This is a genomic window from Winslowiella toletana, assembly GCF_017875465.1.
In the GTDB taxonomy this organism is placed as follows: Bacteria; Pseudomonadota; Gammaproteobacteria; order Enterobacterales; family Enterobacteriaceae; genus Erwinia; species Erwinia toletana.
The window spans coordinates 1-57,671 of record NZ_JAGGMQ010000001.1 but is presented as its reverse complement, the minus strand read 5'-3'; the positions used below and the strand labels follow the sequence as shown (position 1 = coordinate 57,671).

Annotated in this window: 46 protein-coding genes (1 of these 46 running past the window's edge); 27 read left to right on the top strand and 19 right to left on the bottom strand. The window is 53.4% G+C overall.

The window, feature by feature from the left end:
• The 3 genes from lapB to yciH all read left to right on the top strand — a co-directional run.
• Window positions 1-861 carry the 3' portion of a lipopolysaccharide assembly protein LapB gene (gene lapB, locus J2125_RS00225; RefSeq protein ID WP_017799908.1) on the top strand. It extends 309 nt beyond the left edge of the window, so only the last 861 of its 1,170 coding nucleotides appear in the window; its start codon lies off the left edge, out of view; it ends in the stop codon at window positions 859-861.
• A gap of 236 nt (window positions 862-1,097) precedes the next feature.
• Window positions 1,098-1,817: an orotidine-5'-phosphate decarboxylase gene (gene pyrF, locus J2125_RS00220; RefSeq protein WP_017799909.1), complete on the top strand. Its 720-nt coding sequence runs from the start codon at window positions 1,098-1,100 to the stop codon at window positions 1,815-1,817.
• Window positions 1,817-2,143: a stress response translation initiation inhibitor YciH gene (gene yciH / locus J2125_RS00215; RefSeq protein WP_017799910.1), complete on the top strand. Its 327-nt coding sequence runs from the start codon at window positions 1,817-1,819 to the stop codon at window positions 2,141-2,143. Before pyrF ends, yciH begins: the two co-directional genes overlap by 1 nt.
• 88 nt (window positions 2,144-2,231) lie before the next feature.
• Here the strand turns inward: yciH and osmB are convergent, their stop codons facing one another.
• The gene (gene osmB / locus J2125_RS00210; protein ID WP_017799911.1) at window positions 2,232-2,450 is read right to left on the bottom strand and encodes an osmotically-inducible lipoprotein OsmB; all 219 of its coding nucleotides are present in this window, start codon (window positions 2,448-2,450) and stop codon (window positions 2,232-2,234) included.
• 400 nt (window positions 2,451-2,850) lie between these two features.
• Here osmB and araD point away from each other — a divergent pair, with 400 nt between their 5' ends.
• The 4 genes from araD (at window position 2,851) to J2125_RS00190 (ending at window position 11,791) form a co-directional block, all read left to right on the top strand.
• On the top strand, window positions 2,851-3,549 hold the full coding sequence (araD, locus tag J2125_RS00205; protein WP_026111542.1) for an L-ribulose-5-phosphate 4-epimerase: 699 nt from the start codon (window positions 2,851-2,853) through the stop codon (window positions 3,547-3,549).
• Between the two features lie 249 nt (window positions 3,550-3,798).
• Window positions 3,799-4,782 (top strand): 2-keto-3-deoxygluconate transporter, encoded by a 984-nt coding sequence (gene kdgT, locus J2125_RS00200; protein ID WP_026111543.1) that lies wholly within the window; start codon window positions 3,799-3,801, stop codon window positions 4,780-4,782.
• A 167-nt stretch (window positions 4,783-4,949) separates the two neighbouring features.
• Complete coding sequence (locus tag J2125_RS00195; RefSeq protein WP_157819429.1) at window positions 4,950-10,601, top strand: hypothetical protein; 5,652 nt, start codon at window positions 4,950-4,952, stop codon at window positions 10,599-10,601.
• A 323-nt stretch (window positions 10,602-10,924) separates the two neighbouring features.
• Window positions 10,925-11,791, top strand: a complete 867-nt coding sequence (locus J2125_RS00190) for a crotonase/enoyl-CoA hydratase family protein (RefSeq protein WP_026111544.1) — start codon at window positions 10,925-10,927, stop codon at window positions 11,789-11,791.
• Here the strand turns inward: J2125_RS00190 and pdeR are convergent, their stop codons facing one another.
• The 5 genes from pdeR to J2125_RS00165 form a co-directional block, all read right to left on the bottom strand.
• On the bottom strand, window positions 11,792-13,777 hold the full coding sequence (pdeR, locus tag J2125_RS00185; RefSeq protein ID WP_017799916.1) for a cyclic di-GMP phosphodiesterase: 1,986 nt from the start codon (window positions 13,775-13,777) through the stop codon (window positions 11,792-11,794). It lies immediately after the preceding gene.
• Between the two features lie 250 nt (window positions 13,778-14,027).
• The gene (locus J2125_RS00180) at window positions 14,028-14,324 is read right to left on the bottom strand and encodes a YbdD/YjiX family protein (protein ID WP_017799918.1); all 297 of its coding nucleotides are present in this window, start codon (window positions 14,322-14,324) and stop codon (window positions 14,028-14,030) included.
• The gene (locus tag J2125_RS00175) at window positions 14,317-16,383 is read right to left on the bottom strand and encodes a carbon starvation CstA family protein (RefSeq protein ID WP_017799919.1); all 2,067 of its coding nucleotides are present in this window, start codon (window positions 16,381-16,383) and stop codon (window positions 14,317-14,319) included. The genes J2125_RS00180 and J2125_RS00175 overlap by 8 nt, the downstream gene beginning before the upstream one ends.
• Before the next feature lie 185 nt (window positions 16,384-16,568).
• Window positions 16,569-18,506, bottom strand: coding sequence for an exoribonuclease II (locus tag J2125_RS00170; protein ID WP_017799920.1), 1,938 nt, complete (start codon window positions 18,504-18,506; stop codon window positions 16,569-16,571).
• Between the two features lie 132 nt (window positions 18,507-18,638).
• Complete coding sequence (locus J2125_RS00165) at window positions 18,639-20,945, bottom strand: FdhF/YdeP family oxidoreductase (RefSeq protein ID WP_017799921.1); 2,307 nt, start codon at window positions 20,943-20,945, stop codon at window positions 18,639-18,641.
• Between the two features lie 245 nt (window positions 20,946-21,190).
• Here J2125_RS00165 and J2125_RS00160 point away from each other — a divergent pair, with 245 nt between their 5' ends.
• On the top strand, window positions 21,191-22,780 hold the full coding sequence (locus J2125_RS00160; protein WP_017799922.1) for a PTS transporter subunit EIIC: 1,590 nt from the start codon (window positions 21,191-21,193) through the stop codon (window positions 22,778-22,780).
• A 63-nt stretch (window positions 22,781-22,843) separates the two neighbouring features.
• On the opposite strand, the gene J2125_RS00155 is transcribed toward J2125_RS00160, so the two are convergent.
• The 3 genes from J2125_RS00155 to J2125_RS00145 all read right to left on the bottom strand — a co-directional run bounded on the left by J2125_RS00155 (window position 22,844) and on the right by J2125_RS00145 (window position 25,021).
• Window positions 22,844-23,083, bottom strand: coding sequence for a hypothetical protein (locus tag J2125_RS00155; RefSeq protein ID WP_017799923.1), 240 nt, complete (start codon window positions 23,081-23,083; stop codon window positions 22,844-22,846).
• Window positions 23,084-23,327: 244 nt separating this feature from the next.
• Window positions 23,328-23,888: a DsbA family protein gene (locus tag J2125_RS00150; RefSeq protein ID WP_017799924.1), complete on the bottom strand. Its 561-nt coding sequence runs from the start codon at window positions 23,886-23,888 to the stop codon at window positions 23,328-23,330.
• 38 nt (window positions 23,889-23,926) lie between these two features.
• Window positions 23,927-25,021 (bottom strand): oxidoreductase, encoded by a 1,095-nt coding sequence (locus J2125_RS00145; RefSeq protein ID WP_017799925.1) that lies wholly within the window; start codon window positions 25,019-25,021, stop codon window positions 23,927-23,929.
• Window positions 25,022-25,268: 247 nt separating this feature from the next.
• On the opposite strand from J2125_RS00145, the gene J2125_RS00140 reads away from it, so the two are divergent.
• Complete coding sequence (locus J2125_RS00140) at window positions 25,269-26,333, top strand: sugar ABC transporter substrate-binding protein (RefSeq protein ID WP_017799926.1); 1,065 nt, start codon at window positions 25,269-25,271, stop codon at window positions 26,331-26,333.
• A gap of 9 nt (window positions 26,334-26,342) precedes the next feature.
• A complete protein-coding gene (locus J2125_RS00135; RefSeq protein ID WP_017799927.1) occupies window positions 26,343-27,587 on the top strand; it encodes an LVIVD repeat-containing protein in 1,245 nt (414 codons plus the stop codon).
• Window positions 27,588-27,636: 49 nt separating this feature from the next.
• Here the strand turns inward: J2125_RS00135 and J2125_RS00130 are convergent, their stop codons facing one another.
• Window positions 27,637-28,059 carry a type II toxin-antitoxin system HicB family antitoxin gene (locus tag J2125_RS00130; protein ID WP_017799928.1) on the bottom strand — a complete coding sequence of 141 codons (423 nt, stop codon included), beginning with the start codon at window positions 28,057-28,059 and terminating at the stop codon, window positions 27,637-27,639.
• 355 nt (window positions 28,060-28,414) lie between these two features.
• Between J2125_RS00130 and J2125_RS25105 the strand changes: the two genes are divergently transcribed.
• Together J2125_RS25105 and J2125_RS00125 are read left to right on the top strand one after the other, a co-directional pair.
• Window positions 28,415-28,549 (top strand): hypothetical protein, encoded by a 135-nt coding sequence (locus J2125_RS25105; protein ID WP_017799929.1) that lies wholly within the window; start codon window positions 28,415-28,417, stop codon window positions 28,547-28,549.
• 48 nt (window positions 28,550-28,597) lie between these two features.
• Window positions 28,598-29,515: a LysR family transcriptional regulator gene (locus J2125_RS00125; RefSeq protein ID WP_017799930.1), complete on the top strand. Its 918-nt coding sequence runs from the start codon at window positions 28,598-28,600 to the stop codon at window positions 29,513-29,515.
• Window positions 29,516-29,521: 6 nt separating this feature from the next.
• Here J2125_RS00125 and J2125_RS00120 read toward each other — a convergent pair whose 3' ends face one another.
• The 7 genes from J2125_RS00120 to J2125_RS00090 all read right to left on the bottom strand — a co-directional run bounded on the left by J2125_RS00120 (window position 29,522) and on the right by J2125_RS00090 (window position 36,566).
• Complete coding sequence (locus J2125_RS00120; protein WP_017799931.1) at window positions 29,522-30,661, bottom strand: CMD domain-containing protein; 1,140 nt, start codon at window positions 30,659-30,661, stop codon at window positions 29,522-29,524.
• A 244-nt stretch (window positions 30,662-30,905) separates the two neighbouring features.
• Window positions 30,906-31,694, bottom strand: coding sequence for an enoyl-ACP reductase FabI (gene fabI, locus J2125_RS00115; protein ID WP_017799932.1), 789 nt, complete (start codon window positions 31,692-31,694; stop codon window positions 30,906-30,908).
• A gap of 131 nt (window positions 31,695-31,825) precedes the next feature.
• Window positions 31,826-32,632, bottom strand: a complete 807-nt coding sequence (gene sapF / locus J2125_RS00110; RefSeq protein ID WP_209499424.1) for a putrescine export ABC transporter ATP-binding protein SapF — start codon at window positions 32,630-32,632, stop codon at window positions 31,826-31,828.
• Window positions 32,632-33,624: a putrescine export ABC transporter ATP-binding protein SapD gene (sapD, locus tag J2125_RS00105; RefSeq protein ID WP_017799934.1), complete on the bottom strand. Its 993-nt coding sequence runs from the start codon at window positions 33,622-33,624 to the stop codon at window positions 32,632-32,634. Before sapD ends, sapF begins: the two co-directional genes overlap by 1 nt.
• The gene (gene sapC / locus J2125_RS00100) at window positions 33,624-34,514 is read right to left on the bottom strand and encodes a putrescine export ABC transporter permease SapC (RefSeq protein WP_017799935.1); all 891 of its coding nucleotides are present in this window, start codon (window positions 34,512-34,514) and stop codon (window positions 33,624-33,626) included. Before sapC ends, sapD begins: the two co-directional genes overlap by 1 nt.
• A 434-nt stretch (window positions 34,515-34,948) precedes the next feature.
• A complete protein-coding gene (locus J2125_RS00095; protein WP_071590492.1) occupies window positions 34,949-36,172 on the bottom strand; it encodes a LysR family transcriptional regulator in 1,224 nt (407 codons plus the stop codon).
• 184 nt (window positions 36,173-36,356) lie between these two features.
• Window positions 36,357-36,566 (bottom strand): hypothetical protein, encoded by a 210-nt coding sequence (locus J2125_RS00090; RefSeq protein ID WP_157819430.1) that lies wholly within the window; start codon window positions 36,564-36,566, stop codon window positions 36,357-36,359.
• A gap of 90 nt (window positions 36,567-36,656) precedes the next feature.
• On the opposite strand from J2125_RS00090, the gene J2125_RS00085 reads away from it, so the two are divergent.
• The 8 genes from J2125_RS00085 to J2125_RS00050 are packed head-to-tail and all read left to right on the top strand — an operon-like array spanning window position 36,657 to window position 45,719.
• Entirely contained in the window at window positions 36,657-37,415 is a 759-nt protein-coding gene (locus tag J2125_RS00085; protein WP_017799937.1) for a 5-oxoprolinase subunit B family protein, read from the top strand.
• Complete coding sequence (locus tag J2125_RS00080) at window positions 37,412-38,422, top strand: 5-oxoprolinase subunit C family protein (RefSeq protein ID WP_017799938.1); 1,011 nt, start codon at window positions 37,412-37,414, stop codon at window positions 38,420-38,422. Before J2125_RS00085 ends, J2125_RS00080 begins: the two co-directional genes overlap by 4 nt.
• A 42-nt stretch (window positions 38,423-38,464) precedes the next feature.
• Entirely contained in the window at window positions 38,465-39,232 is a 768-nt protein-coding gene (locus J2125_RS00075; RefSeq protein ID WP_017799939.1) for a LamB/YcsF family protein, read from the top strand.
• Between the two features lie 32 nt (window positions 39,233-39,264).
• Window positions 39,265-40,215 carry an ABC transporter permease gene (locus tag J2125_RS00070; RefSeq protein ID WP_017799940.1) on the top strand — a complete coding sequence of 317 codons (951 nt, stop codon included), beginning with the start codon at window positions 39,265-39,267 and terminating at the stop codon, window positions 40,213-40,215.
• Window positions 40,212-41,006: an ABC transporter permease gene (locus J2125_RS00065; protein ID WP_017799941.1), complete on the top strand. Its 795-nt coding sequence runs from the start codon at window positions 40,212-40,214 to the stop codon at window positions 41,004-41,006. The genes J2125_RS00070 and J2125_RS00065 overlap by 4 nt, the downstream gene beginning before the upstream one ends.
• Window positions 41,007-41,056: 50 nt before the next feature.
• Entirely contained in the window at window positions 41,057-42,148 is a 1,092-nt protein-coding gene (locus J2125_RS00060; RefSeq protein ID WP_017799942.1) for an extracellular solute-binding protein, read from the top strand.
• A 5-nt stretch (window positions 42,149-42,153) separates the two neighbouring features.
• Complete coding sequence (locus J2125_RS00055; RefSeq protein WP_198510878.1) at window positions 42,154-43,251, top strand: ABC transporter ATP-binding protein; 1,098 nt, start codon at window positions 42,154-42,156, stop codon at window positions 43,249-43,251.
• Between the two features lie 44 nt (window positions 43,252-43,295).
• Complete coding sequence (locus J2125_RS00050) at window positions 43,296-45,719, top strand: MFS transporter (RefSeq protein WP_083865618.1); 2,424 nt, start codon at window positions 43,296-43,298, stop codon at window positions 45,717-45,719.
• 8 nt (window positions 45,720-45,727) lie between these two features.
• Here the strand turns inward: J2125_RS00050 and J2125_RS00045 are convergent, their stop codons facing one another.
• Window positions 45,728-46,600 (bottom strand): MBL fold metallo-hydrolase, encoded by an 873-nt coding sequence (locus J2125_RS00045; RefSeq protein ID WP_017799945.1) that lies wholly within the window; start codon window positions 46,598-46,600, stop codon window positions 45,728-45,730.
• Window positions 46,601-46,664: 64 nt separating this feature from the next.
• Window positions 46,665-47,855 carry an MFS transporter gene (locus J2125_RS00040; protein ID WP_017799946.1) on the bottom strand — a complete coding sequence of 397 codons (1,191 nt, stop codon included), beginning with the start codon at window positions 47,853-47,855 and terminating at the stop codon, window positions 46,665-46,667.
• 216 nt (window positions 47,856-48,071) lie between these two features.
• Between J2125_RS00040 and J2125_RS00035 the strand changes: the two genes are divergently transcribed.
• From J2125_RS00035 to arnT, 7 genes are all read left to right on the top strand, one after another.
• Window positions 48,072-49,043 (top strand): LysR substrate-binding domain-containing protein, encoded by a 972-nt coding sequence (locus J2125_RS00035; protein ID WP_017799947.1) that lies wholly within the window; start codon window positions 48,072-48,074, stop codon window positions 49,041-49,043.
• 132 nt (window positions 49,044-49,175) lie between these two features.
• Window positions 49,176-50,813, top strand: coding sequence for a phosphoethanolamine transferase EptA (gene eptA, locus J2125_RS00030; RefSeq protein WP_017799948.1), 1,638 nt, complete (start codon window positions 49,176-49,178; stop codon window positions 50,811-50,813).
• Window positions 50,814-51,461: 648 nt separating this feature from the next.
• Window positions 51,462-52,598, top strand: coding sequence for a UDP-4-amino-4-deoxy-L-arabinose aminotransferase (gene arnB, locus J2125_RS00025; protein ID WP_017799949.1), 1,137 nt, complete (start codon window positions 51,462-51,464; stop codon window positions 52,596-52,598).
• Window positions 52,599-53,579: an undecaprenyl-phosphate 4-deoxy-4-formamido-L-arabinose transferase gene (gene arnC, locus J2125_RS00020; protein WP_017799950.1), complete on the top strand. Its 981-nt coding sequence runs from the start codon at window positions 52,599-52,601 to the stop codon at window positions 53,577-53,579.
• Window positions 53,579-55,561 (top strand): bifunctional UDP-4-amino-4-deoxy-L-arabinose formyltransferase/UDP-glucuronic acid oxidase ArnA, encoded by a 1,983-nt coding sequence (gene arnA, locus J2125_RS00015; protein WP_017799951.1) that lies wholly within the window; start codon window positions 53,579-53,581, stop codon window positions 55,559-55,561. The genes arnC and arnA overlap by 1 nt, the downstream gene beginning before the upstream one ends.
• The gene (gene arnD / locus J2125_RS00010; RefSeq protein WP_017799952.1) at window positions 55,558-56,460 is read left to right on the top strand and encodes a 4-deoxy-4-formamido-L-arabinose-phosphoundecaprenol deformylase; all 903 of its coding nucleotides are present in this window, start codon (window positions 55,558-55,560) and stop codon (window positions 56,458-56,460) included. Before arnA ends, arnD begins: the two co-directional genes overlap by 4 nt.
• Window positions 56,457-57,671: lipid IV(A) 4-amino-4-deoxy-L-arabinosyltransferase (arnT, locus tag J2125_RS00005; protein ID WP_209499423.1), on the top strand; the 1,215-nt coding region annotated here is incomplete at its 3' end. The genes arnD and arnT, both read left to right, overlap by 4 nt.

Here is a 57,671-nt window from a genome sequence, read left to right as displayed (position 1 = left end):
GATCAGCGCTTGCTGGCGGTGCAGCAGCTTGGTCGCGACTATATGGCCGCCGGGATGTATGACCGTGCCGAAGATATGTTTGCCCAGCTGATTGATGAAACTGATTTCCGCATTGGCGCGTTGCAGCAGTTGTTGCTGATCCATCAGGCCACCAGCGACTGGCAAAAAGCGATTGATGTTGCCGAACGGCTGGTAAAGCTGGGCAAAGATCGTCAGAAAATGGAGATCGCCCACTTCTATTGTGAACTGGCGCTACAGGCGATGGGCAGCGACGATCTCGATCGCGCGATGAACCTGCTGAAAAAAGCCGAGGCGGCCGATCGTCAGAGTGCGCGCGTGTCAATTATGATGGGACGTATTCTGATGGCGCAGGGTGAAGACGCCAAAGCGCTGAACCATCTGCAACGAGTTATTGAACAGGATAAAGAGCTGGTCAGTGAAACGCTGGAGATGCTGGAAACCTGTTTTCAGCGTCTTAATCAACCGCAGGCCTGGGCCGATTATCTGCGCCGCTGCGTGGAAGAGAATACCGGTGCGCTGGCTGAACTCTATTTGTCCGATATCCTCGAACAGCATGAGGGGGCGGAAGTGGCGCAGTTATATATTAACCGCCAGTTGCAGCGTCATCCCACCATGCGTGTGTTCCACCGTCTGATGGATTTCCACCTGCATGAAGCGGAAGATGGCAGGGCGAAAGATAGCCTGATGGTGCTGCGCGATATGGTTGGCGAGCAGATTCGCACCAAGCCGCGCTATCGCTGCCATAAATGCGGCTTTACCGCTCATGCGCTTTACTGGCACTGTCCATCCTGCCGGGCCTGGTCTTCAGTGAAACCGATTCGTGGTCTTGATGGCCAGTAACAGAAATTCCCGGGAACGGGAGTTTTTTTGCGCCGACTTTAGTTACAACATACTATAACTATTACTACTTAGCGGGCAGCTTAAACCTCGCGATGCCAGCGTCTGGCAGGGGTGGCCAGGGTTTAAATTAATATCGGCTTTGCGCTGGTGCCTGACGGAGAGCGCATGTAGAATGCTTGCCGTTTGCCTGTCGCGCCGTGCCGGTGCTCCACAGTTCACTGTCAGAGGGATTACTCATGTCACCATCTCACACTGTTACCGGGTCGCCGATTCTGGTGGCGCTGGATTATGCCGATCGCCAGCGCGCCATGGCGTTTGTCGACCGCCTGGACCCGGCCTCCTGCCGCCTGAAAGTGGGCAAAGAGATGTTTACGCTGTTTGGTCCACAGCTGGTGCGTGATTTACAGCAGCGCGGTTTTGACATCTTCCTCGACCTGAAATTCCACGATATCCCGAATACTACCGCTCATGCCGTCGCCGCCGCCGCTGAACTTGGCGTCTGGATGGTGAATGTTCATGCCAGCGGCGGGGCGCGGATGATGAATGCCGCGCGTGAAGCTTTACTGCCGTTTGGTAAAGACGCTCCATTACTGATTGCGGTTACCGTGCTGACCAGTATGGATGCAGATGATTTGCGCGATATCGGTATCGACCTCTCTCCGGCGGATCATGCCGAACGCCTGGCGCGTCTGGCGCGCGACTGTGGCCTTGATGGGGTAGTCTGCTCGGCGCAGGAAGCGGTCAGATTTAAAAACGCATTTGGCGCAGATTTTAAACTGGTCACGCCGGGCATCCGTCCGGCTGGCAGTGCCGCCGACGATCAGCGCCGGATTATGACGCCGCAGCAGGCGCAGCAGGCCGGAGTGGACTATATGGTGATTGGCCGTCCGCTGACCCAGTCTGACGATCCGGCGCAGAAGCTACAGACCATTCTTGCTGAGCTGCAGGGGGCATAATGAATGACAATAACAGCCGCTTAGTCTATTCGACAGACAGCGGGCGTATTGAGCAGCCGCAGGAAAAAGTGGCTCGCCCCAAAGGCGACGGTATAGTGCGCATTCAGCGCCAGACCAGCGGACGAAAGGGCAAAGGCGTGTGCCTGATTAGCGGGATTGACCTTGATGATGACGCGCTGGCAAAACTGGCGGCAGAGCTGAAGAAAAAATGCAGCTGTGGCGGCGCGGTCAAAGAGGGCATCATTGAGATTCAGGGCGATAAACGTGACTTACTGAAAAGCCTGCTGGAAGCCAGAGGGATGAAGGTTAAGCTGGCTGGCGGTTAGCCGTGAAAAGGCCGCGATATCGCGGCCTTGAAGGTAGATGCGCTGCGTAAAGCCAGAGCTTTTTCTTATGATGAGGATCTGGTTAGGGTTATTTACCGACCTGATGACCGATAATACCACCCACCGCAGCGCCACCGATGGTACCTAAACCGCTACCGTTGGTCAGGATTGAACCACCGATAGCACCGGCACCGGCGCCAATTGCTGTATTACGATCACGCTTTGACCAGTTGGAACAGGCGCTCAACGAGAGAACCAGAGTAGCGGCCAGTACAGCAGCAGTGATGCGTTTGGCGTTAATTGACATAATGACTTCTCCTTAATTGTTACTCACAGAGGCAACCCTTTCAGTATAGTTGGCGTTCTCTGTATTCAGGTCCGCTGGCTGCATATTTCGAACGATCAAGTTCCCTGTCCTTGCTATCAAAACTGAAAAAAATCTCAATAACTGGCGGTCTTATTTTGCAGCGACAGCAAGCAACGATACCCAGGGGAAAAATGTTAGCAGGGTAACTATCACCCTATGGGCTATTGCATATGAATAGTTTAGCCATAAGCGATACCTCTGACAGGGTAAAAATTCTCAATTCACTGCAGAAAATGGCGCTGACAGCCACTTTCTCCCTTTAATACAGCCATCCGCTCCATAGCCAGTAACGCACAGCCCCACCAGAATAAAGCTAATGTGGTCAATGGAGAGTTTTGTGATGCTGGAACAACTGAAACAACAGGTGCTGGAAGCCAATCTGGCGCTGCCACGTTACGGGCTGGTGACTTTTACCTGGGGTAACGTCAGCGCAATCGATCGCAGCAGCGGTCTGCTGGTGATCAAGCCTTCCGGTGTCAGCTACGAGGCCATGACGGCAGATGATATGGTGGTGGTGGCGCTGCAGAGCGGCGAAGTGGTCGAAGGCAGCAAACGCCCCTCATCTGATACCGATACGCATCGCGCGCTCTACCTTGCCTGGCCGGAAATTGGTGGCATTGTGCATACCCATTCCCGCCATGCCACCATCTGGGCGCAGGCCGGTCGGGATATTCCGGCATGGGGCACCACGCATGCTGATGATTTCTATGGCGATATCCCCTGTACGCGTAAAATGCATAACAGTGAAATCATCGATCGTTATGAATGGGAAACCGGACAGGTGATTATCGAGACACTGCGTGAACGCCAGCTTTCGCCGCTGGAAGTACCGGCGGTACTGGTCAACTCTCATGGCCCTTTTGCCTGGGGCGCAAACGCCAGTGATGCGGTGCACAGCGCGGTGGTACTTGAAGAAGTGGCCTATATGGGCATCTTCAGTCTGCAACTGACCCCCGAGCTGCCACCGATGCAGCAGGCGTTGTTAGATAAACATTACCTGCGTAAGCATGGCGCTAATGCCTGGTACGGACAGAAATAAACGGCCATATCATGCTAAAGGGCAGCCATCAGGCTGCCCTTTTTTGTCGTGGTCAACCCGAGTGATGATGCATTTTACCCCTGTCAGATCAATAAAATGAAATTCTCTTCCTTTAAATATGAAACGATGTTTCATAAATATCGATGAGATCACTTTTCTGCCTTTTTTTTCACGCTATGTTGCTGTCACCGGCCCACTGGGCAGATGCAAATAATCTTTTTTCCTTCTCATTGCAGGTGAAAAAACAACATGCAAATTAAAAGAGCAATAGACAAAATCCCCGGCGGAATGATGCTGATTCCGCTATTTATTGGCGCTGTCTGCCATACGTTCGCGCCAGATTCCGGGAAATACTTTGGGTCATTCACCAATGGGCTGATGACCGGCACTGTGCCGATCCTCGCGGTGTGGTTTTTCTGTATGGGGGCGTCGATTAAGCTCAGCGCCACCGGCACCGTATTGCGTAAGTCCGGCACGCTGGTATTAACGAAAATTGCGGTGGCGTGGGTGGTAGCGGCCATTGCTTCGCACCTGATCCCGGAAAACGGCTTTGAAGTGGGTATGCTGGCCGGACTTTCTACGCTGGCGCTGGTGGCCGCCATGGATATGACCAATGGCGGTCTGTATGCCTCAATTATGCAGCAGTATGGCAGCAAAGAAGAGGCGGGCGCCTTTGTACTGATGTCATTAGAGTCCGGCCCGCTGATGACCATGGTGATCCTTGGCACGGCGGGCATTGCCTCTTTTGAACCGCACGTATTTGTCGGTGCGGTGCTGCCATTCCTGGTCGGCTTTGCGTTAGGCAATCTCGATCCGGAACTGCGCGAATTCTTCAGTAAAGCGGTGCATACGCTGATTCCTTTCTTTGCTTTTGCGCTGGGCAACACCATCAATCTGGCGGTGATCGCTCAGACCGGATTGCTGGGTGTGGCGCTGGGCATTGCGGTAATTATTGTTACCGGCATTCCGCTGATTCTGGCCGATCGCCTGATTGGCGGTGGCGATGGTACTGCCGGTATCGCCGCATCCAGTTCCGCTGGCGCAGCGGTGGCCACGCCGGTACTGATTGCCGAAATGGTGCCGCAGTTTAAGCCGGTCGCGCCTGCCGCTACCGCACTGGTGGCCACATCGGTGATTGTCACCTCCGTGCTGGTGCCAATTCTCACGGCGATGTATTCGAAACGGGTGAAAACCGCGAAAGCCTCCTCCAGTCAGCATGCCGCAATTAAATAGTCGTATTTAACGCTTTTCCGACCTGCGGGTCGGAAAAGCAACATCCTGCCGGAATAATCTGTTGAGAATATCAGTGCCTGGAAGAACCGTTATTTCCGACTATCTTTATTACTGCACAACGGAGCTTTGTGCAGAAAGGATATCAATAATCTTCAGGGACGATGACATTGAACGAAATCAATCAACAGCCAGATCACACCGCTTTCTATGCTTCGGCAGCAGCACCGGAAATGACCCCGGCCAGCAGTAACTCCCATCCCGGATTATTAAAACGCGTGGTTAATACCGCCTGCCAGCTTTTTGCGGCGCCGATCCCCGACCAGGAGCAGGCCTGGCGGCAGGCTTGCGAACTCTCGTTTACTCAGTGTCAGACCGCCGGAGAATTTGTCCGCTCGCTGCGTCAGCGGCTGGGTGACGCCAGTGCCCGGCATTTAATGCAGCCTGGCGCACAGCATCCGGTACAACCTGGGCACTGGTTGCCAGCGATGATTGAGCCGGTGCTGAACGGCGAGCAGCTGCGGCAGCTGGCCAGTTATGCGCTAAATCTTCCACAGCTGAATCTTGCATGGATCGAACGCAACCGATCGGAACTGTATAACCTGTTGGTTGATGAAATCTGCCAGGCGAGAGCGAAACGACAGACAGACATCAGCGCTGTGCTGTTGCCACAATTATTGCGCTTGCCCGCTGTGCTCAATTCTCTCACTCGCCTGCACCCATTGCTGCCGGTGGCGCTGTGGGCCACGCAATTGTTGTGGCAAATCCAGCAGCAGGGCGTACTCAATGCGCTGAGCAGTGAACTGAAAATACAGCTTCATCACTGGCTGATGCGGCTGGATGGCGCTCAGCCAGCAACCGAATTCTCACGCAGCGCGCTAAGTGATAAACAGCTATGGGGCATGGTGAATAGCTGGCTGGAAAAATCTCTGCCGCTGAGCGGCAAAAAAACCGAATCTGTCGCGCCGCAGCCTGAGACTGCTTCTTTGTTAGCGGTGATGGCTGCGCATCAATGGCAGGTGAATAGCGCAATAAATATGGCGGCGCAGCAAAATCACGCGTTGCTGGTGCAGATTGAACATTGCTATGAGCTGCTGAAACCAGAGACGTGGCCAGTCAATATTGCGGTGGGTTGCGCCGCTCAGCTCGGCACGCCGTCGCTGAACACCACTGGCGGGCAGGGGGCGCAGCTGTCACGTTCACTGGTGCTGGGAGAACGCGGAGAGATGTACACGCGTTTGCAACTGGAGAGTGGAGACACACCGATGATATTGCAGGGGGTAACCCTCCCGGCGCAGGTGCGTCCGCTGGCGTTGCAGTTATTAGCCGGTCCAGACGACATGGTAACCATGCTGGCAACGGATGCTGTCGCACGTGGTGACGATGAACTGGCGGCGCTGGTGATCAAAGGAGGGCAGCAACAGCTGGCGCAAACCGAACCTGTGACGGCAAAATTGCAGGCCGTGACCAATATTTTGCCGCCAGCAGTATCGGGATGGGGCCATCAGCTCACCTCCACGCTCTCAGTTTTGGCGACATGGCTGTTAACGCCCGGCAACACCGGTAGTGCATCGGCATGGCCACTGCCCGGACTGTCAGCAACAGAATTAAACGCCACGTCCTCCCTGTGGCCAGCTGAAGTCGCGAATAGCAGTACCGAACAGATCAACGTTGACGACTTTATGGCATCGCTGCGCTTTAAGTATCCTGAACAGATTGAACGCTATCCGAATGTCATCATTTCACAAGTACACCGGCGACCCATCCGTGAGGTGCTGGACAGGGAGGTGCCGCTGGAGCAGGCACTACAGTTAATAGATGAAGCCGAACTGGATAATCCGCAACTGCTACTTAATTTTCATCCGGGCTGGAGTAAACACTTAGCGGATGATGTTCATCATCATCTGAGTGGTAATGCCTGGCCAGCCTATAATGCTTCAGCGCCAATGGAGTGGAACACCCCGCAAAATCAATGGGCTGCATGGCAGTTAGGCGTGGGGCTGGGGCGCTTAAGCATGGAAAAAATGGCCGAAATTACCCAGCGGCTGAAATCGCCAGTCTGGGATGCCCGGACCTGGATCAGCAATAAAATTAGCACGATTGTCACCCTGTATGGCGCGGATCCGAACCAGCTGAAAGCTGACACGAAAGTCAAAATTTATCTGCGTATGCCATCGACCCTTAGCCGACAGCATATCCCGATCAATGCCACTTATGATGGTACGCTGCAACCGCTGTTAAACGAGGAGGGGGGCGACTGGACGTTGCAGGATATTTTTACCGATGCTTATAAGCGTGGCCCGGTGCGCCCCGAAAGTATGCTGATTGAATTTCCAGCTGGCGTCGATGACGCGCTGAAAAAAGAGATACTGGATATCAATTTGCAGTCCATGTTTATGCAGGAACTACAGCAGACGTTTGCCGATAATGACATCAGAAAAGGCATGCTGAGTTTATATGAGACTCTGTTTAATAATGCCCTCGAACATGTCTGGCAGCAGCAGAGAGCGAATAAAATCCCTTTTACCGCTGCTGCGATCCATGACGCCATCAAAAAGGGTGAGTTTTATCAGCTAAGCTGGTTTGGTTATCCCTTACATAATATGGTGTATATCGGGGTTGAAAAAAACGGCAGCGATAACGGAATTATTATCTCATTATGGGATAACCGCATCTTCCCGGTGAAAATTGATCGATTATCTGCAATTTCGTTTTATGACAAGAAACAAGCGCAGGCGCTACTGGCGCTACTGGAGAAAAGTCTGCCCATCGCGGGCAGGGAAAAGGCGCATAATAAATCAGGCATCTACGACAACACTATCATTATTAATACATCCGGTCGTTATCAGGTAGAGTTTCATGGCAAAGCGTTTATCAGAAAAACATGGTTAGAAGCCAGTGAAGATAAATGCATTCTCAAACTGCTAAAAACGTCATGGCTGGAGAAAGATCTGCTGCTTAATTTAGCCGCAGGATTAAAAAAGGATATGAATTTTCTTGTCTTAACCGATCAAGAGCATCGCATCAATACCTTAATTGAAACTTTCGATACAATTGGCATGTTAATCAGTTTCTTCTCGATTCCGGTAGCAATTACCTCGGCCAGCGGTGGGGTTGGCACCGCGTCGAAATTGCTGGCGGAAATCTCCAGCTGGCGCAGTAGCGCGGTGTTAAATACGGCGTTTACGATTTTTCCCCGCCTGTTTCAGTGGCGTATTGCTGACCGACCACAGGAACAGCATAAAGCGCTGATGCAGGCTTTACTCAGCATCGCAGCTGAAGGGGTAAGTTACCTGCTTAACCAGCACGGTGCGAGGATGATTATGGGTATGGTGCATCAGGGAAAAAAGGCGGTCTCGATTCCCTATCATCAGCTGCCAGGCAGTTTCACCATTAAAATCGAAGATTACGCGAAGCGTTTTTTCGCCGCATATAAAAATATTTTAATGCGCACGATTGATTTTCCAGAGGTGACACCTGCGGTAGGCGATGCTTATGAACTGCCCTTTATCGATAGCAAAGCACCAGCTCCGGTGGAGCTGATCAAAGATGAGATTGAAAAGTTCCCGGACTATTTAAAATCGCAGATCACAGAAAACAAAGAACTGGTTTCACTCTTCAGCAACCGGGACAAAATCCTGGAACATCTGCGTAATTACTTTACCAGCAAGGGGCGTCGTACGGAAATTGGCACACTGTTAAGCTGGGGTAATTACCTTGACAAGAAACCCAGTGCACACAATTTTATCCGTATCATATCGCCGGACCCGGATATCGATTCGGTTTATACGGCAACCGAAAATATATGTCTGGATTCGCATGCCACACCGGAGCGGATTGAACATGTGATTACCAATGAAGAAACATGGCTGAATTCATTGCAAATAGCGCCTCGCTTTCACAATAAAGCCGTCGGCATAAAATGGTTTGATAATATGGAGCAGGCGAAAAACTGGTATCACTCATTTATTGGCGGCCGCGGTGGCAGCATTAAAATGCTCAGACGCAGTCTGCGGGTTCGCCCTGCCTGGTATCACCGGGCGATTACCGCAGATGTATTAAAAGATCTCGACCGCCGCCAGTCAAAAGTATTGCAAGATATCTATGCCTTACAAACCGAAGAATCTCTTGAGGATGTAAAGATCCTTAAACTGGACAGCTTAAGCCTTAACCTCAGTTATCTTTATACTACGGGTTCCATCGCCGGAGTGGATCTGCTCGCAGAAGAGTTCGATCTGCTGGTGCGACAAAATATCAGCAGGGTCGCGACCCCTTTTCCGGACAGTAATATCAGGATGGTTGCCACTGAACTCATGGGGGTGAGCAGTGACGATAAAGGCAATGTCACCGTAACCAATTATGCCGCGCCGCGTGATGTGCTGCTAAATGATCGGGTACAAAGCTGGTTGCCAGACAATATCACCGCCGCCGTCAGGCAATCTGTCAGCAGTATTCTCTATAATCCGGCAATAGATCAGCAGCTGCTGCGACAAAAGCGCCATGCGAACAATACGCTGATACAAAAACGCATTGAACGGCTGGATCAAAACAGGCGATGGCTGAATCAAAGCAGCGAAGGCGCACGCGTGCCGCTGCTGCTGGGAATTGATATCCGTAAGCTTGGCGATAACGCCAGCGGGACAGACAACCTGTTGCCCGCGACTTTCCCGGCTGATGCTATCGCCATGGTCATCACCCCGGCCAGCCAGAACGACACGGTGACGGATATTATGCAATCAATCCGCGCCAGGCCGCTGGTGGTAACGCCGCTGTTAATTCAGAACAAACCGGAGTGGCGAAAAACCCTCGACCTGGCCTATCAGTACGCGTTATTTCCTGCGCAGGCCAATGCGCGCCTGTCATTAAATAATGATACGGAGAAATTCTGGTTACCGATTATTGAGCTGCAACTGACTCATGAGCTGATTAACTTTTCCGCCGCGCAGCAGTTAAGGGACGAAACCCGCAGCGATAATTATCACTGTTTTATTGGTGAGGGGGCATCACGTATTGAGGATGCGGCGCAACTGAAGCGTATGCAGCCAGGCGCGCGATTGATACTGCTGGACCAGACTGCCGGGCCGGGCAAACCGCCAATGTCACATGCATTGATGCAGCTGGAAGAGGGGCAGGCGATTGGCGCGAATAATCAGCTAATCGGTGGCGGAAAAGGCTGGGAGATTGTCTGGCTGGAAACCGCGAACTGGGTCAATGACGAAACTTATGGTTTTGTACTCGCTTACGATCATCATCTATACAGCCTGCATATACAGACTTCGCCACATATACCGCCGGTGATGCCGGTGAGGGCGCCAGAATTACATAAAGATGCGGTAAAAGTCATTACGCTGGCGGAGCAGTATATATCGCAACCTGGCGCGATGATTGGCATCAACTCTTCATGGGAGGAGGTGCTGATGCTCTACTCACATGCCGGAATGCTGAATCGCGAAAATGTTAACCGCCTGCGAAAAGAGACGCGTGAAGACCATTTTAGGCTATATATGGCCACCGGTTCTCAGCTGGTGCGCAGCAAACAGGAATTATTAAATGCGCCGCCAGGTTCACGTCTGATATTTATGGAAAAATCAGACGCAGCGGATGATCAATTCTTTATGCGCCATGTCATGGTGGTGTCCAGCTGGGGTTCAGCCATTGGCGTCAGAAATCAACCGGTTGGCGGCAGTGAAGCATGGCAAAAAATAGCCTTAAATACGCTCAATGTCCTGAGTGATACTCGCCATGGTCTGGTGATCACGCAGGGGGAAAATAAGTTGTTGTGCGTTATCTCGCCACCTTTAACGGATGGCTTATTTAGCTGACTGCACCGGGAACCCTATATTTCACTGTACCGATTAGTCCTGAACAACTTGTTTTATGTCGGCGCTGGCGTCAGGTGAAACGGAATATTCAGAGTTACAGAACCATAATGTTGCGGCTGACCGGGCCGGGGCGGGATAAGTGCGCTCAACTTCCGGCCAGCCAGCAGGCGGCAACAGAATAATATTTTTTACTTTTTTCGCATCACCCGGTTTGGCAGAAAAAATGGATTTTATCTTAAAAATCAGTATCTCATTTAATGCGGCCTGACTCTGGATTACGCTAAATATGCATTTAACGCATCAAATAATCAGGGGTTCAGACCATGACAGTCATTAACCAAGCAACATGCAGACTTTTCACCGAAGCCGGACATACCACTCAACTTGCTGCCTACTATGAGGAGGAACGGCGCACAATGTGGATGCTGTTACGGGCGGAGCCACGACCATGTTTTAATCATGCGCTTATTGAAGAGATTATGAATCTGAGTTATGCCGCACAGCGTTCCGGTTTACAGATTGATTTTTGGGTCACCGGTTCACTGGTGCCATCAATGTTCAATGCGGGAGGCGATTTAAGCTTCTTTGTCGAAACGATAAAGAACGGACGGCGCGAAGCGTTGCGTTCTTATGCCCGCGCCTGCGTAGACTGCATTCATGCCGCCGCTAAGGGGTTTGATACCGGTGCGGTAACCATGGCGATGATTGAAGGCAGCGCCCTCGGCGGTGGTTTTGAAGCCGCGCTGGCTCACCATTTTATCCTTGCGCAAAATAATGCGCGTATGGGTTTTCCGGAAATTGCCTTTAATTTATTTCCGGGGATGGGGGGCTATTCGCTGGTGGCGCGTCGTTCGGGGATGAAACTGGCGGAGGAGTTGATTTGCGAAGGGGAGTCGCATACTGCCGAATGGTTTGAACAGCGCGGTCTGGTGGATCGTCTGTTCCAGCCAGGGGATGCCTATCGCGCCACCCGTACCCTGATTGATACGCTGAAACCGAAACTTAATGGGATCAGAGCGATGCTGAAAGCGCGTCAGCGGGTATTACAGCTGACGCGAGCTGAACTGATGGATATCACTGAGGACTGGGTCGACTTTGCCTTTACCCTCGAGCCGAAAGACCTGGCATATATGGAGCGGCTGGTACAGCTGCAAAATCGTCACAGCTCGCAGTTGCGTAAAGCAGGCTAACTATTTTTTAACCTTGTAATGGGCAAACCAGTGCTCGAATTCGCTTACGGGCATTGGTTTCGCATAGTAGTAGCCCTGACGCAGGTCGACACCGCTGGTAATCACAAATTTCTCTTCGGCTGCAGTTTCAATACCCTCCGCAATTACCCGCAAATCCAGTGCTTTCGCCACCGCGACAATCGCGCGCACCAGCGACTGAGAAACCGCCTGATTATTGACGCCACGGACAAAACTCTGGTCGAGCTTGATGGCATTAATGGGTACCCGCGCCAGCTGTGACAGCGAAGAGTAGCCGGTGCCGAAATCATCCAGATGCACTTCTGCCCCCAGATCCTGAAACTGCTGCATCAGATTCAGCGCCTGCTGCTCATTTTCGATCAGGCAACTCTCGGTCAGTTCAATATCGATCGGGCAGCCGGTTATATTGCTATCCAGCAGCGCCTGACGCAGGTCGCAGTAGATACTCTGATCGATAAGCTGCCGCGCAGAGACATTCACCGCGACGCGTAAATCGATGCCCTGTTTACGCCAGGCGACAATCTGCGCCACCACCGTCAGCATCACCCAGCGTCCCAGCGGGACAATCAGTCCTGACTCTTCGGCATAGGAGATAAAATCACCTGGCGGCACCAGCCCGCGTTCCGGGGATTGCCAGCGCACCAGTGCTTCGGCACTGCGAACTTTGCCGTCTTTAGCAATTTTCGGCTGATAGTGAACCACCAGCTGCTGATGTTCCAGCGCCTTACGCAGGTTGGTATCCAGCCAGACATATTCAAAAACCCGCTGATTCATCTCGGCGGAGAAAATACAGAACTTACCGCGCCCGGACTCCTTTGCCGTATACATCGCAGTATCGGCATTACGCAGCAGACTCTCGCGGTCTTCGCCATGCTGCGGCGCGATAGCGATGCCGATCGAACAGCCGGTATAGACCTCAATCAGACCAACGCGGAATGGCTGGCGCAGACGTTCAAGAATGCGTGTGGACATCGCTTCCAGCGCCTGCTGGCTGGTATTCTGCGCCTGCACAATAAACTCATCACCGCCGAGGCGGGCGAGGGTTTGATCTTTCTCCAGACAGCTAAGAATGGCCAGTGATACCGCCTGCAGCAGCTGGTCGCCAAACATATGACCGTAAGCATCATTAACCTTTTTAAAATTATCGAGGTCGAGATAGACCACGCCAAGCTGGCTCTCTTTGCGCTGCTCAAGCGACTGACTAATCAGCTGGTTGATGGCGTTGCGGTTCGGCAGCCCGGTAATGGTATCGGTGTTGGCGAGGATACGCAGACGCTCCTGTGCGCGTCGCTCTTCAGTGATATCAGTACCGGAACAGATCAGGAATATTTCGTTTTTGCCGCTGCCGCTATGGACAAATTTATTGCGGAACAGAAACAGCCGCTGCCCTTTTTTGGTTTTGATCCAGCGCTCAACTTCATACGAGCTGCCATTGCGGAAAAAACCGCTGATATTGCGACGTGAAGCGATCGCCTCCTGTTTAGTCATAAACAGCTGGAACACATTGCGGCCAATCACTTCCTGCTCTTTCAGGCCCGTATACTCTTCACTTAAACGGTTAAAACGCTGAATGTTGCCCTGCTGGTCAAGGATCACAATCACCGAATTCGCTTCGGAAACCACTTGTTCGGCAAAGGAGAGGCCCAGCGTTAAATCGCGTGCGACCGATGAAGTATCGCCCCAGGCCGATGCGGTGCCAGCCCAGGTGGACTGGTTCACTTTACGACCCACCAGATGCATCGCCACCGTTGTGCCGCGCAGTGACACCGTAAGATTCACGCTGGAGGTAATCACTGTCATGCAACGTATCAGGCTGACCTGTGATGGCGTCAGTGGAACGGCAAGATTGATTTCAGCATTTTCGTCTTCGGCAAAGTTAAGTGCATCACTATCAGCAGAGAGATGCCAGTGAGGGCTGGAGGTACCAAAAAAGGTATAGAGCAACGTTTGCCCTTGTTCATCGGTCATTAAAAACGTCCTCCTGTGGAATGCTCTGCAGGCAGTATCTTCTTATTTTAGCAACAGTATTCGGCAATATGCATAAGCACAAGCTGCAAACGAGATATATTTTTTTGATGTGCAAATTAACCTGGCTGCAATCGGCTGCAGCCAGGCTGAAAGTGGGTAAAAAAAAGAGAGGGCAGCAGGATAAAAGCGGTGAGCATAAGCTGCGCTGTTGTATCTCACCGCCTTTAACTGAACGGTTATTTACCCATGGCTAACAGGGGCATTTCCCCATTTTGCCGCCTTTCGAGGGGTAGCGAGCCTCCAGGCAGTAGCGATGAAATTCACGTTCACTCATCGCGACTGTTAAAGGATGCTGCGCCTGCATATGGCGCAGATAGTTCTGATAATCCTGCACGCCCACCATCAGGCGAAAACTTTGCGCCAGCCGTTTGCAAATCAGCCGCAGCGATAGCGGCTCCGCTGGCTGTTCTGCACTCCATAGCGGGTGGCAGCGCTTCAGTTGTGGCACGTTGGTCAGTGGCCGGCGTGCATGGATGGCATCAGGCATGGCGGGCCTCCTTACGCAGTGAAACTTCAGTTTCATGGGTGGTGGGTGTATGACTTCTCAGCGCACGGCGGATGACAAACAACGCGGACACCAGCATGGTAACGGCGACCAGCATAAAGAAGCCGCACAGGACGGCGTTAATCTGGTTGCTCAGCACAATGGTCTGCATATCAGCGATAGTTTTTGCCGGCGCGATCACCACACCTTCATTAATTCCTTTCGAAAACTTATTCGCCTGAGCAAGAAAACCAATTGCCGGTTTCTCATGGAAAATTTTCTGCCAGCCTGCGGTCATTGAGGTAATAAACAGCCAGATGGTGGGCACAATGGTAACCCAGACATAACGCTGTTTTTTCATTTTAAACAGCACCACCGTTCCGAGGATCAGCGCCATCGAGGCCAGCATCTGGTTACCAATGCCAAATAGCGGCCACAGGGTATTAATGCCGCCCAGCGGGTCGATCACCCCCTGGTAGACAAAGAATCCCCACGCGGCGACTGCAACGGAAGTACCGGCCATATTGCCCAGCCATGAGCGGTTATTCGCCAGCGATGGCACCACCGTGCCGACCAGATCCTGCACCATAAAACGGCAGGCGCGGGTACCGGCGTCAACGGCGGTAAGAATAAACAGCGCTTCAAACAAAATGGCAAAGTGATACCAGAAGGCCATCATCGCCCGGCTGTTAAATACTTCGGTAATAATATGCGCCATGCCAACCGCAAAGGTTGGCGCGCCACCGGCACGTGACAGCACCGAGTGCTCGCCCACATCGCGCGCTACGGCGGCCAGCATCTCTGGTGTCACCACAAAGCCCCAGCTGTTAATCATCTGCGAGGCGCTCTCCACGGTGGTGCCAATCAGCGCCGCCGGTGAGTTCATGGCGAAATAGATCCCCGGCTCAATCACCGACGCGCAGATCAGCGCCATTATCGCCACAAACGACTCCATCAGCATCGCGCCGTAGCCAATAAAGCGAATATGGCTTTCGCGCTCCACTAATTTGGGGGTGGTGCCGCTGGAGACCAGCGCATGGAAGCCGGAGATGGCGCCACAGGCGATGGTGATAAACAGGAAAGGAAACAGTGCGCCGGCGAACACCGGACCGCTACCGTCGATAAAGCGCGATACCGCTGGCATCTTCATTTCCGGCATGGCGAACACAATGCCGATGGCGAGGCCGATAATCACGCCGATTTTCAGGAAGGTGGAGAGGTAGTCACGCGGCGCCAGCAGCAGCCATACCGGCAATACCGAGGCGACAAAACCGTAAATCACCAGCACCCAGGTCAGCGAGGTGCCTTTCAGGGTAAAGAAAGGGCCCCAGTACGGGTGCTGGGCGATATCGCCGCCATAGATAATTGCCGCCATCATCAGCACAAAGCCGATAATCGACACTTCCGCAATTTTTCCCGGCCGCAGGAAGCGCATATAGACGCCCATAAACAGCGCGATTGGAATGGTCGCGGCAATGGTAAACAGGCCCCACGGGCTGTCGGCCAGCGCTTTAACCACCACCAGCGCCAGCGCTGACAGAATAATAATCATCACGCCCAGCGCACCGAGCATGGTGACCACCCCGGCAAACGCGCCCAGCTCCTGTCTTGCCATCTCGCCCAGTGAGCGACCATCACGCCGGGTGGATATAAACAGGATCAGGAAATCCTGCACCGCGCCCGCCAGCATGACGCCAACCAGAATCCAGATCGTACCCGGCAAAAAGCCCATCTGTGCGGCAAGGATCGGACCGACCAGCGGCCCGGCGCCAGCGATAGCGGCAAAGTGGTGACCGAACAGCACCCATTTATTGGTCGGCACATAGTCCAGCCCGTCATTATGGCGTTCGGCAGGGGTAAGGCGACGGTCATCCAGTTCGAAAATATTGCGGGCGATAAACAGGCTGTAGAAACGGTATGCGATGCTGTAACAGGCGACCGCAGCCACCACCAGCCAGACGGCATTGACATGTTCGCCGCGACTCAGCGCCAGCATGCCGAAGGCAAAAGCACCGATTAACGCCACCACTAACCAGATAACCCCGGTCTTGACGTTTTTCATCACAGAACTCCTTGTTGGTCCAGAGGGAAGGCTCAGGGTGAGCAACAAGTTAAAAGTAATGTAATTGTTTGTTTAAGAAAGTTAAGCGCAGGGAAAATGTGAAGTCTCAGGCGTTTTTAATGGTTTCATCAGGGAGGGGGAAATAAAACTGCGGGATAACAGGCGTTATCCCGCGATAGTCATACTTATGCGACCGGACGTGCAACCACACTACGGGTTTCCATACGCACTTCAGCGATGGTGACATCAATCACATCAGTAACGCGATAAACCACTTCGCCTTTAATCTGCACGGTGCCGCTTTCCTGGCTGCAGACCATTTCGTCACGCACTGCATGCAGGAATGGCGCAGGTATAAAGGCTACTGCGCCGATATCCAGCAGGCGTACACGCATACCGCCGCGTGAGATATCGATAATCTCAGCGCTGAAGCGGGTATCGGTACCGGCAGATTTTTGCAGGTAGCGCGAGTAGAGCCAGTCACCGACATCACGTTCAGCCATACGGTTAAGGCGACGACGTTCACCCATTTTCACCGTCAGCTCATCCACCGGACGATCGGTGGTTTCACCTTTGATGATCGCTTTCAGCAGGCGATGGTTAATCATATCGCCGTACTTACGAATCGGTGAAGTCCAGGTGGCGTATGCTTCCAGACCCAGACCAAAGTGCGGGCCAGGTTCGGTGCTGATTTCTGCGAAGGACTGGAAACGACGGATACGGCTGTCAAGGAACTGAGTCGGATGGGAATCCAGCTCACGACGCAACGCACGGAAACCTTCCAGGCTGATAATCGCCGTTGGATCGACGGTCACGCCGTTGGCAGCCAGAATCGCTGCTGCCTGCTCGGCATTGGTGCTGTCAAAGCCCAGATGGACGTTATAGACGCCAAAGCCCAGTTTCTCGCGCAGCACAATCGCCGCACAGATATTGGCAGTGATCATCGCTTCTTCGACAATGCGATTGGCAATGCGGCGCGGCTCGGCAACGATATCCAGCACTTCGCCTTTTTCACCCAGCAGGAAGCGGTAATCAGGACGGTCTTTAAATACCAGCGCATGGTTCTGACGCCATTCGCTACGCGCCAGACACAGACGATGCAGCAGACGGATCTGACTGGCAATCGCCCCGGACTCCGGCTGCCATTCGCCACTGTTCTCCAGCCAGTCAGAGACATTGTCATAAACCAGTTTGGCTTTTGACTCGATCCATGCGGCGAAGAAGTGAATATCGTCAGACAGGGTGCCGTCGGCAGCTACCGTCACGCGGCAGGCGAGCACCGGACGACGCACCATTGGGCGCAGCGAGCAGGTGTCATCCGACAGCTGACGTGGCAGCATCGGGATATTAAAGCCCGGCAGATAATTGGTGAAAGCACGCTCAGCGGCGATCTTATCCAGCTCGCTACCTACCGGCACATAAGCGGTAGGATCCGCGATGGCGATGGTCAGCAGCAGCGAGCCGTCGGCGTTCTCTGCAACATAGAGCGCATCATCCATATCTTCGGTGCTGGCGCTGTCGATAGTGACAAACTCCAGCGCGGTCAGATCTTCGCGCGCCAGCTGCTCGTCGAGCATCTCGGTTGGTGCAGCCACTTCCGGCGCTTCGCGTTCCAGATTATGGCGTGACAACGTGACCCACCACGGTGCCAGATGGTCATCCGCAGTGGTAATAAAATGGGTTAATTCGGCGTAAAAACCGCGATCGCCTTTCAGCGGATGGCGTTTCATTTCCGCTACTGCCCAGTCACCGGCCTGAAAATCGTGCTCAACGCGACGATCTGCACGGCATTGAATGGCATCTTTTAACAGCGGATGATCGGGAACAATGGATAAACGATCGTCTTTCTTCTGTACACGTCCAACAAAACGCGTCAGGAAAGGCTCAACCAGTTTTTCCGGCTCGGCAATTTCACGCTCTTTATCGGTCTGCACCACGGCAATCACCCGATCGCCATGCATCACTTTTTTCATCTGCGGCGGCGGGATGAAATAGCTTTTCTGTGCATCGACTTCTAAAAAGCCGAATCCTTTTTCAGTGCCTTTTACCACACCCTCAACACGCGGGGTCTGGGAGTGGAGCTTCTGTTTCAGCTGCGCGAGCAGCGGGTTATCCTGGAACATAATAAGTTATTTTCGTGGCCTAAGAGCGGCTGACAGTTTTACGCGATTAACCGTCTGCGGGCAAGGGTGAATTGCGGTTTTCAGCGCAGGCCTGGCTGGCCAGACCTGCGGCAGAAGTAACGGTAATGCGGGTCAGGCAATACGCTGACTGACAACCACTGGCGATAAAGATATTTTTACCGGCACTGATTTTGAGGTAGGCGTACCACTGCCGTCGCCAAAGCTGGAGAGCGGCACCAGCGGATTGGTTTCCGGATAGTAAGCGGCCAGATTGCCACGCGGAATGGCGTAAGGCACCAGCTTAAAGCCGCTGACCTTACGCGTAATGCCGTCGTTCCACAGCGTTTCGATATCCACATTTTCACCCGCCGTCAGGCCCAGCTCGGCCATATCATCCGGATGGATAAACAGCACTTCGCGCTGACCGTAAACACCACGGTAGCGATCATCAAGACCGTAGATAGTGGTGTTGTACTGATCGTGCGAACGCAGGGTTTGCAGGGTGAAAGGCACGTTCACCTCACCCAGCTGCGGGAACAGGGAATCGGGCAGGGGGGCAGCGCTAAACTGCGCCTTATTATGCAGGGTATTAAAGCGCAGTTCGGCGGCGGCGTTACCCAGATAGAAACCTCCTGGTTTTTCGCACTGCTGATTAAAGTCTTTAAAGCCCGGAATGGTGGCGGCGATATGGTCGCGGATCTTGTCGTAGTTACCCGCCAGTTCCAGCCAGTCAAGTTTCTCACTGCCCAGCACCGCGTTAGCGATACCGGCAACAATCCAGGTTTCTGAACGCTGGGTATCGGCAATCGGTTTACCCACGCCCTCCGAAGCATGCACCATGCTAAAGGAGTCTTCCACAGTAATAAACTGCGGACCGCTGGCCTGGATATCCTGCTCGGTACGGCCAATCGTTGGCAGAATCAGCGCATCATGACCCGGCACCAGATGGCTGCGGTTCAGTTTGGTGCTGATCTGCACCGTCAGCTGACAGCGGCTCAGCGCTTCTTCAGTACGCGGACTGTCCGGCGCCGCAGCGGCAAGGTTACCACCCAGCGCGATCAGGACTTTGATCTCGTCACGCAGCATCGCTTCCAGCGCTTCGACCGTGTTATGACCGATATTGCGCGGTGGTTCGAAGCCAAAATGGCTGGCCATACTGTCGAGAAACGCTTTGGTCGGCTTCTCATCAATGCCCATGGTGCGGTTGCCCTGCACATTACTGTGACCACGAACCGGGCAAAGACCCGCGCCAGGTTTGCCGAGCTGGCCAAACAGCAGCTGCAGGTTAACGATTTCACGCACCGTATCAACTGAATGCTTATGCTGGGTAATCCCCATCGCCCAGGTGCAGATCACCCGTTCGGCGCTCTGGTAGATCGCCGCAGCCTCACGGATTTGCTGCTCGCTCAGGCCAGACTGTTGTTCGATTTGCGGCCATTCGGTGGCGGCGACCTGCGCCAGGTAAGCCTCCACTCCTTCGGTATTGGCCTGAATAAAGGCGTCGTCAAACAGGCCTTTTTCGCCCGCCGCAAGCCGTGCATGATGCGTTTCCAGCAGCACTTTCACCATGCCGCGGACCGCCGCCATATCGCCGCCAAGGTTAGGCTGGTAATAGGTGGAGCTGATGGTGCCAGCTTTGGAAGTAACCACTTCCAGCGGCTTTTGTGGATCGGCAAAGCGCTCCAGTCCACGTTCGCGCAGGGTATTAAAGGTGACGATTTTCGCGCCGTGGTCTGCCGCGTGACGCAGGCTGTGCAGCATACGCGGATGGTTAGTGCCCGGGTTCTGGCCAAACACAAAAATCGCATTGGCCTGATCGAAATCATCCAGACGAATAGTGCCTTTACCGACGCCAATACTGCGTTTAAGGCCGGTGCCGCTGGCTTCATGACACATATTGGAGCAGTCCGGGAAGTTATTGGTGCCGAACATGCGGCCAAACAGCTGATACAGCCACGAAGCTTCGTTACTGGCGCGGCCGGAGGTGTAGAGTTCCAGCTGATTGACATGATCCATGGCATGCAGGTGGCGGGCGATAAGCGCAAAGGCATCGTCCCAGCTGATCGGTTCATAGTGATCGGTGGCGCGGTTGTAGCGCAGTGGCTCGGTAAGGCGTCCCTGATATTCAAGGAAGTAGTCACTCTGCTGATACAGCGCTGAAACGCTGTGCGCCGCAAAGAATTCCGCATCAATAAAGCGGCGCGTGGCTTCCCAGGTCACCGCTTTGGCGCCATTTTCACAAAAACTGAAGGTGCTTTTATTGTCATCGCCCCAGGCGCAGCCCGGGCAGTCAAAGCCTTTTGCTTTGTTCATACGCATCAGGTTGCGCATGTTTTTCAGCACTTGCTTGCTGTCGAAGACAAAACGGGTGGTGGCTTCCAGTGAACCCCAGCCGCCCGCAGCGGCCTTATAAGGCTTAATTTCTGATTTAAATTTCATAATGGATGCAGGTTTAATGTTTCTTAGTTGTTAATGAATTATTACTGCTTTAGGCGCAAAGTCTGCGACTGCACGCCAGGTTTGTCTAATTGATTGACTGAATGGTGCGATAGTTAACGTTTATCGCCAGACGGATAAAACTGTGACACTGTTCAAGTTTTGCCGTGGAATTGGGCGGTAATGCCACCCCCTTATCAATATGTTGACTAATAATTAGTCTTTAACAGGATAATACAGGGCTGGTTATGAAAGATTTTGGCAGTAAAGTTCACGCCTTCGGCAAGGCGTTGATGATGCCGATCTCGGTGATTGCCGCCGCCGGGATTTTCCTTGGCGTCGCCGCCGCACTGCAAAACCCGGCGATAACCGGTGACGCCTTTGCACAACTGCATACCCCACAACTGATTATCGGCTTTATCCGTAAGGTCGCCGGGGCGCTGTTCGCCAATCTGCCGGTGTTCTTTGCGGTCGCCAGCGCCATCGGGCTGGCGAAAGCTGAAAAGCCGACCGCTGCTTTTGCCGCGGTGATTGGTTTTATCGCCATGCATGTTGGCGTCAGCGCGACGCTGGGGGCGAAAGGGCTGACCGCTGTAACTACCACCGCCGAAGCACTGCAAAAGTCCGGTATGGACCAGACTGCGGCGATGATGACTTCCGCAGAATATATCGACATGCTCGGCATCTTTACCTACAACATGAGCGTGCTGGGCGGGGTTATCGCCGGGTTAATCACCGTGGCGATTCATAATCGCTTTTATACCCAGCAGCTGCCGACGGCGATCAGCTTTTTCGGCGGACGGCGCTTTGTGCCGATTGTCACCGTGGTGGTGCTGCCGCTGGTCGGGGTGCTGCTGGCAACCATCTGGCCAACCATTGGCGCGGGCATCGCCTGGGTTGGCGAGCTGATTGGTAAAAGCGGGCAGTATGGCGCGTTTCTGTATGGCACTTTTGAACGCCTGCTGATCCCTACCGGTCTGCACCATATTCTTAACGAGACCGTGCGCTTTACGCCGATTGGCGGCATCGCTAATGTCGATAATCAGAGTATCGTCGGCGCGCTGAATATCTTTAATGCTGCGCTGACTCATCCCGGTCTGATCCCTGATGATACTATCCGTGATGCCACGCGCTTTCTGGCACAGGGCAAAATTCCGGTAATGATGTTTGGCCTGCCTGCGGCGGCGCTGGCGATCTACCACAGTGCGCGGCCGGAACATAAGCAGCGGGTCAAGGCGCTGGTGCTGGCAGGTGCCTTAACCTCGTTTACCACCGGTATTACTGAGCCGCTGGAGTTTTGCTTTATCTTTGTTTCGCCGCTGCTGTATATCCTGCATGCGCTGCTGAGCGGGCTGTCATTTATGCTGATGTCGGTGATGCATCTGATGATCGGCAATGTACAGGGCGGCGCTATCGATCTGGTGGTGTTTGGCATACTTGGCGGCAGCAAAACCCAGTGGTGGTGGAGCATCCTGCTGGGGCTGATCTACGTGCCGGTCTATTACTACAGCTTCCGCTTTATTATTCGCCGTATGAATGTGGAAACACCGGGGCGCGAGTCTGAAGAGGTGGAAACCGCGCCTGCGGTGACGGCGGATGAGCGTACCAGAGTGATTATCAGCGGGCTGGGTGGCGAGGGCAATATTGAAGATGTCGATTGCTGCTTTACCCGCTTACGTGTGCGGGTGAAAGATATGAAAGAGGTAGTGGATCAGACGTTAATGACCACTGGCGCTAATGGCGTTAATCGGGTGAACGATCATGATATCCAGGTGATCTATGGCCCGCAGGTGGAAAAAATCGCTAATGAAGTGAAAACCGCGCTCGGTGTGGCCTGAACGGGGTTGATCGCTCAGAATGGGGGAGACGAAGACCATAGAATGAAACTCTGCCTGGTGTTGTTAAAAATTAAGGAATTCTATTTTTTTCAGATATTCCATATACCTCGATATATTATTCTTTAACTCTGCTTTTTGCCGGGCATCCGGCTTAGCACGGTCGAGTTCGTATTGAGCGGTTACATTTTTTACCGCGATTATTCGGGTAGCCAATGCGCTAAATTTTGGATTCTCTAAGACTAATTTATATGCAGCCTGGCTACTGTTAAACAGTACTGCTCGTGAGAGATTTAAGATTTGCATGGTGCTTTTCCTGATTACACTTTCAGAAAATACTAAATAAAAACGCTAAGTAACATTTATAAAAAACGATTAAATCCCTGTCACACCTTGCATAATCGAGGCATGTATCAGGAGATACCATTTTTTGTACAATACGATTTGCATCGGGGTAGTCACCTTTACCCCAGGTAAAGTGACAGGATAGCGGGATCATAAATCTGGTAAAAACCGCACCCGGCGTGGCCTGGGCGCGGTTAAAGCAGGGTTAAGCCAGAATACGTTTGGCCCAGACGCTGATATCATCGCCACTGCCGAGATCAGGCTGCACCAGACCTTTGACGATAAAGGTCGGTGATACATGAACCCCGTTCTGGCGGGCATATTTACAGTGCCATTTAATTTCACTTTGCAGTTCAGGACGGGCAAACGCCTTATCCAGTTTGATGCCGCTGTACTTTTCAATCCGTTCGATAATTTCCTGCGGCGTGGCGTCCATATTCGGGCCGCTGGCATGATCGGTAAATTCGAACTCTTCGCGATGATCGGCGACCGCCTTCAGTACCGCGCGCGCGGCCACTTTGCCTTCCGGCAGGGTTGATGCCGCCAGAATGCAGCGCACAATCACGCCTGAGAACAGGTGCCAGGGCTGCGATTGCAGACGAATTTTTACCGTCACCTTATCTTCACCCACTAATGCCAGCAGTGCATCCAGCTTGTTAAAGGCGCGCACCGAGAACGGGCAGGTGGGTTCAAGGAATATTTCAAACACAGCGGGTCCATGACCCCATGACAGTGGTGCTGCTTTTAAGGTAGCTGTCTGGTTCATTATTACTCCTGTAACTGAAAAGGGTTCAAAGCGGTAATTCAGACCTGACGGCCTGCCGCTTCCACTGTTACAAATGCGGCGCGCAATCTCTCTGCCGTCAGGGTTACCGGCAGGTAGTGTATCGATTCTGCCGGGCGGAGGGTATGGGCAATTACCCGGTCCAGTGCTTCATGGTCATTGATATCGACTTCCAGCTGCGCCAGCGAGGTCGGCAGATGGAAGCGCTGATAAGCGGCAATCAGCCGGGCCAGCACTTCATCCTGACCAAGCAGCGCGCTTTGCACCAGAATGCCGTACGCCACTTTGGTGCCATGCAGGAACTTGTCGGTCTGCGGTAGCACCGTCAGGCCGTTATGTACCGCATGGGCGGCGGCAATGCGGGTAAAACGCTCGCCAAGGCCACCCACCATACCGCCACCGGCAATAATCGCATCCACCACATCACGAAACGCCTGGCTCAGCACGCCGCGCTGCTGATCTGCCAGCGCCGCTTCGCTGTGATCCAGCAGGACATCACGGATCGTCAACGCTGCATCGAGTCCGAGACGTACCGTAAGCGGCAGCGCCTGCGGCTCTGGCGCCAGCACCACCGCTTCATACCATTTCGCCAGCGTATCGCCGATACCGGCCAGCAGATACTCCGCCGGGGCTTCCAGCAGGATTTGCGGCTCCACCAGCACCAGATGGTTAGCGTCATTGAAAATTTCATAGCCCAGTGCCTGACCGGCATCGTTGTACCATACCGATAGCGGGGTCCACGCTGCACAAGTCGCGGCGATGGTCGGGATCGCCACCACCGGCAGGCCCAGCTTGCGTGCCAGCGCTTTCGCACTGTCCAGCAGCGCGCCACCGCCAACGCCAATCACCACCGAGCGGTCCGCGCCTGCATCTGCCGCCAGCTGCGCGACATCGCCTTCGCTGCAGTGGCCTTTGAACAGCAGGTGTTTAGCGCCCGTCGCATTAAATGCCGCAGGCAGGAAAGGGGTTGCCGCCGCGATGGCGCGTTCGCCATACACCCAGACCGCGCGTGACAGGGTCACGTCGGAGTATAGTTCACTGAGTCGCGCCAGTGCGCCAGGGTGTGAATAGTAGTTAGCCGGGCCGGGAACCACGCGAATATCGGTATTGCTCATGTTAAGTCCTTGTTATATGGAACGTCAGGACGACGCTGTGCCTGATGATAAAAAGTGCGCCGTCAGATAAATTTACTAACCCGATGTTATATCTGGACATCCGGATGGCTAATAACCTTTGGTTTTATCTTATGCCTTTTCGGTCATTGCCTGTTGCCCGGCGTTATGAAATATGTGTGGAATCAATTCATTATTGATACCAGCCGCGTCCGCAGGGGGACGTCATTACAGCAAACAGGACATTATAATGAAAACGCTTTCGCTCTCTTTACTGGCTTTGGGGCTCTTCAGCGCATTGCCAGGTTTTGCCGCCACGCTGGCGCCGGTGCCTCAGGCGATCGCCGCCCATAACGGTCCGATCCGCATCGCGGTGATTCGCAATCTTGGCTCCGATGATAACACCACCCAGTTTGTCGCTGGTGCGATTCAGGAAGGCAAAAAACTCGGCTTTAAGGTCAGTACTTTTCTCAGTAACGGTGACGACGCCCGTTTCCAGGACTTTGTTAATCAGGCCATTAGCCAGAAATATGACGGCATTATTCTTTCACAGGGGCGTGATCCTTACTCCACGCAGCTGGTAAAACGGATCGCTGAGGCTGGCATTGCGGTGTCGGTATTTGATACCGCGGTTAACGGTACGATTCCCGGGGTTACCGTCACCCAGCAGGACGACGCGTCGCTGACCACTTTGTCGGTCGGTCAGCTGATTAAAGATTTCAATGGCAAGGCTAATATTATCAAGCTGTGGGTGGCGGGCTTCCCGCCAATGGAGCGCCGTCAGGCGGCTTATCAGGCGCTGCTGAAACAGAACCCGGGGATTCATGAGCTGGAATCAATCGGCGCGGTCTCTTCCGATGTGCAGGGTGATACCGCCAATAAAGTGGGCGCGGTGCTGGCGAAATACCCGAAAGGGAAAGTCGACGCCATCTGGGGCAGCTGGGATGCCTTCAGTCAGGGGGCGTATAAAGCGCTACAGGAGAACGGTCGAACTGAGATCAAACTTTACAGTATTGATGTCTCTAACCAGGATTTGCAGCTGATGCGTGAAGCGGGCAGCCCGTGGAAAGTGAGCGTGGCGGTGGATCCGAAGCTGATTGGCGCCACCAATGTGCGCCTGATTGCCAATAAGATCGCTGGCGAGCCGACGCCTGCTACTTACGATTTTAAGGCGGCGCTGATCCCGCAGGCGCTGCTGGTCAGCCAGCCGGGCGCGGTAAACGTGGCGGGTCTGGGCAAAATCATTCCGGGCTGGGGGCAGACGGAAGATTTTATCCAGCCGTGGTTTGCCACCCTGCAGGCAAATAACCAATAAGGAGCGGTGATGAGCAGTGAACTACCGCGTCCCGATTACAGCCGCAATATGCGGTTAATTGGCCACAGCGATCAGGGCGGTCGGCCGGACGGTGTGCAGCTGATGGTGCATCGCGGCTTTGCGTATATCGGTCATATGGTGTCGCAGGGCTTTTCAATTGTTGATGTGCGCGATGCGAAGCAGCCGAAAACCGTGGGCTACGTTGCTGCGCCGCCAGGCACCTGGAATGTGCATTTGCAGGCTCATGACGATCTGCTGCTGGTGATTAACGCACGCGACCTGTTTGCCGATACGCGTTTCGCCGATGAAAAAGTCTATTACACCCGCTCTGTTGGTGAAACGGTAAGCGATATCAGCGATCGTGGCTGGAGTGCTGGCCTGCGCGTATTCGATATCTCGACGCCGGATAAGCCGCGGGAGATTAGCTTTCTGTCACTGAACGGCATTGGTATCCACCGCATCTGGTATGTAGGCGGACGCTGGGCCTATGTTTCGGCGCTGATTGAGGGCTTTAGCGATTATATTTTTCTGACTATCGATCTTGCCGATCCGCGTAAGCCGGAAGTGGCGGGGCGCTGGTGGCTGCCGGGGATGAACCAGGCTGACGGCGAACGTGCCGCCTGGCCGGAGGGTAAGCGCTACGCGTTGCATCATGCGATTATCAGCGGTGATACCGCTTATGGCAGCTGGCGCGACGGTGGTCTGACTATTCTTGATGTGAAAGATCGCAGCCAGCCGAAGTTGATCAGCCATCGCAACTGGAGTCCCCCCTTTGGCGGCGGCACTCACACCGCTTTACCGCTGCCGGACCGCGATCTGCTGGTGGTACTGGATGAAGCGGTGCTTGATAATCAGCAGGATGGCGAAAAGCTTATCTGGCTGTTTGATATTCGTGAACCATCCAGTCCGGTCAGCATCGCGACTTTCCCGCAGCCGGACGAGGTGAATTATGTGGCGAAAGGAGCGCATTTTGGTCCGCATAACCTGCATGAGAACCGCCCCGGCAGTTTTATCAGTTCAACGCTGATTTTTGCCACTTACCAGAATGCGGGGGTGCGCGCTTACGATATCAGCAACCCGTATCGCCCGGTGGAAACCGCGGCGCTGGTGCCTGCGGCGCCAGCGAAAATGATGGATACCCGCCCCGGCAGACCACAGGTCATCCAGTCCTGTGATGTGTTTGTCGATGCACAGGGGATTATCTACAGCACCGATTATAACGGCGGGCTGTCGATTATTGAGTATCTGGGGTAGGGGGAAGATCAAAGGCCACCATCGCTGGTGGCCTGAAAAAACGCGAAGATTACAGCGAATAAAGCTCTTTTCTTGCCGCTTCTGCAAGAAAATGGCTGCGACTGGAATAGCGTGCGGTCTTGCCCACGGCTTTATCGATCTTTTCAATCAATAAGTGTGGCATGGTGATATTGATACGCTCAGATTTACCGAGATATTTAGTAATATCAATATCCACATAGATCCAGATGCCTTTTTTATCATCCTCCTTGCTGCCGTTGTCCGCAGAGATATTCAGATTCCATTCGCCGGAAGACTCAGGGATAGTTAATCCTTTCTCCGCCATTAGCTCAAAATGAGCCTGTAATGCCGATCTGGCATCAGACCGGGTTTCAGCAGGCGAATTACCGGCAAAATAACAGCCAGTCACGTCAGGAAAGTAACCACTTGCCGAGCCATCTGCATCAACGTGAATATATGCCGAATACAACATGCATTTACCTCACACTTATAAAGGCTCCATCCATTTTTTTCTAATAGTTTTATCAGTTCCGAACTTTTCAATCGTCCTCAATATCGCTAACTGATAGTAAAGATAATACACACTTTTTATTGCTCGAAGCTGGTGCAGCCATAAGCAGGCTATTGGATCCTCGCCCGCAGATCAGCGATAATGGTCTGATAAATATTCAATACCGTCGGACGCAGTTTGTGAGGGGCATCGATGCCAACCAGATTGGTGAATGCAATCAAAGTTAACGTCGTTTTCGCACATCTGGAATGAAAGCGCGGATAACCGTGCCCTCTAATCGGCGCTGGCTTATGGCTTAAAACTCTATGCTTACGATATGTTAAGCTGCGAACTGGTGGATGTTCTGTCTGATGATGATATTGGGCACTATGAGCAGTGGCTATGGGGTGAACCTGAACACTATCAGCATCTGCTGGCGATCATTTCGAAGTATGCACTGCCTGTAAACTAAGCCCACCATTCGGTGGGTTTATGCTCTCTGCGGATAACTTGTTGAAAAATGGATATAAAACAACTCATCTACCTGTGCAATCTTGAGCGCGAGCGCCACTTTGGTCGCGCAGCGGAAGCCAGTTTTGTCAGCCAGCCGACGCTGTCAATGCGGCTGAAAAACCTTGAGCGTGAACTGGGGCTGTCGCTGATTAATCGCAGCAATAATTTTGCCGGCTTTACTGCTGAAGGCGAGCGCGTGCTGGTCTGGGCGCGCGAAATTGTCTCGGTGTATCAGGGGTTGAAGCTGGAAGTCGAATCGCTGAAGCATGGCGTTAATGGCACGCTGCGTATTGGCGTGGTGCCGCAATGCAGTATCTCGCTGCCGCTGGTGCTAAAAGCGATTAGCGACCGCTATCCGCTGCTGGATTACCGCGTGGCGGTGCTCAGTGCCGATCAGCTGCTTGACGCGTTAAACAGCCATACAGTGGATGTGGGCATCGGTTTCTTTGAACTGGCGACCTTGCGTGAACTGCATTTCCAGGCTGAGCCGTTGCAGGATAATGGTGTTGAGCTGCTGTTCCATCCGCACGCTTTCCCCCAGCTGGCGGAAAATGATACGCCGTTAACGCTGGAACAGGTGGCGCAATACCCGCTATGTCTGGCGGAACCAACACGCTATTTCCGCCGCTATATCGACAGCCATTTCCGCGCCGCCGACCTGACGCTACGTGTGGTGCTGGAAACCACCTCGATTTTTCAGCTGATGCAGGCGGTACAGGTGGGGCTGGGATGTCTGATTGCTCCGGTCGGCCATCTGCTGCCAGCGATGACGCCTGAGTTACAACGACGCAAATTGCTGATTGAACCGATGTCGCGCCATGCGGCGGTGGTGATTGCTGAGCCTGGACGGGCAACGCCGCTGGCCCAGCACTTTTTCGATGAAGTGCGCCGCTGGTTAATCGAAGCGCCGCAGCGCCAGCAGTAAGCTGGCTTAGCTGCCGAGGGTCTGCATCAGGCGGTTGTTCCAGCTGGCGAAAGCCACGCTCTGGATCAGGCGGAACTGCGCCGCTGGCGCTAAGCCCGCTTCCTCCAGCGGTTGCAGATGCGCGGCACTGAAGCGTTCGGGTGAGCGGGTCAGTTGCGCCGCCGCCTGGATTATCGCCTGCACCTGCGGTTGAGTTTTGCTGGCCTCCAGCGCCTCATCGATGCCCTCAATCAAGAGGTCGCGCCACTCCCCCTGATAATCATAAAAACAGCTGACGCTGCCGTTAATCCGCGCGGTGACCGCAGCGGCCAGTTGATCCTGCGCGGTTTGCTGCTGCCGCAAACTGGCCAGCAGCTGCGACCAGCCATACAGCGTCCGCGCATCATGGGCAAACAGCCAGGCGCTGTGTTGCAGTGACTGCTGCGCCTGACAGTAAGTCAGCACTTCCAGCTGTTCCGCACTGGCATAACGCAGCTCTACCGGCGGCAGTTGCGGCTGCCACTGCGGCGGCTGAGCAAAACGCGCCGCATCCGCATCGGCAGGGGTGGTGATGCCCGGTATCCAGCGTACCGGCAGCGCCATCAGCGCCTGAACACCCGCCACCAGGCGCGCCTGATAACTGACAAAACCGATCAGCTGACTAAAGGTAATAATATCGGGTTCGGTAAGACCCACCTCTTCCAGCCGTTGCAGCGCCGCGCGGTCAATCAGCGTTGGTTCGCTCGCCAGCTGGCGGGAATATTGGGTAATTTGTGTCAGACGGTTGTTGCTTTCACGTGATGAATCGGGGCCTGGCAACGGATTCAGGCGCGCCGCATAGTGATTGCACAAACGCTGCACGCCAGTGACCTGCGCCACAGTCAGGGCGGTACACAGACGGTCGTAAAGTGTCAGCGTATGGGTAAGCGAGGTATTCAGCGCATCAGGCAACAGAATTTTACTGAGGTCGCGTGAAGCCTGCAGAGCGGGGCGTTGAGATTGTAGCGTCTTCAGCAACGGTCCTGTCGCCTGTTGCTGCAGACCGAGTAAAAAACGGTCCTCTATTTCTGCAGCTTCGGGAACCAGCGGCGACTCCTGCTCAGCACAAACACTGGATTGTGTTTCGTGATACCAGTGATTATTGCCGGGATAACGGCGTTGTTCCATGATCATTCCTTTTTCACGTTAACTGACCCGGACGTTCGACGATAAAAAGGGAAAAACCAGATACGCCGGGCCTGGAAGGCTTAACTATCCTGACGTAACAGGGCCTGTGAATGAAAGAATGAAAAGTGATAATTAATAGCAGGAAGGTATATGCCCGTCATACTTTACATTATTTAGGCTATAACAGAATAAGCAGGGGGGATTGACGCGCAGAGTAGGGCGAGGCAAGCCTCGCCCGTCAGACTTACTTCAGTTCCAGCTCGTTCATGGCAGCGATGCTGAAACCGCCGTCAACGTGCAGAACTTCACCGGTCACACCAGCGGAGAGATCGGAACACAGGAAGGCCGCAGAGTTGCCGACATCTTCAGTGGTCACGGTACGGCGAATCGGGGTAACCGCTTCGCAGTGCGCCAGCATCTTACGGAAATCTTTGATGCCTGATGCCGCCAGCGTACGGATTGGACCGGCAGAGATGGCGTTAACACGCACACTGTCCGGACCCATCGCGTTCGCCATGTAGCGTACGTTAGCTTCCAGCGAGGCTTTCGCCAGACCCATTACGTTGTAGTTAGGGATCGCACGCTCAGCACCGAGGTAAGAGAGGGTCAGCAGTGCGGAGTTCGGGTTCAGCATCGCACGACACTCTTTCGCCATCGCCACAAAGCTGTAAGCGCTGATATCGTGAGCGATTTTAAAGCCTTCGCGGGTCACCGCGTTCACATAGTCGCCATCCAGCTGGTCAGCCGGTGCGAAGCCGATGGAATGTACAAATCCATCAAATTTTGGCCAGGTTTTTGCCAGCTCAGTAAACAGCGCTGTAATGCTCTCATCTTCAGCAACGTCACAAGGCAGAACGATGTCAGAGCCCAGTTCTTTAGCAAACTCCTCAACACGACCTTTCAGTTTGTCGTTTTGGTAGGTGAAAGCCAGTTCAGCGCCCTGTTTGTGCATCGCGTGCGCAATACCGTATGCGATAGAGAGTTTACTGGCAACGCCAGTAACCAGAATGCGCTTACCGGAAAGAAAACCCATAGCTGTAATCCTTATGGTCATTTGTTGTTGGCGGCCGCTTTTGGACAATAAATAAGCGACCGACGTTAATCGACCCGGCATTCTAGCACGAGTCTTCGAACTAGCCCAGGGGCGCTGTTTCCACCGCCCGCTTAACGATCGCGTCGCCAGGCATCAGCGGTTAATGCCTCGCCAAAGTGGCTGGTAATCAGGCGTTTGGTTAAATCATTCAGCGGGCAGGCGAGCACATCGGCGGTACTGCCGCGCTCCACCACTTCGCCCTGATGCATCACCATCACCATATCGCTGATATGTTTCATCATGCCGAGATGCTGGGTGACATAAATATAAGAGATACCGTGTTTTTCCTGCAATTCAAGCATCAGATTAATCAGCTGTGAGCGCATCGACATATCCAGTGACGCCAGCGCTTCATCGGCGATAATCACCTTGGGTTGCAGTATCAGCGCGCGCGCCAGACCGATACGCTGCTTCTGACCCGGTGCCAGCATATGCGGATAGTAAGCCGCATGATCACGCAGCAGGCCGACCTGGCGCAGGGTAGCGATAATCCGTTTTTCACGCTCTGCGGCATCCAGTTCAGTATTCAGCCGCAGCGGTAATTCCAGAATCTGACTGATGCGCTGGCGCGGATTCAGTGAAGTTGAGGGATCCTGGAAAATCATGCGAATGCGCTGACTGCGATAGCCGTAATCGCCATATTCCAGCGGATGATCGTCAATCAGCATTTCGCCTTCGCTGGGCGCAATCATGCCGCTAAGCATTTTCGCCAGCGTCGATTTGCCCGAACCGTTCTCGCCGATAATCGCCAGCGTCTGCTTTTCGCGCAGGGTAAAGCTGACGTGTTTCACCGCCTCCACATGCTGGCGACGGAACAGACCGGTGCGGTAACGGTAGGTTTTGCTGAGATTACGCACTTCAAGCAGGGTATCGACCATTACTGCCCCTCCATATTAAGCGGGAAGTGGCAGGCGTACAGATGTGAACGGCTACCGGTCAGACGTGGTGTATCAATACAGGTCTTCTGCGCATATGGACAACGTGGGCCGAGGCGACAGCCAATCGGCAGATGTTCCAGCGACGGAATTGCCCCCGGCAGCGTATTCAGACGGCTTTTATGCGGCAGCGCGCGGCCAAAGTCGGGCATCGCGCGGATCAGCGCCTGAGTGTAAGGGTGGTGCGGCGCAGAGATCAGGTCTTCACTCTGCGCCGTCTCTACCGTCTGGCCGCAGTACATCACGTTAATCCGATCCGCCCAATGGCTCATCATCTGCAGGTCATGGCTGATCAGCAGAATGGTGGTGTTATTGTTCTGATTCAGGCGCGACAGCAGGCGGAAAATTTGCGCCTGGGTGGTCGGTTCCATGGCGTTGGTTGGCTCGTCGGCAATCAGCAAACGCGGCTGATTGGCCAGCGCAATCGCAATCATCGCTTTCTGGCACTCGCCGTCGGTCAGCTCATAGGGGAAGCTGCGCATAATATCGCGGTGATCTTTAATGCCAACGCGGTGTAACAGTTCAATCGCCCGACGGTGACGCCAGTGGAAGCGCTGATACCAGCGGCCTTTGTAAGTCCAGCCGGGGATCGCCTGCATAATCTGGCGACCAATACTCTCCGAGGGATCAAGGCAGGATTGTGGTTCCTGGAAAATCATTGAGATGTTGTGACCAATAATCCGGCGACGTTCGCGCGGCGTAAGATGCAGCAGATCGATATCATCGAAACGCATACGGTCGGCGGTCACGCGCCAGTTATCTTTGGTCACGCCGCAAATCGCTTTGGCGATCAGGCTTTTACCCGAACCAGATTCACCCACCAGACCGCGCACTTCGCCTTCGCTAAGGGTGATGCTGACGCGATCGACCGCTTTTACCGGCCCGTCGGCGGTCATAAATTCAATTGTCAGATTGCGGATATCAAGTAACGGCATTATTCCACTCCCGCTTCAATGGCGCGGCGGATACCGTCGCCCAGCAGGTTAATGATCAATACACTTATCATAATCGCCGCGCCGGGCAGCATCACTGTCCACGGGGCCACATAAATCAGTTCCAGCGCATCGCCCAGCATCGCGCCCCATTCCGGCGAGGGCAGCTGCGCGCCGAGATCGAGAAAGCCGAGCGCCGCCACGTCAAGGATCGCCATCGACAGTGCGCGGGTAAACTCGGTTACCAGAATCGATAAAATATTCGGCAGAATGGTATGCCAGAGAATATTAAAACTACTGGCGCCATCAAGACGGGCGGCGATCACATAATCCTTCTCCAGTTCATCATGAACCGCGCTGTAGATGGCGCGCACCAGCCGTGGCAATACCGCCAGCCATACCGCCAGCAGGGCGTGTTCAAGCCGCGGGCCGAGAAACGCCACCACCACAATCGCCAGCAGCAGCGACGGAATTGATAACAGCGTATCGAGTACGTGATTCATCACCGCCGAGCGCAGACCATGAGTCAAACCCGCCAGCACGCCGAGCACCATGGCGCAGAGGGCGGCAAACAGCGTGACCAGAATAGCGGATCCGACCGTGGGCGCTGCGCCGCTCAGTAAACGGCTTAACACATCGCGGCCTAAATCGTCGGTGCCGAGAAAGAAGGAAACATCGCCATAGCGTGACCAGGAGGGCGGCAGAAGCTGATAGCCGAGAAACTGTTGATCGAGCCCGTAAGGCGCCAGCAGGCCGCCGAAAATACACAGCAGCAGCAGGGCGATAAAACCGTAAAAGCCAATCATCGCCGTGGTGTCACGGTAAAACAGACGCCAGGTATGACGGAACGGACTCGGCAGCCGTTTTTCGGCGTAGATATTATCGACGGGCATAAATTATCACTTGATATCCATTCCGGATGTTGGGGTTTTGTTTGAATATTTGCTTCATATCAATGCCTTACGTTAAGTCTGCGCGCTATCATGCCTGATGCTGGTGCCGTGTGGATAGCTTTAATTCACCGATTTTGCGTATACCCTTTCCGCAGGAAAGACAGGTGCGTATAACTCAGCATAGGCGATTATCCTTCTATATCACGGTTACAAGCAAGGGAACGCAGTTGGCAAATTCGCTTATGGATTACAGAAGGTTAGGATTCGTGACGCCAGTTCGGGTAAAAGAGGACACAAAAAGTGCGGCGATAACCGCGGCGGCGGCTCCTGAATAGTGGAAAACGCGACCTGATCACTCAACATCCACGTCCTGGCGTGGATGTTGAGTGATCACCCAGTTCCATAGTAAAAGCGCGGGTCTCCTGCTAAATCCGTTAACCTGTCAGCAATACAGGGGAAGCGTTGCACACCGAGTTTAAAATGTTTTCAAAGGTGGTCTGAAAATGTGTTGGCCGAAAGTCTTTGCGGTGAATTAACCAGATGGGGTGGGGGTCGCCAATCACAATACCTTTGAGATAGACCATGCCTAAAGGCGGGATTTCTCCGCTAAAGGGGGTGGTCCGGCACAGTAACAGATAATTGCTGCGCATCACCAAATCCTGTGTCCACTCGGTAGCAAACGTTTCAATGGCAAATTCAGGGGGAGTAAGCCCTTGCTGCTCAAACAGTTGCCTGAAAGTCATTGCCGCTTCGGTCTCGCCCGTCGGCCCCACCCACGGATAGTCAATCAGATCGGTGATATTAACCTCTTTTCCTGCTAACGGATGGTTCGCAGAACAGAGCACCCGCAGTTGCGAAGTGGCGAGCACCTGACCAGTCAGCCCGGGGGAGAGCTTAGGTCGCAGGGTGGTACAGACATAATCGAGCCTGGCGGCTTCAAGCCCTTCCATCATCACGTCGTAACTTTCGCGGATAACGTTAAACCGGCCACAGGGATATTGCTGATTTAAACGGAGTATCACTTCGGGGATTAAATGGGAAGCAGCGGCGCGTACGCTGCCAATCACCACCGTGCCATCAATTTTGCTGTCCATCTCACGAATTTCAGTTCTGACAGATTTAATCTCCGCAACCGCCCTGGAGATCAGCTGCCCCACTTGCTGACCTTTTGGCGTCAGGATAAAACCGGTGTCATCGCTTTTCAGAATCGGAAAGCCTAACCAGCCTTCCAGTGCTATTAATGTGCGCCTTAATGACTGAGGTTGCATAGCCAGCTCTGCGGCGGCAGCATTAAAATTACGCGCGCATTGCAGTGCGCTTATCGCAATTAATTGCGCCGTTGTCATTCCCAAAAGTTTACGCGCAATAAGACTTGCCTCTGCACCTTCACCACATGCCACGCTCATTGCCTCGGTTAACAGGCTGAATGCACGGTTACCACGTTGCAATATCACCCTGGCATACGGGGTGGCGACAAACCCTCTCGGCGAGCGTTCAAACAGGGTTACACCTAATAATTCCTCTAACGAGTGAATAGCTAATGACGCGGCAGGCTGAGTCATATTACAAAGTTTTGCGGCGCTACGCAGGCTGGAACCTGACAGTATCGTTAACGCAAGATTGATGTGTCTTAAGTTTGGAAAAGCAGTTTTTTGCATCCTCTTGTTCCCATCAATTTACATTCTTTCCGTCAAAAAACTTTCATGCCGTGAATATATTCAGCTGCACTGAACGGACGGTGTGAAAGCGTTGCATAAAATTACTATGCAATATTCTCTCCAAAAGATACCTCCTCTCTTTCGGCGCTGAATATAAGGTGTGAAAAGCATTGCGATTAAAATATTAACCTGTAAAAACAGTGGCTTGCCATTGGTTTTTTATCGCGCTCAGCAGGGATTTTTGCATCTGAGTCAAAAACTTATCAGTTGCAGCAATTTTGCAATCTTGGAGGGAATCAATGCGCGAAGTATAAGTAATTTTGTCCACAGCAGGCATCAGTGAGCGGTGCCGCTCAGGATTAGTATCGCGTGTAATCGCACCACGATGAGTCATAAGTTTCAGATTTTCGCACCATGATGGGGGCCTGATCGCTACCGGGTCGCCATGGTTATCAGGATAAGCTCTGCATTGAAGGGTTATGCGATGTCAGTAAACGCTGAAGAAAAAACGGATGAAGCTGAATTTTTTGCTCCTGATTACGAAACACGAAAATCGGGTGTATTAGTTAAGCCGCGGATAACGCCTTGTGGTAGCTCAGGTTTTTTATTTGAAGCCGAAGGTGAAATGTGTCTGCCGACCCAGGAAAAAATCTGGAAATTAACCCGCTCACTCCTTAATCAGGATTTTGTGCTCGACGCGCAGGCGGGGATGAATAATCTGCTGATTATTACTGATGGCAGCCTCAATGCTGGCGACGATTTGCCGGCATACCTGTTAAATCAATGGGCTGAATTGCGTCCTGGCTGGGAAAGCCATACTGCTCTCGAAATACCGGTGGTATATGGCGGTGAATACGGTTGTGACCTGGAAAATCTCGCGGCTGTGCATGGCATGACACCGCGTGACGTCGCCACCCTTCACTCAGCAGTGGAATATGTGGTATTTGCTCCAGGCACTATTCCGGGGTTCGGATATCTGTTTGGCCTCGACCCACGGCTTGCCACGCCACGCCGGGATGTTCCCGTCACCCGCAAAGCCAACGCCACCTTACTGATTGGTGGCGCGCAGACTAATATCAGCCCGCCTAAAAAAGCCGGGCGTTCTGAAAATTCAGTGACGGGATGGCACGCAATTGGTCACGCGCCGGTGGTGCCCGACCCCTTTGATCTGCAGCGTCAGCCACCGGAACTGGTGTCGCCAGGCGACAGGATCCGCTTTCTGCTGACGGATGTGATTGCATGATTGAGATTCTCTCAACACTCCCTTTTACATCGGTGCAGGATCTGGGCCGGGAAGGGCAACGTAGTCTGGGGATTGTCCGTGGTGGCGCAATGGATCGCGTGGCAATGGCGACGGCAAATTTGCTGGTGGGCAATGAACCGACTGCTGCCGGGCTGGAAATTGAAATGCCGCCGATTCGTATGCGCTTTCACCATCCAATGCGTGTTGCTGTCACGGGCGCCTATGGTGAGATCTATCTGGATGGCATGCGGCTGGCGCCGTGGTGGAGTTTTCCGGTACTACCCGGCCAGCAGCTTGACGTGGTGCCGGGACGTTCCGGGATGCGTTGTTATATCGCCTTTTCCGGTGCAGGACTGGATGTTCCTGTGGTTCTCGGCTCGCGTGCCACTCATCTGCGGGTCGGTTTTGGCGGTATGGAAGGGCGCGTGCTTAAACCCGGCGATCGTTTGCGCATTCGTTTCCCGCAAGCTGACTGCCATATCAAAGGGCAATTTGGCGTCGTCCCCGCGCCGCGTATGCTGCCCGCTGCCATACACAACAGGGCACAGGCGGGTGAGACTGTTCTGCGCGTTATTCCTGCCGCAGAATTTCCGCTTTATACGCCAGATTCACAAGCGCGTTTTTTTTCCGCCGGCTGGAAGGTGACAACCGCCAGCAATCGCCAGGGCGTCCGCCTTGAGGGCGAGCCGATGCAAATCCAGCAGAAAACTGAAATGCGATCTCACGGTATTGCGACGGGGGTTATTCAGGTTCCACCGTCTGGTCAGCCAATGATTCAGCTGGCCGATGCCAATTCTGCCGGAGGCTATCCAAAAATGGGCGTCGTGATTGAAGCCGATCTCTGGCGACTGGCGCAGGCCCGACCGGGGACCGTGCTGAAATTTAAACCTGCCACTCAGGCAGACGGTCAGATCGCCCAGGCGGAAATCGACAAATATCTGCGCGATATCCACTGGCTGATCCGAAGCCGGCAATGCAGCGACAGCGCAATGGCCACGCCGAAGTAAGCGTTAATTATATCAATCGCATTCAATGACTGAGGATAGCGTATGAACATCGATATCAATACCGATCTGGGTGAAGGCTATGGCAAATGGACACTGGGTGACGACGAAGCGATGATGGAAATCGTCTCCTCGGCAAATGTAGCCTGCGGTTTTCACGCCGGTGATCCAATCATTATGCATCGTAATGCAGAACTGGCGGTTAAGAATGGCGTGGCGCTGGGTGCCCATATCGGCGTGCCGGACTTATGGGGGTTTGGTCGCGTCTCTATGGATATCGATCCCGCGGTGATGGGCAAAGTGGCGCTGTATCAGATTGGTGCGCTGGCGGCCATTGCCCACTCGGTGGGCTGTAAAGTCACGCACGCCAGCGGGCATGGCGCTTTGGGCATGATGGAACGCACTAATCCGGATTATATGAAACACATTTACGGCGCATTTCGCTCATTCGATCCCGACATTATTGTTGCGGCAAGCGTTAATACGTCGGGAGAACGCTATGCCCGGGATAATAATATGCGTTGTGTCGGCAAAATCTTTGCCGACCGTGCCTACGACGATAACGGATTGCTGGTGAGCCGGAAATTACCTGATGCGATGATTACGGATCTCGGTGCGGTTAAAGAACGTATGGAACAGTTTCTCAGCGACAGTACAGTCACCGCATTATCGGGCAAAGTGATTAAGGTCGAGGCTAACTGTGTCCTTATTCATAGCGATACCCAGGGAGCGGTAAATATTGCCCGCATGGTGCGCGAAACCGTCGAGAAGAATGGCCACAACGTGGTGCCGCTCGACAAAATGTTTAACTAATCACCCGTGCAGCGCCAGATGAGGATCGACGTATGGACGCTTCAACGACCACGCTAAAAAGTAGCTCAGTAAATCCGCGCCGACGAAAGCAGGTGCTGGCGGCAATTATGGCGCTGCCTTCGTTAAGCTTTTTATTAATTTTTATGGCGCTGCCCGCTGCCATTTTGCTGAGTTACAGTCTGATGACGCAATCTGATAATGGTTCGATTGGATTGCCGCTGACGCTGGAGCATTATCGGCGTCTGTTTGCCGGGGGGACTTATCTCGGCATCTTTTATCAGACGCTGTTTATTGCCGTAGCCACATCACTGCTTTCCATCCTGATGGCGTACCCGCTTGCGCTGACCATCACTAACGGCTCTAAACTAATGAGCCGCATCACGATTATTCTGGTGGTGGCTCCGCTGATGGTGAGTGTGATTGTCCGCACTTATGGCTGGCAAATATTACTGTCGAACGGACCGCAGGGCGGGCTGAATTTCCTGCTGCATCAGCTGGGAATTACCTCACTTATCACACTACTGAACACCAAATGGGCGGTTATTATTGCCTCCGCCCATGTATTTCTGCCGTTGCTGGTATTGCCTCTGGCCAGTTCTCTGGCGCGTATTAAACCGGGCTATCTTGAAGCGGCACAAATGTTGGGCGCTACCTCGCTGATGGCATTTCTGCGCATTACCCTGCCGCTGAGCCTGCCTGGTCTGATGGCGGGTGTGACGATTGTATTTACGCTGACTTCGGCATCCTATATTACGCCTGCAATGATTGGCGGCCCAGACGGCATGATGCTGGGAGTCTTGCTTGAACAGCAAATCAACACCGTTTACGACTGGCCAATGGGCGCCACTATCGGCTTTATTATGGTCGCCATCGCTTTAGCCGGCCATATTGGTGGTAATGCGCTGACCCGGCGATTTGCCAGTACAACGTCAGCCACACCGCGTGTAGTTAGCAGGAAACTGCCCGCAGGAGACAGCGCATGAATGGTCAGAAGAATAGCCGTTTTGTGAAGGCAATCACCCCGGTTTTATTAATCTTTATGCTGGCGCCGTTGCTGGTGGTGATCTCCATTTCGGTTTCAGATAATTTCCTGGCGACCTTTCCGCCAAAGGGATTTACCTTTGAATGGTATGGTCGCGTGATTGCCGATGCGAAATTTCAGCACGCATTTACCACCAGCCTGGTGCTGGCCATAACGTCGACATTAACCGCGCTATTACTGGCCGCACCAGCTGCCATTGTTATTCATCGTGGTGATTTACCCGGCTGCCAGATGCTGGAGACCCTGCTGTTATCACCGATGATCTTACCGATCCTGATTACCGGCCTGGCAATCCTGCAATTCTTCTCGCTCGCGCAGATGTATTCGGTCCCGCTTAATCTTTATATTGGTCATATCCTGATTATTATGCCGTATATGCTGCGCACCTTACTGGCCAGCTTTAAGCAAATTGACCACCGCCTGGAAGAAGCGGCGACGACGCTTGGCGCCTCACCCATCGCCGTATTCTGGCATGTCACGTTGCCACAGATTATGCCCGGTGTTTTTGCCGGTTGCCTGTTTGCCTTTCTGGTCTCCTTTGATGATTTCCCGGTTTCATTCTGGCTTGCCGATGCAGGTACCGAACCTTTGCCGATATATTTACATCATGCGCTATCGCGTGTTTTTGACCCCTCAATTGCGGCTATTTCCAGCCTGATGATATTAACCAGTGTCGTCACTATTCTTGCGCTCGAACGCTTTGTCGGTATTCGCAAAGCGATGGGGATCTGACGGTTTTACTTATTTTGGGCTGACAAATTCATTTAATCTGGATATCTGATATGACTCATTTAAAAGAAAACAAAACACAGGGTATTTCACGCCGCAACTTTGTGCTGGGAGCCGGGGCAATCCTTGCTGCGCCAGTGATATTACGTGGCAATGCATGGGCGGCAGGAAAGACATTATATGTGAGTACATACGAAGGTGTTCAGGGTGAGGTGATTGCTAACCAGGTGATCCCGCAATTTGAAAAAGATTATCGCTGCAAGGTATTCCAGAGCCAGACCACTACACTGCCAACTATCGCCAGACTGCGTTCAGAGAAAAATCATCCTAAGTTATCAGTGGCGATGATGGACGATGTTGCCATCCCGATCGCCAGGCGTGAGGGACTGATTGCACAGTTTCCCACTGACAGCGTGACTAACCTTGCGAAGGTTTTTAAGCAGTACGTCTATGAAGAGGGATATGGCGCCGCCTTTTCCATCTCACGCATTGTGCCCTGGTATAACACCCAGGCGATCGGCAGTGAAAAACCAACCAGCTGGCAGGACTTGTGGGATGAGAAATTCAGAAAGCGTTTTATTATGGTCACGCCAAAGTGGACGAATTCACTCGCCATTTTAACCATGGCGGCCAGTCAGGTGAGCGGAAAACCCCCGTTGCAGGCCCAGTACGATATCGATAATGCCTGGGGGCGCATGGCGGAACTGGTGCCCAATATTTTCAGCATCCATGAGAACCCCGGTTCCGCGATACTGCAAGTGGTGCAAGGCCAGGCAGATATCGGCGGCCCTGACCATTCTAAATCGGTGCTGCCCTATATTGTGAAAGGCGCGCCACTGGAAATGATGGATCCGCAAGAAGGCGCGTTTGCTGGCGTGAATGCTATTACGCTGGTAAATAACGCCCCTGAACCTGAATTAGCCGCTGCATTTATCAATCGTATTCTTTCACCTGAAGTACAAAAATTGATGGCTGATGCAACACTCACCGCACCAGTACTGCCGGGTATTACGCTATCGGAAGAGGTGGCAAAACTGGTTAAAACCGATGAAGAGAGCCTGGCGAAAATGATCAATCTCGACTGGTCTTTTATTAATCCAAAACGCAGCGCAATCATCGACAAATTTAACCAAACCTTCCTGTGAGCGTAATGATGAGCAAGCAATCAGACCTGGCATTGTCGGGATTAAAAAAAACCTATGGTTCTACCGTTGCGGTGGAACATATTACTTTACGCGTGAAGCAGGGCGATTTAGTGGCCTTTCTCGGCCCTTCCGGCTGCGGCAAAACCACCACGCTGCGTATGATTGCCGGTCTTACTGCGCCTTCAGAAGGCAATGTGGTGATTGATGGTATGACGGTGACAGATAAACCGGCCCATCAGCGCAATATTGGCATGCTATTCCAGGGTTATGCGCTGTTCCCGCATATGACCATCGCGGAAAATGTGGCATTTGGCCTGAAGATGAAAAAAGTTAAACCAGCCGAACGTGAAAAGAGGGTGAAAGAGGCGCTCGAACTGGTACAGCTGGCGCATGTGGCAGACAGAAAACCTTCTGCGCTTTCGGGCGGGCAACAGCAGCGCATTGCTCTGGCACGAGCGCTGGTGATTGAACCTTCACTGCTGCTGCTTGATGAACCTCTTGGCGCACTGGATAAAGAGCTGCGTGAAACTATGCAGATTGAGATTCGTCAGCTGCAACAAAGGCTCGGTATCACCACGGTGTTAGTCACCCATGACCAGGAAGAGGCCTTAACCATGGCCGATCAAATTGTGGTGATGAATCAGGGGCGTGTTGAGCAAGTGGGAACCCCAGAAGAGATCTATTCCCGCCCGGCAAATGCGTTTGTCGCCAATTTTATTGGCGCGTCTAATTTTTTAACCGGCAGCGTCACGCGCCGCGATAATGATACCGATATTATTGCGCTGGAAGGGGGGGGCGAAATACGCCATCAGGGGGCTGTTTCATGGCAAAATTCAATGACGTTTATTGTCCGCCCAGAAGCGATTGTTATCGAACCTGAAGGTACGGTGCAGAATGCAGATAACTGGACGCAGGCCTGGATTGAAGAAGTTATTTATCGTGGCCAGGTCTCGCATATAAAAATGCGCAGAACTAACGGGCATAAGTTATTAGCCTACGTACCCAATCGTACTGGCGGTAAAGTGGATGATGTTCTGATGCCAGGCAATGCGGTTATCGCCAGCTGGCATACTGATGGCGCCTGGCTGCTACCTGATGCGTAAATAATAATTTATTTTGCCGCGTAAGACGCTTTTGAGCTAACGACATGAAAGACCTGAAATTGACGCGAAGCAGAGAGGAGAATCTCTCTGCGGACGGATTGCGCCTGTACCCCCGGCTGCTGTGTATATTCACCATCACCTTAGCCACTGCTGCCTCTTCCATGGGGATGAGCATCGTGAATGTGGCGCTGCCGACGATGGCGCAAGCCCTGGCGATTGCGCCAGGTTATTCCGTGGCCATTGTGTCGGCATATCAGATCGCGATGGTTGCGGGGCTGCTGCCGCTGGCAGGACTGGGGGAGATTTTAGGTTACCGGAGAGTCTATTTACCTGGGTTGCTGATATTCGCGCTGGCATCACTGATGGTCTCAGCCTCGAACGGTGTGATTGAGGTTGTAACCTGGCGGTTTATTCAGGGACTGGGCGCAGCAGGGGTATTAAGTGTTAATACAGCGATCCTGCGATTTGTTTATCCGCGTCGGCACTTTGGCCGCGGGCTGGGGCTTAATGCGTTTATGGCGGGAACCTCGATGGCGCTGGGGCCGCCGGTGGCCGCGCTTATTCTCTCGGTTTCCAGCTGGCACTGGTTATTTCTGGTCAATGTACCGCTTTGTCTGCTGGCATGCGCCATTGGTTATTTTGCCATTCCGCACACCAGCCGGGCGAACCATAAATTGTCCCGGACAAGTATTACTCTGCATATTGTCACTTTCGCATTATTAACCAGCGGCCTTAATTTCACTGCCATAAATATCCGCCCTGAACAGGCGTTAATCATGATTTTTATCGGCACCGGCATGGCGCTGATCTATATCAGACGGGAAAAATACCGCCACGTGCCCCTGATCCCGATTGATCTGTTTAAAATCCCCGATTTCCGCGCCTCGGTGTTCGCCTCAATGCTGGCGTTTTGCGCACAAATTATCGTGCTGACCATCCTGCCATTCTGGCTGTCTCATGAGACCGGCCGATCTGCTGCTGAGATTGGCTGGTTGCTGGCGGCCTGGCCAGCCAGTTCGATGCTGGCGGCATTAGCTTCTGGCGCGCTGTCAGAGTCTGTCCCGGCCAAGAAATTATGTGTATATGGACTGACGCTGTTTGGCGTTGGGGTATTTATGCTGGTCTTCCTGTCTGCCGCGAGTTCTGCGGTGTTAATCATCCTGTCGCAAATACTTTGCGGGCTGGGCTTCGGTTTATTTCAGACGCCGAACAATCGCCTGCTGCTCTCAGCGGCTCCGCAAGGGCGCGCCGGCTCTGCCAGCGGCAGTCTTGGCACGGCCAGGATGGTGGGGCAGTCTTTGGGCAGCGCGGTGGCCGCCATGCTACTGATGGCGGATTTCAGTCTGGCATTACCTTTAAGCGGCATCACGGCCAGCGTATTCGCCGTGGTGGCCGGATTTTATAGTTTACGTAAACGCAGCCGCAGGCCGCAGATGGCTGGCAGCGGTTCAATCATTATGGAGTTAACGCCAATGAATCAGAGCAATAAACCCGAAATCGTTATGCTGTACGAAGCGCCTGAATATCTGGCATTGCTCCGTCAGCACGCGACCGTCCATGATGCATCAACGGGCCTCGAATCGTTATCTGAAGAGGTTTTGCAGCGCGTGAAGTATGTGGTCACCACCGGCTTTACCGGCTTTAGCGGCGCGCAAATGCGTCTGATGCCCGCATTACGACTGATTTGCTGTGCCGGAACCGGTTTTGAAAATGTTGATCATGAGGTTGCGCGTGGGCGCGGCATCTATGTCTCTCACGGGGCGGGTGACAACGCGGCGGCGGTTGCCGACCAGGCGATGGGCTTGTTGCTGGATATTGTCAGGGGAATCAGCCTGCAGGACCGCAAAGCGCGTGATGGTTTATGGCGTACCGATTTCTCGCCATACCCGATGGTCGCTGGCAAAAAAATCGGCATTTTTGGTATGGGGCAGATCGGTGAAGCCATTGCGCGCCGGGCAACCGGATTTGACCTTAAAATTATGTACCATAGCCGCACACCCAAGCCGCAGCTTCCCTGGCAATATATCGATTCGCTTGAAGAACTGGCGCGTCAGGTTGATTTCCTTATCTGCTGTGCGCCGGGGGGTAAAGAGACATTTCATGCGGTTAATGCCCGGGTGCTGGATGCGCTGGGTAGCCAGGGCTACTTAGTCAATGTGGGACGCGGCAGTATCGTTGATACACAAGCGCTTATTACTGCGTTAAACAACGGTGCGGTTGGTGGCGCAGGACTCGATGTCTTCGAAACGGAGCCTGCTATTCCGCAAGCGTTACGCCTGTCTGATAAAACGGTACTCACCGTTCATACAGCGGGGGTTTCCATCGAGACACAACGCACCGGTGTCACCCTGGTCATGCGCAATATCGCGGGATTTGAACGCGATGGCGTGCCGCTGTCACCTATTCCACCGATGGCCGGAGCCCTGTTTAACGGCAGTACGACGGCTTCAGCTTTTTCATCAATCTGATGTCCCCGCTACTGCGCGACTGCAGACTTAAGCGGACAACGCCGGCGATGCAGATGCAAGCGATAACCGCCGTCACAGCAGTCGCGGATCTTGCCGATGCCCATCACATGCGGGCCTGCGACCAGGGTGTCTTCAGTCGCCAGCCGGGCCAGCAACTTTTCGCGGGTCGCCAGCGCCTGAGGGGGATCGATATCGAAGCCGATACTCCAGTGAGGATAGCGTAACTGGAGCAACGTCGAATGGATAACATCTCCCCAGATCAGTAAACGCTGGTCGCCAGCGCTGATTTCAATGCCGCTATGGCCGGGTGTGTGGCCATAGAGCGGAACCAGATGTACACCCGGGATCACCTCTCCGCGCGCGGCAACCGCTGTGATCGAGCCGTTATAAGCCTGTAGCACTGTAGCGATCAGCGTGAAAAGCCCCGTCTGCGCCAGCTGTGGATAGTGTTCCGCTGAAGTTGGGCTGGTCCAGAATGCCAGCTCTTCTTGTGACAGATACAGGGTGGCCTGCGGATAAAGCGCTGTGCCGTCTTCCCTGATTAACCCGCCGATATGATCTTCATGCAGATGGGACAGTATAATCCCCCCGACCTGATCGAGGCTGAAGCCTGCGCTTTGTAGTGCAGCCGGTGCTTTGCCAAAGCGTGGCCCCAGTTGCCTGCCACACCCGGCGTCAATCAGCCACAGCTGATCGTCCTTTTTCAGGGCAAAAGCGTTGATGGGTTCCGGCGATGGGCCGCTGGCAGGCAGTCCGACACTTTTGAACAGCGCTTCTCCTGCGCTGGATTTGGATGCAGGAATAAAATCGGTGTCGCAAAGGAAAATCCCATCCAGCAAGGTAATAAGGGTAAATTCGCCAATCTGATGTTCTTCAGTCATGTGATGCTCCTGGTGGTATCAAAAAAAATGGATGGGGCAGCTGTGCCCGTCAGAGTTGTTGTCTTTAAGGTTTTGCATCGCGGGCCGACTGCCAGCACAAAGCGAGAAGTGATGACGTGGCCGACATCATCATCACCGCTGTCCAGCCGCCATATTCCCAGGCAACGCTGGCGCTCGCTGAGCCGGCGGCGCCGAAAGCGAACTGCGCAGCCATAAATACGGTATTAAAGCGACCACGGGCGCTGCCTGCCGCGCCAAGCACCATAGTCTGATGACCAATGAGCGAAACTTGCAGGCCAGTGGTCATCAGAATCACGCCGATGCCCAGCCCGGCAAGACTCACCATCGGTATCATCAGCAGAAAACTGGCGACCACCAGCAGGACACCAAGACGTACGGCTCCCTGTGGACCTTGTTTGCCCGCGATGCGCAGACATAAGGGCGCCAGCACGGCGCCAGCCAGCGCCACAATGCCGAACATGCCGGCAATGCTGCTGTTCAGCCCGAAGCGGGGCGTCTGCAGTAGCAAAGCCAGAATCGTCCAGAATGCGCTGAAAGCGAAAAAGAGCAGGCTTTGGGTCAGCGCCGCCTTTCTGAGCACCGGCTCGTTGCGCGCCAGAACCCACAACGAACGCAGCAACTGGTGATAGGGCAGTCGGGATTCCGGCAGGCTGCGCGGCAACTTTATCGCCAGACATACCATCATCAGTACAGAAAGCATCGCGCCCAGCAGAAAGACCGAACGCCAGCCATACCAGACCGCCACGAAGCCGCTGACGGTGCGTGCCAGCAGCACGCCCACCAGCAGGCCGCTGGTAATGGTGGCAAGCACGCGTTCACGCTGGAGGGGCGATGAGAGTCCGGCGGCATGGGGGATCATCTGCTGAGCGATGGTAGCGAACACGCCGATCAGCACGGAGAAGAAGGCAAGGCTGTACAAGCCTGGGGAAAAACTGGCAGCCACCATCGCTAATGTCAGGCCCAGACACTGAAGCAATATCAGCGCGCGCCGCTCCAGCTTATCGCCAAGCGGCACCAGCAGGATCAGGCCGAGGGCATAGCCGATCTGGGTTGTTGTGGCGACCAGGCCGGAGGCGGCGCCAAAATCATCAGCGATCATGCCCAGCAGAGGCTGATTGTAATACTGGCTGCCAACGGCGATTCCGGTCGCGGCGGACATCATCAGCACCTGTCCGTGACTGAGGTCGCGGCCGTCTGGTAGCTTTGCGGCGGGGTTGCCAGCAGGAACGGTCATTACGCGACCTCCGGATAAGTGAAGGTGAATCCCTGATGCGGGGATTGAGTGGTCGTGTGAAATTTGAGCATAAAACCTCCTTTTATCCGCAGGCTGGACGGGATTGATCGTCGGGGAGTAAGCCGGGCGGTTATAAGCTGTCGGGCGATGGAGGGATATTGACGAATTGAATGACATCTGGGAAATTGATATCAGATATACCAACTATCTCTGAAAATGATGAAAACACCGACGCTAAGAAATCTTGACCTGAACCTGCTGTATGCCTTTTCCATCCTGATGGAAGAGCTGAACGTTAGCCGCGCGGCAGAGCGGATGTTTATCGGCCAGCCTGGGCTCTCCAGTGCTCTTCGCCGTCTGCGCGAAGCACTGGGCGATGAGCTGTTTATCCGGGTGGGGCGAAAGTTACAGCCCACGCCCCGTGCTCTGGCGATTGCACCGGATATCGCAAGAGCGTTAGCCACGATTGAGCGTACGGTGCAACCGCCAGATGCATTCGATCCGGCAAGCTGGCAAGGGGAGTTTCGCGTTGGGCTATGCGATAACCTTGAGATGGCCTTTTTCGGGGTATTAACTGCGCGGGTTCGCGAGTTAGCGCCGCATGCGCGCGTGGTGGCGGTTGCCGCGACTAAGCGTGATTCGGTACAGCTGCTGGAGGAGGGGGCATATGATTTCAGTGTTGCTGTGCATGGGGAACCGGCATCCTGGCATATCCGCCAGCCGTTATTTGAGCAGCATCTGAAGTGCCTTTACGATCCCCAACGGCTGAAACTTACTTTGCCGCTCAGTATTGATGAGTATGCCAGCCAGCCGCACGTCATCGTGTCATCCGCGGGCAATGATGCCAGAGATGTTGATATCTTTCTGCAACACGCGGGAATAAAGCGTGAGGTGGTTGCCAGCGTATCGCGCTATTCGGCGGTCGGCCCTGTATTGCAGGCAGTGCCAGCGATAGCTACTGTTCCGGAGACAGTGGCGCATTGTATGGCGCAGCTGTATGGCCTGAGTGTCAGCTCTCCGCCCCTCGACTTTCCGGCTGAGCCGATCTCAATGCTTTATCGCAAAGTTGATGATGTAAAGGGAAGCGCCGCCTGGTTCCGGCAACTGTTTATTGAGGTTGCCGCGGAGGCTTTAAACGTTTCGGGTTGCAGGCCTGATAGTGAATTTTCACTTAGCGTAAGTCGATAAAAGAGGGCGGAGAACCGGGAGATTAAGATTCGCCTGCGCTTATGCTCCAACGGTTAATTCTGGCGTTTCTTAATGTTCTCCTAAGCTTGAAATGCAAAATTAAGGACTGGTTTTATTAACTGGCCCTTTACGATGAATTTGCTGTCACTGAAGAGACCGACGCTAAGCCGTGTCTCCTTCCTGATTCTTTTTTCGGTTTATATCGCTGTTTTTCTGAACTTCGCTTATTACCGCCAGGTACTGGCGGATATGCCGCTGGATAGTCTGCACAATACACTGGTATTTCTCTCGATGCCGGTGGTGGCTTTTAGTGTGATTAATATTATTACCACGCTGGCTTCCTTCTTCTGGCTTGATCGTATTCTGATTGCGCTGTTTATTCTGGTATCCGCTACGGCGCAATATTTTATCCAGAACTACGGCATTGTTCTCGACCGTTCAATGATCACCAATATGCTGGATACTACCGCCTCGGAAACCTTTGCACTGCTGACGCCGAAGATGGTTATCACGCTGTTGCTGACTGGCGTGTTGATGGTGATAATTGCATTCTGGATCCGCATTAAACAGAGCCAGCCTGTCTGGAAAAGCGCTGTTTACCGGCTGATCAATGTGGCGATATCTGTCGCGCTTATTCTGCTGGTGGCGCTGTTGTTCTATAAAGATTACGCCTCGCTGTTTCGCAATAATAAAGAGCTGGTGAAATCGTTAACTCCGTCGAACAGCATTGTGGCCTCATGGTCTTATTATTCGCATCAGCGTATGGCGAATATGCCATTAGTGAAGATTGGCGAAGATGCGCATCAATCTGCTGCCATGACCAGGGGTAAGAAAAACCTGACTATTCTGATCGTCGGTGAAACCTCACGCGCCGATAATTTTTCACTTGGTGGCTATCCGCGTGAAACTAATCCACTGCTGGCAAAAGAGGATGTCGCTTATTTCCCACACACCACCTCTTGCGGTACGGCAACCGCGGTCTCGGTACCTTGTATGTTCTCCAATATGCCGCGTGCGCATTATGATGATGCTCTCGCCGCACATCAGGAGGGGTTACTCGATATCCTGCAACGTGCAGGCATCAATGTATTGTGGAATGATAACGATGGTGGTTGCAAAGGCGCCTGCGACCGCGTGCCGCATCAGGATGTGACCAGCCTGAACTTGCCGGATATGTGCATTAATGGGGAGTGCTATGATGACGTACTCTTTCATGGTCTTGAAGAGTACATTGCGAATTTAAAAGGTAATGGCGTCATTGTATTACACACCATCGGCAGTCACGGGCCGACTTACTGGCGCCGTTATCCGCCACAGTTCCGTAAATTTACCCCCACCTGTGATACTAATCAGATTCAGGAGTGTTCGCAGCAGCAGCTGATCAATACTTACGACAATACCCTCCTCTATATCGATTATATCGTCGATAAAGCGATTAATACGCTGAAATCGCATCAGGATCAGTTTACCACCAGCCTGGTTTATCTCTCAGACCACGGCGAATCGCTGGGGGAAAATGGCGCCTATCTGCATGGTTTGCCGTACGCCATTGCGCCAGCGGTGCAGAAACATGTACCAATGTTAATCTGGCTCTCTCCTGATTATCAGCAACGTTACGCGGTTAACAGCCAGTGCCTGAATAATCTGGCGAAGTCAGGCGAGTTCTCGCAGGACAATCTGTTTTCAACCATGCTGGGCTTAACCGGTACGGTAACCAAAGAGTATCAACCTGCTGACGACATCCTGACGGCATGTCGGAGTCAACCTTAAATAAAATCCTGATTGTCGAAGATGATGCCCTGCTGTTGCAGGGCCTTTAGCGGAGGCGCAAAAAAATTCATTGCAGAGGTTTCCATTAAATTTACAATTACTTTCTACAAGGTAAGAAAAATTTAGTAGTTACGTAAAGGTATTAAGTGCACTTTCACAGCTGAAATCGTTAGCTTTCATCCCTGTCAGACATCCCTCACCAGCCTGCACCATCAATTTTTTAGTCATTCACAAACGTCTCAAATTACCTCTGCCGCCAGTGTTAATTTGTAAAATAATTTCGTTTACTGCGACAAGGTCGATCGTCAGAAAAGTTTAAAAAATAATCTCATTACCATCATTTTTGATATGTCATTTATATAATATGATGATAAATATCACTAATTTATAAATTTGGTGAGTTTTTAACTAACTTGGTTAAGTTTAATGTTCAGTTAAGGAACGGTCGCTATGCTATTGGATGTAGCCTCTGCTGATAATGCGTTTATCGGTCAGAGTTTTTAAGGCTTCTGTCTCTGTTATCAACAACTGAGATGCTCACCTGTTACCTGGAAATTGCATTGCAGGTGTGTTTTGGGTCTGAGTTATAGATCAGGTGTAGCATTTTTTGCTAAATTGAAGAGATAAATACATTAAGGAAATTTCTGAATGCCTTTTCTTCCTTTTTCCCGACCGGCGTTAGGTAAAACGGAACTGGCCGCGATGCTGGAGGTGTTTGAATCCGGCTGGATTACCACCGGGCCAAAGTGTGCCGAACTTGAGCGCGCCTTTTGCCAGCTAACCGGCAATCAACACGCTATCGCCGTCAGTTCCGCCACGGCAGGAATGCATGTCACGCTGATGGCGTTGGATATTAACGCGGGCGATGAAGTCATTACGCCGTCGCTCACCTGGGTTTCCACGCTTAACATCATCACATTGCTGGGCGCGACGCCGGTGATGATCGATGTTGACCGCGAAAACCTGATGGTGACGCCTGAGGCGATTGAAGCGGCAATTACCGCCAAAACCAAAGCGATTATTCCGGTACATTACGCTGGCGCGCCTGCGGATATGGACGCCATTCGGGCCATCGGTGAGCGTCACGGCATTGCGGTTATCGAAGATGCGGCGCACGCAGCAGGGACCGGGTATAAGGGACGCCATGTCGGCGAGCGCGGCATCGCCATTTTCTCTTTTCACGCCATCAAGAATATGACCTGCGCGGAAGGGGGATTGGTTGTTACCGACAACGCGGTGCTGGCCGACCGCATCCGCATGCTGAAATTCCATGGTTTAGGTGTCGATGCTTTTGATCGGCAGACCCATGGTCGTCAGCCGCAGGCGGAAGTGATTACACCAGGCTTCAAATACAATCTGCCGGATATCAGCGCCGCCATCGCCTTAGTGCAACTGGCCCGGCTGCCTGAAATCAATGCGCGTCGCGCCACTATCGCTCAGCGCTACCTTGAGGCGCTAAAAGAGACGCCATTCAGGCCATTAGCGTTGCCGGAATGGCCACATCAGCATGCCTGGCATCTGTTTATTATTCGCGTTGATGAAGCGGCCTGCGGCATCTCGCGCGATGCGCTGATGCAGGCGTTAAAAACGCAGGATATTGGCACCGGCCTGCATTTCCGCGCCGCACATACCCACAAATATTACCGCGTGCGCTATCCACACCTCTCGTTGCCACATACCGAATGGAACAGTGAACGCATCTGTTCCATTCCGCTATTTCCCGATATGACTGACAGTGACGTCGAACGCGTAATTACGGCGTTGCGCGGCCTTGCAGGAGCTTAAGTGACTGATTATAAAAAGATTGAAAAAGTGTCGGTAGTGATCCCGGTTTATAACGAACAGGAAAGCTTGCCGGAGCTGATTCGTCGCACCAGTGAAGCCTGTAATAGCCTTAAGCTGGCGTATGAAATTTTACTGGTGGATGATGGCAGCCAGGATGCTTCAGCAGAGATGATCGCCGCTGCGGCGAACGCGCCGGGCAGCCATGTGGTTGCTGTGCTGCTTAACCGCAATTATGGTCAGCATTCAGCGATTATGGCGGGCTTCAGCCATGTAAGCGGCGATCTGACTATCACGCTGGATGCGGATCTGCAGAACCCACCGGAAGAGATCCCCCGTCTGGTGGCCGCCGCGCAGCAAGGCTATGACGTGGTGGGCACTGTGCGACAAAACCGTCAGGACAGCTGGTTCCGCCGCCGCGCGTCGCGCGCCATTAACCATCTTATCCAGCGGGTAACCGGCAAAGCCATGGGCGATTACGGCTGTATGCTACGCGCCTATCGCCGCCATATCGTCGACGCCATGCTCAACTGCCATGAGCGCAGCACCTTTATCCCGATTCTTGCCAACACCTTTGCACGGCGGACGATTGAACTGCCGGTCACGCATGCGGAACGCGAGTTTGGCAATTCTAAATACAGCTTTATGCGGCTGATTAACCTGATGTACGACCTGGTGACCTGCCTGACGACCACGCCGCTGCGCATGCTCAGCGTGCTTGGCAGCCTGATTGCGCTGGCGGGTTTTGCTTTCTCGTTGGTATTGATCGTGTTGCGCCTGTTCTTTGGCGCTGCATGGGCAGGCGACGGCGTATTTGTGCTGTTCGCCGTACTGTTTATGTTCACCGGTGCCCAGTTTATCGGCATGGGGCTGCTCGGCGAATATATTGGCCGCATTTATAACGATGTGCGCGCCAGACCCCGTTATTTTATCCAACGCGTTATCCATCCTCAGACCGACGCTTCAGTACAGGAAACCGAGTAATGAAAACTATTGTCTTTGCTTATCACGACATGGGTTGTGCAGGTATCAACGCGTTGTTGCAGGCTGGTTTTTCCATCAGCGCGATTTTCACCCATGTCGACTCGGCGTCTGAAAATCCCTTTTTTGGTTCGGTAGCGCGGATTGCGGCGGAAAACAACATTCCGGTGTATGCGCCCGATGACGTCAACCATCCGCTGTGGATTGATCGCATTAAAGCGATGGAAGCGGAGCTTATTTTCTCCTTTTATTATCGCAACCTGCTGTGCGATGAGATTCTTAACAGCGCGAAGAGCGGCGCATTTAACCTGCATGGTTCGCTGTTGCCGAAATACCGTGGCCGCGCGCCACTCAACTGGGCGCTGCTGAATGGCGAGAAAGAGACGGGGGTTACGCTGCACCGCATGGTGAAACGTGCGGATGCTGGCGAGATTATTGCTCAGCAAAGCGTGAACATTACAGATGAAGACAATGCGCTCACCCTGCATCATAAGCTGGTGCAATGCGCGCGCGAGTTGCTGGAAACCACCTTGCCACGCATCAGCCAGGATCGCCTTACCGGCACGCCACAAATTGAGGCGGATGCCACCGTGGTCAGCCGTCGTACTGCGGAAGATGGCCGTATCGACTGGTCACTGCCTGCCCGGCAGATTAATAATCTGGTGCGCGCCGTAACCCAGCCGTGGCCTGGCGCGTTTGCCTTTGCCGGTACAGCGAAGTTTGTTGTCTGGAAAGCAAAAGTGCTGCCGGATAATACCCGGGCCAAACCCGGCACCGTATTATCCGCCGATCCGTTCGTTATTGCCTGTGGCGAAGGCGCGCTGGAAGTGCTGACGGGGCAAACAGATAATGGCGTCTATGTGAATGGCAGCCAGCTGGCGCAAAGCCTCGGCATGGTTGCTGGCGCGCTGCTCTATTCTCAGCCAGTGACGGCGATTAAACGCCGCACGCGGGTGTTAATCCTTGGCGTAAATGGATTTATCGGCAATCACCTGACCGAGCGCCTGCTACAGGACGACAATTTTGACGTTTTTGGTCTGGATATCAGCGCCGATGCGATCAGCCGTTTTATCGGCCATCCGCGCTTCCAGTTTGTTGAAGGCGATATCAGCATTCACTCCGAGTGGATCGAATATCACATTAAAAAATGCGATGTGATTCTGCCGCTGGTGGCGATCGCCACGCCAATCGAGTACACCCGTAATCCGCTACGTGTTTTTGAACTCGACTTCGAAGAGAACCTGAAAATTATCCGCGACTGCGTCAAGTACAGGAAACGCATCATTTTCCCATCGACCTCGGAAGTGTATGGCATGTGTACCGATGCCAGTTTCGATGAAGATCATTCCAATCTGGTGGTCGGGCCAATTAACAAACAGCGCTGGATTTATTCGGTGTCGAAACAGCTGCTGGACCGCGTAATCTGGGCTTATGGCGAGAAAGAGGGGTTACGTTTTACGCTGTTCCGTCCGTTTAACTGGATGGGGCCACGTCTGGATAACCTTAATGCCGCGCGCATCGGCAGTTCGCGCGCCATCACTCAGCTGATCCTGAATCTGGTTGAAGGCTCGCCGATCAAACTGATTGACGGTGGTCGCCAGAAACGCTGCTTCACCGATATCAGCGATGGCGTTGAAGCGCTGTTTCGTATTATCGAAAACCAAAACAATAACTGCGACGGGCAGATTATTAACATCGGTAATCCGCAGAATGAAGCCAGTATTAAGGAGCTGGCTGAGCGCCTGCTGGCCAGCTTCGAACGTCACCCGTTGCGCGCCAGTTTCCCGCCGTTTGCCGGTTTCCGCGAAGTTGAAAGCAGCAGTTACTACGGTAAAGGCTATCAGGATGTTGAACACCGTAAACCGTCAATCCGCAACGCCAGACGTTTGCTGGCGTGGACGCCAACGGTGGAAATGAGCACCACCATCGATAACACGCTTGATTTCTTTCTGCGTACTGTTGAGCTGCCGGACGATAAGCAATGAGAAAAGTCGGTCTGCGGGTCGATGTCGATACCTGGCGCGGCACACAATATGGCGTGCCCGCGCTGCTGAATCTGTTCAGTCAGCATAATCTCCAGGCAACGTTTTTCTTTAGTGTGGGGCCGGACAATATGGGACGCCATTTATGGCGTCTGCTGAAGCCACGTTTCCTGTGGAAAATGCTGCGTTCGCGCGCCGCATCGCTCTATGGCTGGGATATTCTGCTCGCGGGCACGGCATGGCCGGGCAGGCTGATCGGTGAGGGCCTCGGCAATATCATCAGCGCGACGGCCGATCATCACGAAGTCGGCCTGCATGCCTGGGACCACTTTGCCTGGCAAACCTGGGCAGGCGTCTGGCCGAAAGAGCAGCTTGAGCAGCATATTGCGCGGGGGCGCGATGCGCTGGAAGCGATTGTCGGACAGAGCATAACCTGTTCGGCGGTAGCGGGCTGGCGTGCCGATGGCCGGGTGGTTGAAGTGAAGCAGGGATTCGGTTTTCGTTATAACAGCGACTGCCGTGGCACGATGCCCTTTCGACCGATTCTGGGCAATGGTCAGTTGGGAACGGTGCAGATCCCGGTGACATTACCCACCTGGGATGAGGTGGTTGGTCCGGCCATCAGCGCTGGTCAGTTCAACGATTACCTGCTGGCGCGGATTAAGGCCGACAGTGGTACGCCGGTGTATACCATTCATGCGGAAGTGGAGGGGATCAGCCAGCTCAGCGCCTTTGCGGAATTACTGCAACGTGGCAGGCAGCAGGGGCTGCATTTTTGTCCACTTAGTGAACTTTTGCCGGACGACCTGGCAACGCTGCCCAGTGGAAAAATCGTGCGCGGACATATTGCCGGTCGTGAAGGGTGGCTGGGATGTGAACAACTGACAGGGTTAATGGAATGACGACAACCAATAAGAGCCTGATACTTGCACTGCTTTTTATCCTCTATTATCTGATTCCCCTTGAATTCCGTAATCTCTGGCAGCCGGACGAAACGCGTTATGCTGAAATCAGCCGCGAAATGCTGCAAAGCGGCAACTGGATCACACCGCATTTTTTTGATTTACGTTATTTCGAGAAACCGATTGCCGGTTACTGGTTTAACAATATCGGTCAGGCGATTTTCGGCCACAACAATTTTGCGGTGCGCATCGGCTCCGTGTTCTCTACGCTGATAAGTGCGCTGCTGGTTTACTGGCTGGGGCGGCGTATATTCCCGCAACGCGGCGTGGCGCTGACCGCCAGCATAATCTTTCTGACATCGCTGCTGGTCTATGGTGTTGGCAGTTATGCGGTGCTCGACCCGATGCTGGCGATGTGGATGATTGCTGCCATGTGCAGTTACTGGTTTGCCAGCGAGGCTACAACGGTAAAGCAGCGGGTGCTGCGCTACCTGTTGCTGGGCCTGACCTGCGGTATGGGCTTTATGACCAAAGGTTTTCTGGCACTGGCGCTGCCGGTGCTGGCGATTGCGCCCTGGGCGATCTGGCAGCATCGCTTGCGCGAACTGCTGGTTTACGGTCCACTGGCGGTCGTCAGCGCCGCGCTGCTGAGCGCCCCCTGGGCGATCGCTATCCATCGACAACAACCTGACTTCTGGCACTACTTTTTCTGGGTCGAACATATCCGGCGCTTTGCCGAATCGGACGCCCAGCATAAAGCGCCTGTCTGGTATTACCTGCCGATTCTGTTGCTGGGCGCGCTGCCCTGGCTGGCATTATTGCCAGGCGCGCTGCAACAGGGCTGGCGAGAGCGCAAGCAATCTGCCGGCGGATTGTATCTGTTGAGTTGGGTGGTCGTTCCGTTACTTTTCTTTAGTATTGCGAAAGGAAAATTGCTGACCTATATTCTGCCGTGTTTTGCACCGCTGGCCCTGCTGATGGCCGCGTATGGCTGTCGGCTGGCACGCGAAGGCAGCCGCATCCTGAAAGTGAATGCGTGGATTAATATTCTGTTTGGCCTGGCCTGTGTCCTTACCTTGTTACTGGCGCTGGCTCCCTGGGGGATTATCCATCACCCGTTGTATGGGGCGCATGAAATGCTGGCGCTGGCAATGGCCATACTCTCCTTCGCTGGCTGGGCGCTGGCGGGTTTTATCAGCCTGAAGGTGGTA

Excerpts from the sequence above, each read along its gene's own strand:
- pyrF (WP_017799909.1), top strand. The coding sequence starts at position 1,098 with ATGTCACCATCTCACACTGTTACCGGGTCGCCGATTCTGGTGGCGCTG.
- yciH (WP_017799910.1), top strand. The coding sequence starts at position 1,817 with ATGAATGACAATAACAGCCGCTTAGTCTATTCGACAGACAGCGGGCGT.
- osmB (WP_017799911.1), bottom strand. The coding sequence starts at position 2,450 with ATGTCAATTAACGCCAAACGCATCACTGCTGCTGTACTGGCCGCTACT.
- araD (WP_026111542.1), top strand. The coding sequence starts at position 2,851 with ATGCTGGAACAACTGAAACAACAGGTGCTGGAAGCCAATCTGGCGCTG.
- kdgT (WP_026111543.1), top strand. The coding sequence starts at position 3,799 with ATGCAAATTAAAAGAGCAATAGACAAAATCCCCGGCGGAATGATGCTG.
- J2125_RS00190 (WP_026111544.1), top strand. The coding sequence starts at position 10,925 with ATGACAGTCATTAACCAAGCAACATGCAGACTTTTCACCGAAGCCGGA.
- pdeR (WP_017799916.1), bottom strand. The coding sequence starts at position 13,777 with ATGACCGATGAACAAGGGCAAACGTTGCTCTATACCTTTTTTGGTACC.
- J2125_RS00180 (WP_017799918.1), bottom strand. The coding sequence starts at position 14,324 with ATGCCTGATGCCATCCATGCACGCCGGCCACTGACCAACGTGCCACAA.
- J2125_RS00175 (WP_017799919.1), bottom strand. The coding sequence starts at position 16,383 with ATGAAAAACGTCAAGACCGGGGTTATCTGGTTAGTGGTGGCGTTAATC.
- J2125_RS00170 (WP_017799920.1), bottom strand. The coding sequence starts at position 18,506 with ATGTTCCAGGATAACCCGCTGCTCGCGCAGCTGAAACAGAAGCTCCAC.
- J2125_RS00165 (WP_017799921.1), bottom strand. The coding sequence starts at position 20,945 with ATGAAATTTAAATCAGAAATTAAGCCTTATAAGGCCGCTGCGGGCGGC.
- J2125_RS00160 (WP_017799922.1), top strand. The coding sequence starts at position 21,191 with ATGAAAGATTTTGGCAGTAAAGTTCACGCCTTCGGCAAGGCGTTGATG.
- J2125_RS00155 (WP_017799923.1), bottom strand. The coding sequence starts at position 23,083 with ATGCAAATCTTAAATCTCTCACGAGCAGTACTGTTTAACAGTAGCCAG.
- J2125_RS00150 (WP_017799924.1), bottom strand. The coding sequence starts at position 23,888 with ATGAACCAGACAGCTACCTTAAAAGCAGCACCACTGTCATGGGGTCAT.
- J2125_RS00145 (WP_017799925.1), bottom strand. The coding sequence starts at position 25,021 with ATGAGCAATACCGATATTCGCGTGGTTCCCGGCCCGGCTAACTACTAT.
- J2125_RS00140 (WP_017799926.1), top strand. The coding sequence starts at position 25,269 with ATGAAAACGCTTTCGCTCTCTTTACTGGCTTTGGGGCTCTTCAGCGCA.
- J2125_RS00135 (WP_017799927.1), top strand. The coding sequence starts at position 26,343 with ATGAGCAGTGAACTACCGCGTCCCGATTACAGCCGCAATATGCGGTTA.
- J2125_RS00130 (WP_017799928.1), bottom strand. The coding sequence starts at position 28,059 with ATGTTGTATTCGGCATATATTCACGTTGATGCAGATGGCTCGGCAAGT.
- J2125_RS25105 (WP_017799929.1), top strand. The coding sequence starts at position 28,415 with ATGTTAAGCTGCGAACTGGTGGATGTTCTGTCTGATGATGATATTGGG.
- J2125_RS00125 (WP_017799930.1), top strand. The coding sequence starts at position 28,598 with ATGGATATAAAACAACTCATCTACCTGTGCAATCTTGAGCGCGAGCGC.
- J2125_RS00120 (WP_017799931.1), bottom strand. The coding sequence starts at position 30,661 with ATGGAACAACGCCGTTATCCCGGCAATAATCACTGGTATCACGAAACA.
- fabI (WP_017799932.1), bottom strand. The coding sequence starts at position 31,694 with ATGGGTTTTCTTTCCGGTAAGCGCATTCTGGTTACTGGCGTTGCCAGT.
- sapF (WP_209499424.1), bottom strand. The coding sequence starts at position 32,632 with ATGGTCGATACCCTGCTTGAAGTGCGTAATCTCAGCAAAACCTACCGT.
- sapD (WP_017799934.1), bottom strand. The coding sequence starts at position 33,624 with ATGCCGTTACTTGATATCCGCAATCTGACAATTGAATTTATGACCGCC.
- sapC (WP_017799935.1), bottom strand. The coding sequence starts at position 34,514 with ATGCCCGTCGATAATATCTACGCCGAAAAACGGCTGCCGAGTCCGTTC.
- J2125_RS00095 (WP_071590492.1), bottom strand. The coding sequence starts at position 36,172 with ATGCAAAAAACTGCTTTTCCAAACTTAAGACACATCAATCTTGCGTTA.
- J2125_RS00090 (WP_157819430.1), bottom strand. The coding sequence starts at position 36,566 with ATGACTCATCGTGGTGCGATTACACGCGATACTAATCCTGAGCGGCAC.
- J2125_RS00085 (WP_017799937.1), top strand. The coding sequence starts at position 36,657 with ATGTCAGTAAACGCTGAAGAAAAAACGGATGAAGCTGAATTTTTTGCT.
- J2125_RS00080 (WP_017799938.1), top strand. The coding sequence starts at position 37,412 with ATGATTGAGATTCTCTCAACACTCCCTTTTACATCGGTGCAGGATCTG.
- J2125_RS00075 (WP_017799939.1), top strand. The coding sequence starts at position 38,465 with ATGAACATCGATATCAATACCGATCTGGGTGAAGGCTATGGCAAATGG.
- J2125_RS00070 (WP_017799940.1), top strand. The coding sequence starts at position 39,265 with ATGGACGCTTCAACGACCACGCTAAAAAGTAGCTCAGTAAATCCGCGC.
- J2125_RS00065 (WP_017799941.1), top strand. The coding sequence starts at position 40,212 with ATGAATGGTCAGAAGAATAGCCGTTTTGTGAAGGCAATCACCCCGGTT.
- J2125_RS00060 (WP_017799942.1), top strand. The coding sequence starts at position 41,057 with ATGACTCATTTAAAAGAAAACAAAACACAGGGTATTTCACGCCGCAAC.
- J2125_RS00055 (WP_198510878.1), top strand. The coding sequence starts at position 42,154 with ATGATGAGCAAGCAATCAGACCTGGCATTGTCGGGATTAAAAAAAACC.
- J2125_RS00050 (WP_083865618.1), top strand. The coding sequence starts at position 43,296 with ATGAAAGACCTGAAATTGACGCGAAGCAGAGAGGAGAATCTCTCTGCG.
- J2125_RS00045 (WP_017799945.1), bottom strand. The coding sequence starts at position 46,600 with ATGACTGAAGAACATCAGATTGGCGAATTTACCCTTATTACCTTGCTG.
- J2125_RS00040 (WP_017799946.1), bottom strand. The coding sequence starts at position 47,855 with ATGACCGTTCCTGCTGGCAACCCCGCCGCAAAGCTACCAGACGGCCGC.
- J2125_RS00035 (WP_017799947.1), top strand. The coding sequence starts at position 48,072 with ATGATGAAAACACCGACGCTAAGAAATCTTGACCTGAACCTGCTGTAT.
- eptA (WP_017799948.1), top strand. The coding sequence starts at position 49,176 with ATGAATTTGCTGTCACTGAAGAGACCGACGCTAAGCCGTGTCTCCTTC.
- arnB (WP_017799949.1), top strand. The coding sequence starts at position 51,462 with ATGCCTTTTCTTCCTTTTTCCCGACCGGCGTTAGGTAAAACGGAACTG.
- arnA (WP_017799951.1), top strand. The coding sequence starts at position 53,579 with ATGAAAACTATTGTCTTTGCTTATCACGACATGGGTTGTGCAGGTATC.
- arnD (WP_017799952.1), top strand. The coding sequence starts at position 55,558 with ATGAGAAAAGTCGGTCTGCGGGTCGATGTCGATACCTGGCGCGGCACA.